This window comes from Kocuria sp. CNJ-770, assembly GCF_001942375.1.
In the GTDB taxonomy this organism is placed as follows: Bacteria; Actinomycetota; Actinomycetes; order Actinomycetales; family Micrococcaceae; genus Kocuria; species Kocuria oceani.
The window spans coordinates 1-57162 of record NZ_MKJW01000082.1 but is presented as its reverse complement, the minus strand read 5'-3'; the positions used below and the strand labels follow the sequence as shown (position 1 = coordinate 57162).

General features: G+C 73.8%; 44 protein-coding genes, 5 pseudogenes and 1 riboswitch (1 of these 50 only partly in view). Of the genes and pseudogenes, 22 read left to right on the top strand and 27 right to left on the bottom strand.

The features are described 5' to 3' along the window. The 5 genes from BJF77_RS06545 to BJF77_RS06525 form a co-directional block, all read left to right on the top strand. On the top strand, positions 1-1230 hold the 3' portion of the coding sequence (locus tag BJF77_RS06545) for an ABC transporter substrate-binding protein (RefSeq protein ID WP_075871650.1). The gene continues 405 nt to the left of window position 1, outside the view; only the last 1230 of its 1635 coding nucleotides appear in the window; its start codon lies off the left edge, out of view; its stop codon occupies positions 1228-1230. A 123-nt stretch (positions 1231-1353) separates the two neighbouring features. Then, positions 1354-2277: an ABC transporter permease gene (locus BJF77_RS06540; RefSeq protein ID WP_047805271.1), complete on the top strand. Its 924-nt coding sequence runs from the start codon at positions 1354-1356 to the stop codon at positions 2275-2277. After that, on the top strand, positions 2270-3247 hold the full coding sequence (locus BJF77_RS06535) for an ABC transporter permease (protein WP_082157613.1): 978 nt from the start codon (positions 2270-2272) through the stop codon (positions 3245-3247). The genes BJF77_RS06540 and BJF77_RS06535 overlap by 8 nt, the downstream gene beginning before the upstream one ends. Then, positions 3244-4302 (top strand): ABC transporter ATP-binding protein, encoded by a 1059-nt coding sequence (locus BJF77_RS06530; protein ID WP_075871649.1) that lies wholly within the window; start codon positions 3244-3246, stop codon positions 4300-4302. The genes BJF77_RS06535 and BJF77_RS06530 overlap by 4 nt, the downstream gene beginning before the upstream one ends. Next, positions 4295-5326, top strand: a complete 1032-nt coding sequence (locus BJF77_RS06525) for an ABC transporter ATP-binding protein (RefSeq protein ID WP_075871648.1) — start codon at positions 4295-4297, stop codon at positions 5324-5326. Before BJF77_RS06530 ends, BJF77_RS06525 begins: the two co-directional genes overlap by 8 nt. Positions 5327-5413: 87 nt before the next feature. Here the strand turns inward: BJF77_RS06525 and BJF77_RS06520 are convergent, their stop codons facing one another. Next, positions 5414-6373, bottom strand: coding sequence for a DNA-3-methyladenine glycosylase (locus BJF77_RS06520; protein ID WP_222844974.1), 960 nt, complete (start codon positions 6371-6373; stop codon positions 5414-5416). A gap of 408 nt (positions 6374-6781) precedes the next feature. Between BJF77_RS06520 and BJF77_RS06515 the strand changes: the two genes are divergently transcribed. Both BJF77_RS06515 and BJF77_RS06510 read left to right on the top strand, forming a co-directional pair. Continuing rightward, on the top strand, positions 6782-8035 hold the full coding sequence (locus BJF77_RS06515; RefSeq protein WP_369821367.1) for an NRAMP family divalent metal transporter: 1254 nt from the start codon (positions 6782-6784) through the stop codon (positions 8033-8035). Next, positions 8032-8835: a putative hydro-lyase gene (locus BJF77_RS06510; protein WP_075871647.1), complete on the top strand. Its 804-nt coding sequence runs from the start codon at positions 8032-8034 to the stop codon at positions 8833-8835. The genes BJF77_RS06515 and BJF77_RS06510 overlap by 4 nt, the downstream gene beginning before the upstream one ends. An 8-nt stretch (positions 8836-8843) precedes the next feature. Here the strand turns inward: BJF77_RS06510 and BJF77_RS06505 are convergent, their stop codons facing one another. The 9 genes from BJF77_RS06505 to xylA all read right to left on the bottom strand — a co-directional run bounded on the left by BJF77_RS06505 (position 8844) and on the right by xylA (position 18639). After that, the gene (locus BJF77_RS06505) at positions 8844-9539 is read right to left on the bottom strand and encodes a GntR family transcriptional regulator (RefSeq protein ID WP_075871646.1); all 696 of its coding nucleotides are present in this window, start codon (positions 9537-9539) and stop codon (positions 8844-8846) included. A 75-nt stretch (positions 9540-9614) separates the two neighbouring features. Further along, the gene (locus tag BJF77_RS20800) at positions 9615-10565 is read right to left on the bottom strand and encodes a helix-turn-helix transcriptional regulator (protein WP_075871645.1); all 951 of its coding nucleotides are present in this window, start codon (positions 10563-10565) and stop codon (positions 9615-9617) included. Further along, positions 10562-10816 carry a hypothetical protein gene (locus BJF77_RS19930; RefSeq protein ID WP_075871644.1) on the bottom strand — a complete coding sequence of 85 codons (255 nt, stop codon included), beginning with the start codon at positions 10814-10816 and terminating at the stop codon, positions 10562-10564. Before BJF77_RS19930 ends, BJF77_RS20800 begins: the two co-directional genes overlap by 4 nt. Positions 10817-10924: 108 nt before the next feature. Further along, positions 10925-11500 (bottom strand): hemerythrin domain-containing protein, encoded by a 576-nt coding sequence (locus BJF77_RS06490; RefSeq protein WP_075871643.1) that lies wholly within the window; start codon positions 11498-11500, stop codon positions 10925-10927. A 156-nt stretch (positions 11501-11656) separates the two neighbouring features. Further along, positions 11657-13384, bottom strand: coding sequence for a biotin carboxylase N-terminal domain-containing protein (locus tag BJF77_RS06485; protein WP_075871642.1), 1728 nt, complete (start codon positions 13382-13384; stop codon positions 11657-11659). Between the two features lie 4 nt (positions 13385-13388). Continuing rightward, entirely contained in the window at positions 13389-15008 is a 1620-nt protein-coding gene (locus tag BJF77_RS06480) for a 5-oxoprolinase/urea amidolyase family protein (RefSeq protein WP_075871641.1), read from the bottom strand. Continuing rightward, positions 15005-15769, bottom strand: coding sequence for a LamB/YcsF family protein (locus BJF77_RS06475; RefSeq protein WP_075871640.1), 765 nt, complete (start codon positions 15767-15769; stop codon positions 15005-15007). Before BJF77_RS06475 ends, BJF77_RS06480 begins: the two co-directional genes overlap by 4 nt. A 100-nt stretch (positions 15770-15869) precedes the next feature. Continuing rightward, on the bottom strand, positions 15870-17264 hold the full coding sequence (xylB, locus tag BJF77_RS06470; RefSeq protein ID WP_075871639.1) for a xylulokinase: 1395 nt from the start codon (positions 17262-17264) through the stop codon (positions 15870-15872). Positions 17265-17415: 151 nt separating this feature from the next. Beyond that, the gene (gene xylA / locus BJF77_RS06465; RefSeq protein ID WP_075871638.1) at positions 17416-18639 is read right to left on the bottom strand and encodes a xylose isomerase; all 1224 of its coding nucleotides are present in this window, start codon (positions 18637-18639) and stop codon (positions 17416-17418) included. On the opposite strand from xylA, the pseudogene BJF77_RS22530 reads away from it, so the two are divergent. Next, positions 18638-19953: pseudogene (locus BJF77_RS22530) on the top strand (ROK family protein). The gene xylA and the pseudogene BJF77_RS22530 sit on opposite strands and share 2 nt — an antisense overlap. Positions 19954-20063: 110 nt before the next feature. Here the strand turns inward: BJF77_RS22530 and BJF77_RS06455 are convergent. From BJF77_RS06455 to BJF77_RS06435, 5 genes are all read right to left on the bottom strand, one after another. Beyond that, positions 20064-21176, bottom strand: a complete 1113-nt coding sequence (locus tag BJF77_RS06455) for an endo-1,4-beta-xylanase (RefSeq protein ID WP_139318463.1) — start codon at positions 21174-21176, stop codon at positions 20064-20066. Positions 21177-21396: 220 nt separating this feature from the next. Then, positions 21397-23784: a glycoside hydrolase family 3 N-terminal domain-containing protein gene (locus tag BJF77_RS06450; protein ID WP_075871637.1), complete on the bottom strand. Its 2388-nt coding sequence runs from the start codon at positions 23782-23784 to the stop codon at positions 21397-21399. A gap of 26 nt (positions 23785-23810) precedes the next feature. After that, positions 23811-24743, bottom strand: a complete 933-nt coding sequence (locus tag BJF77_RS06445) for a carbohydrate ABC transporter permease (protein ID WP_082157332.1) — start codon at positions 24741-24743, stop codon at positions 23811-23813. A 4-nt stretch (positions 24744-24747) separates the two neighbouring features. Next, positions 24748-25653, bottom strand: a complete 906-nt coding sequence (locus BJF77_RS06440) for a carbohydrate ABC transporter permease (protein ID WP_083665012.1) — start codon at positions 25651-25653, stop codon at positions 24748-24750. Next, entirely contained in the window at positions 25653-26987 is a 1335-nt protein-coding gene (locus BJF77_RS06435; protein WP_139318462.1) for an extracellular solute-binding protein, read from the bottom strand. The genes BJF77_RS06440 and BJF77_RS06435 overlap by 1 nt, the downstream gene beginning before the upstream one ends. 189 nt (positions 26988-27176) lie before the next feature. On the opposite strand from BJF77_RS06435, the gene BJF77_RS06430 reads away from it, so the two are divergent. Next, a complete protein-coding gene (locus BJF77_RS06430; protein WP_083665010.1) occupies positions 27177-28193 on the top strand; it encodes a LacI family DNA-binding transcriptional regulator in 1017 nt (338 codons plus the stop codon). 4 nt (positions 28194-28197) lie between these two features. On the opposite strand, the gene BJF77_RS06425 is transcribed toward BJF77_RS06430, so the two are convergent. The 6 genes and pseudogenes from BJF77_RS06425 to BJF77_RS06400 form a co-directional block, all read right to left on the bottom strand. Then, positions 28198-29427 (bottom strand): MFS transporter, encoded by a 1230-nt coding sequence (locus BJF77_RS06425; protein ID WP_075871636.1) that lies wholly within the window; start codon positions 29425-29427, stop codon positions 28198-28200. A gap of 123 nt (positions 29428-29550) precedes the next feature. Further along, positions 29551-30540, bottom strand: a complete 990-nt coding sequence (locus tag BJF77_RS06420; protein WP_075871635.1) for an AEC family transporter — start codon at positions 30538-30540, stop codon at positions 29551-29553. A gap of 19 nt (positions 30541-30559) precedes the next feature. Beyond that, positions 30560-31888, bottom strand: coding sequence for an enolase C-terminal domain-like protein (locus tag BJF77_RS06415; RefSeq protein WP_047803117.1), 1329 nt, complete (start codon positions 31886-31888; stop codon positions 30560-30562). Beyond that, a complete protein-coding gene (locus BJF77_RS06410; protein WP_075871634.1) occupies positions 31885-33510 on the bottom strand; it encodes an aldehyde dehydrogenase (NADP(+)) in 1626 nt (541 codons plus the stop codon). The genes BJF77_RS06415 and BJF77_RS06410 overlap by 4 nt, the downstream gene beginning before the upstream one ends. 54 nt (positions 33511-33564) lie before the next feature. After that, positions 33565-34512: a 5-dehydro-4-deoxyglucarate dehydratase gene (kdgD, locus tag BJF77_RS06405; RefSeq protein WP_047803115.1), complete on the bottom strand. Its 948-nt coding sequence runs from the start codon at positions 34510-34512 to the stop codon at positions 33565-33567. Between the two features lie 132 nt (positions 34513-34644). Then, positions 34645-35528, bottom strand: a pseudogene (locus BJF77_RS06400) (LysR family transcriptional regulator). Between the two features lie 159 nt (positions 35529-35687). On the opposite strand from BJF77_RS06400, the gene BJF77_RS06395 reads away from it, so the two are divergent. From BJF77_RS06395 to BJF77_RS06380, 4 genes and pseudogenes are all read left to right on the top strand, one after another. Next, positions 35688-36689, top strand: coding sequence for a tripartite tricarboxylate transporter substrate binding protein (locus BJF77_RS06395; RefSeq protein ID WP_075871633.1), 1002 nt, complete (start codon positions 35688-35690; stop codon positions 36687-36689). Positions 36690-36738: 49 nt separating this feature from the next. Then, positions 36739-37299, top strand: a complete 561-nt coding sequence (locus tag BJF77_RS06390; RefSeq protein ID WP_075871632.1) for a tripartite tricarboxylate transporter TctB family protein — start codon at positions 36739-36741, stop codon at positions 37297-37299. Between the two features lie 40 nt (positions 37300-37339). Further along, positions 37340-38886 (top strand): annotated as a pseudogene (locus tag BJF77_RS06385) (tripartite tricarboxylate transporter permease). Continuing rightward, complete coding sequence (locus BJF77_RS06380; RefSeq protein ID WP_047803110.1) at positions 38883-39287, top strand: universal stress protein; 405 nt, start codon at positions 38883-38885, stop codon at positions 39285-39287. The pseudogene BJF77_RS06385 and the gene BJF77_RS06380 overlap by 4 nt, the downstream one beginning before the upstream one ends. A gap of 70 nt (positions 39288-39357) precedes the next feature. On the opposite strand, the gene BJF77_RS06375 is transcribed toward BJF77_RS06380, so the two are convergent. Beyond that, a complete protein-coding gene (locus BJF77_RS06375; RefSeq protein WP_075871631.1) occupies positions 39358-40356 on the bottom strand; it encodes a LacI family DNA-binding transcriptional regulator in 999 nt (332 codons plus the stop codon). Positions 40357-40505: 149 nt separating this feature from the next. On the opposite strand from BJF77_RS06375, the pseudogene BJF77_RS06370 reads away from it, so the two are divergent. From BJF77_RS06370 to BJF77_RS06330, 9 genes and pseudogenes are all read left to right on the top strand, one after another. Then, positions 40506-41734 (top strand): annotated as a pseudogene (locus BJF77_RS06370) (Gfo/Idh/MocA family protein). Then, complete coding sequence (locus BJF77_RS06365) at positions 41731-42984, top strand: dihydrodipicolinate synthase family protein (protein ID WP_047803107.1); 1254 nt, start codon at positions 41731-41733, stop codon at positions 42982-42984. The pseudogene BJF77_RS06370 and the gene BJF77_RS06365 overlap by 4 nt, the downstream one beginning before the upstream one ends. Then, the gene (locus tag BJF77_RS06360; RefSeq protein WP_075871630.1) at positions 42981-43880 is read left to right on the top strand and encodes a sugar phosphate isomerase/epimerase; all 900 of its coding nucleotides are present in this window, start codon (positions 42981-42983) and stop codon (positions 43878-43880) included. Before BJF77_RS06365 ends, BJF77_RS06360 begins: the two co-directional genes overlap by 4 nt. After that, the gene (locus BJF77_RS06355) at positions 43867-45102 is read left to right on the top strand and encodes a glycerate kinase (protein ID WP_075871629.1); all 1236 of its coding nucleotides are present in this window, start codon (positions 43867-43869) and stop codon (positions 45100-45102) included. Before BJF77_RS06360 ends, BJF77_RS06355 begins: the two co-directional genes overlap by 14 nt. Before the next feature lie 153 nt (positions 45103-45255). Beyond that, positions 45256-46215, top strand: a complete 960-nt coding sequence (locus BJF77_RS06350; protein WP_047803105.1) for a carbohydrate ABC transporter permease — start codon at positions 45256-45258, stop codon at positions 46213-46215. Beyond that, complete coding sequence (locus BJF77_RS06345) at positions 46208-47143, top strand: carbohydrate ABC transporter permease (protein WP_075871628.1); 936 nt, start codon at positions 46208-46210, stop codon at positions 47141-47143. The genes BJF77_RS06350 and BJF77_RS06345 overlap by 8 nt, the downstream gene beginning before the upstream one ends. An 80-nt stretch (positions 47144-47223) precedes the next feature. Continuing rightward, positions 47224-48612 (top strand): Gfo/Idh/MocA family protein, encoded by a 1389-nt coding sequence (locus BJF77_RS06340; protein ID WP_075871627.1) that lies wholly within the window; start codon positions 47224-47226, stop codon positions 48610-48612. Next, the gene (locus tag BJF77_RS06335; RefSeq protein ID WP_075871626.1) at positions 48609-49580 is read left to right on the top strand and encodes an NAD(P)-dependent oxidoreductase; all 972 of its coding nucleotides are present in this window, start codon (positions 48609-48611) and stop codon (positions 49578-49580) included. Before BJF77_RS06340 ends, BJF77_RS06335 begins: the two co-directional genes overlap by 4 nt. Beyond that, positions 49577-50668, top strand: coding sequence for a mandelate racemase/muconate lactonizing enzyme family protein (locus tag BJF77_RS06330; RefSeq protein ID WP_075871625.1), 1092 nt, complete (start codon positions 49577-49579; stop codon positions 50666-50668). The genes BJF77_RS06335 and BJF77_RS06330 overlap by 4 nt, the downstream gene beginning before the upstream one ends. On the opposite strand, the gene BJF77_RS06325 is transcribed toward BJF77_RS06330, so the two are convergent. From BJF77_RS06325 to BJF77_RS06305, 5 genes and pseudogenes are all read right to left on the bottom strand, one after another. Further along, positions 50582-50944 carry a hypothetical protein gene (locus tag BJF77_RS06325; protein ID WP_139318461.1) on the bottom strand — a complete coding sequence of 121 codons (363 nt, stop codon included), beginning with the start codon at positions 50942-50944 and terminating at the stop codon, positions 50582-50584. The two genes, BJF77_RS06330 and BJF77_RS06325, sit on opposite strands and share 87 nt — an antisense overlap. A 166-nt stretch (positions 50945-51110) precedes the next feature. Beyond that, positions 51111-52541 (bottom strand): L-serine ammonia-lyase, encoded by a 1431-nt coding sequence (locus BJF77_RS06320; protein WP_047803099.1) that lies wholly within the window; start codon positions 52539-52541, stop codon positions 51111-51113. A gap of 465 nt (positions 52542-53006) precedes the next feature. Next, positions 53007-53106: riboswitch (glycine riboswitch) on the bottom strand. A 139-nt stretch (positions 53107-53245) separates the two neighbouring features. After that, positions 53246-54316, bottom strand: a complete 1071-nt coding sequence (locus BJF77_RS06315) for a Xaa-Pro peptidase family protein (protein WP_075871624.1) — start codon at positions 54314-54316, stop codon at positions 53246-53248. Continuing rightward, a complete protein-coding gene (locus tag BJF77_RS06310) occupies positions 54313-56370 on the bottom strand; it encodes a DUF6807 family protein (RefSeq protein WP_075871623.1) in 2058 nt (685 codons plus the stop codon). The genes BJF77_RS06315 and BJF77_RS06310 overlap by 4 nt, the downstream gene beginning before the upstream one ends. A 277-nt stretch (positions 56371-56647) precedes the next feature. After that, positions 56648-57162: pseudogene (locus BJF77_RS06305) on the bottom strand (sugar ABC transporter ATP-binding protein); the annotation flags it as partial.

Sequence of the window (57162 nt, the reverse complement as noted above, 5' to 3'; positions counted from 1 at the left end):
GGCAACTCCTACTTCTTCGCCAACGTCGAGGGCTACGAGGACCTGCAGGCGGAGGAGGGCAAGAAGCCCGCCGCCACCGAGATGTCCGGCCTGCGCGTGATCGACGACCAGACCTTCGAGGTCACCCTCACCGACCCCTACGCCCAGTGGCCCACCACGGTCGGCTACACCGCGTTCTTCCCGATGCCCCAGGCCTTCTTCGACAACCCCGAGGGCTTCGGCGAGCAGCCGATCGGCAACGGCCCGTTCAAGGCGGACGAGGCCTTCCAGGACGGCGTGGGCATCACCCTGACCCGCTTCGACGAGTTCGGCGGCGAGGAGCCGGCCAAGGCCGAGGGCGTGGAGTTCCGCGTGTACACCGAGATCAACACCGCCTACAACGACCTGCAGGCCGGCTCCCTCGACGTCATGGACGAGCTGCCGCCGGACGCCATCGCCTCCGCGGAGGACCAGTTCGGTGAGCGGCTCAAGACCCAGCCCCAGGGCGACATCACCTCGCTGGGCTTCCCGACCTACGACGAGCGCTTCGCCGACCCGGAGGTCCGCAAGGCCTTCTCGATGGCGATCGACCGGGAGGCCATCACCGAGTCCATCTTCCAGGGCACCCGCACCCCGGCCGCCTCGTTCGTCTCCCCGGTGGTGGACGGCTACCGCGAGGACGCCTGCGAGGCGTGCGAGCTGAACGTGGAGGAGGCCAACCGGATCCTCGACGAGGCCGGCTTCGACCGCTCCGAGCCCGTGGATCTGTGGTTCAACGCCGGCGCCGGCCACGAGGAGTGGATGCAGGCGATCGGCAACCAGCTCCGTGAGAACCTGGACGTCGAGTACCAGCTGCGCGGCGACCTCCAGTTCGCCGAGTACCTGCCGCTGCAGGACGAGAAGGGCATGACCGGCCCGTTCCGCTCCGGCTGGGTGATGGACTACCCGGTCATGGAGAACTTCCTCGGGCCGCTGTACACCACCGCCGCGCTGCCGCCGGCCGGGTCGAACTCCACCTTCTACAGCAACGAGGAGTTCGACGCCCAGGTGCGCGCCGGCAACAGCGCCGCCTCGATCGACGAGGCGGTCCAGGAGTACCAGAAGGCCGAGGACATGCTGATCGCGGACATGCCCGCGACCCCGCTGTTCTACCGCGTCACCCAGTACGCGCACTCGGAGAACGTCAGCGACGTCTCCGTGAACGCCTTCCAGCGCGTCGAGGTCGAGGACGTGGTCGTCGGCTCCGAGTGATCCGTCCCGGGCTCGGGGCGCCCCCTCCGGGGCGTCCCGAGCCCGTTCCGTTCGCGCGACACCCTCGCGCACCACCCGCGCGACACCATTCGCGCACCCCTCCGCACACAACCAAGGAGACCCATGGGGCGGTACGTCCTCCGTCGTCTGCTGCTGACCATCCCGGTGCTGCTGGGCGCATCCCTGCTCATCTTCGCCATGGTCTACGCGCTGCCGGGCGATCCCATCCGAGCGCTGGGCGGGGACCGCCCGCTCTCGGCAGCGGTGCAGGCGCAGCTGCGCGCCGAGTACAACCTCGACGACCCTCTGCTGATCCAATACGTGAAATACCTGGCCGGCCTGGTGCAGGGGGACTTCGGCACCGACTTCTCGGGCCGGCCCGTCCTGACCACCATCCTCGACCGGCTGCCCGTGACGATCCGGCTGGCCCTCGTGGCCGTCGGCTTCGAGATCCTCATCGGCATCCTCGCCGGCGTCCTGGCGGGCCTGCGCCGCGGCTCGTTCTTCGACAACCTGGTGCTCGTCTCGACCACGGTCGTCGTGTCCATCCCGGTGTTCGTCCTCGGCTTCCTGGCCCAGTACGTCTTCGGCGTGCGGCTCGGCTGGTTCCCGATCGCCGGCCTCACGGACGGCTGGTTCAGCTACATCCTCCCCGGGCTGGTGCTCGCGGCCCTGTCCCTGGCCTACGTGGCACGGCTGACCCGCACGAGTCTCGCGGAGAACCTGCAGAGCGACTACGTGCGCACCGCCCGGGCCAAGGGCCTGAGCGAGACCACCGTGGTCGGCAAGCACGCGCTGCGCAACAGTCTCATCCCGGTGGTCACCTTCATCGGCGCCGACCTCGGCGCGCTGCTGGGCGGGGCCATCGTCACCGAGTCGGTGTTCAACATCCCCGGTCTGGGCCGGGCGGTCTACGACGCGGTGCTGCGGCAGGAGGGCGCCGTCGTCGTCGGGATCGTGACCCTGTTCGTGTTCTTCTACATCTTCTTCAACCTGGTGGTCGACGTCCTCTACGCCGCCCTCGACCCGAGGATCCGCTATGAATGAGCCCCGCACGGAAACACTCGAGGAGCCCACGCACGAGGAGGGCACGCACCGGGAGTCCTTCTCGGACCGTGTCGACGACCGCGCCGAGGAGCTCGCCTCCGCGGCCGCCGGCGGCGACATCGAGCAGGCCGGCCTGTGGCGGGACGCCTGGCGGCAGCTGCGCCGCAATCCGTTCTTCATCGTGGGGGCGCTGCTGTTCCTCGCCTTCGCGCTGATGGCGGTGGCCCCGCAGCTCTTCACCTCCGTGGACCCGCGGGAGTGCAGCCTCTCCCGCTCCGGGGGCGCGCCGCAGGCGGGCGCGCCGTTCGGCTACGACGTGCAGGGCTGCGACTACTACGCCAACGTGGTCCACGGCGCCCGGGTCTCCCTGTCCATCGGCTTCCTGGCCGTGTTCGGCACCCTGGTGATCGGCGTGGTGGTGGGAGCGCTGGCCGGCTACTACGGCGGCTGGATCGACTCGGTGCTGGCCCGGGTCACGGACATCTTCTACGGACTGCCGCTCATCCTGGGCGCCATCATCCTGCTGTCCGTGCTGCCCGAGCGCGGGATCCTGGAGGTCTCGCTCGCCCTCATCGCGTTCGGCTGGATGACGGCGATGCGCCTCGTCCGCTCCAACGTGATCGGCGTCAAGGAGGCCGACTACGTCCAGGCGGCGCGGGCGCTGGGCGCGGGCACCGGGCGGATCATCACCAAGCACATCCTGCCCAACGCGATGGCGCCCGTGCTCGTGTACTCCACGATCGCCGTGGGAACGATCATCGCCTCCGAGGCGACGCTGACCTTCCTGGGCGTCGGTCTGCAGCTGCCCGAGATCTCCTGGGGCCTGCAGATCAACGCGGCGCAGAACAGGCTCCGGGACGCCCCGCACCTGATCCTGTTCCCGTCGCTCTTCCTGTCCCTGACCGTGCTCGCGTTCATCCTCATGGGGGATGCGCTGCGCGACGCCCTCGACCCGAAACTGCGCCGATGACACCCTCCCACCCAGCATCCGCCCCGTCCCCGGCGGTCTCCGCGTCCGCGGAGCCGCCCGTCCTCGAGGTCGACGACCTCGCGGTGGAGTTCCGCTCCCGCCGCCGCACCGTCAACGCCGTCAACGGCATCAGCTACTCCGTCCGCGCCGGGGAGACCCTCGCCGTCGTGGGCGAGTCCGGCTCGGGCAAGAGCGTCAGCGCCCAGGCCGTGATGGGCATCCTCGACATCCCGCCCGCCCGGATCACCAGCGGGGAGATCCGCTTCCGCGGCGACGACCTCCTGGCGATGAGCCGCAGGGAGCAGCGTGCGGTGCGCGGCCCGGGGATCGCCATGGTCTTCCAGGACGCGCTGTCCGCCCTCAATCCCGTCTTCACGGTGGGGCACCAGATCGGCGAGCTGTTCCGCGCGCACCGCAAGGCGTCCCGCGGCGAGGCGCGCGAGAAGGCCATCGAGCTCATGGAGCGCGTGGGCATCCCCGCGGCCCGCGAGCGCGTGGACGCCTATCCGCACCAGTTCTCCGGGGGCATGCGCCAGCGGGTCATGATCGCCATGGCGATCGCCCTGGACCCGGACATCCTGATCGCGGACGAGCCGACCACGGCGCTCGACGTGACCGTGCAGGCCCAGATCATGGACCTGCTCAGCGAGCTGCAGCGCGAGACCGGGATGGGGATGATCCTGATCACCCACGACCTCGGCGTGGTCAACGAGGTCGCCGACCGGGTGGCCGTGATGTACGCCGGGAGCATCGTGGAGAACGGCACGGTGGACGAGGTCCTGGCCGAGCCGCTGCACCCCTACACCAAGGGGCTGATGGCGTCCATGCCCAGCCTCGAGTCCCACGGCGACCAGCTGCACCCGGTGACCGGGACCCCGCCCGACCTCTCCGCCGTGCCCAGCGGCTGCGCCTTCCACCCGCGGTGCCCCCTGGCCCGGTTCGGGCGGGCGGCGGCGCCGGGCAAGGACTGCGCGGCGGACGTCCCGGTCCTGCGCGAGGTCGTCCCCGGCCGCACGGCCGCGTGCCACTACAGCGAGGAGCTCGAGCATGAGTGAGTCACAGCCCACGACGACGGACGTCCCGCTGCTGGAGCTGCGCGACCTCACCAAGCACTTCCCGCTCACCCAGGGGATCGTGTTCCGCAAGACCGTGGGGCAGGTGCGCGCCGTCGACGGCGTGAGCATGACGCTGCACCCGGGAGAGACCCTGGGGCTGGTCGGCGAGTCCGGCTCCGGGAAGTCGACGGTGGCCAAGCTGGTCATGGGCCTGGAGCGGCCGACGGCCGGGCAGATCCTGTACAAGGGCCAGGACATCACCGCGATGTCCGCCCGCGAGCTGCGGGACTACCGCCGCAACGTCCAGATCATCTTCCAGGACCCGTACTCCTCGCTGAACCCGCGCATGACGGTGGGCGACATCGTGGCCGAGGCCTGGGAGGTGCACCCCAACTCCGTGGCCCGGAAGGACCGGGGCGCCCAGGTCCGGGAGCTGCTGGAGCGGGTGGGCCTGCGGGCCGACTACGCCAACCGGTATCCCCACCAGTTCTCCGGCGGGCAGCGCCAGCGCATCGGGATCGCCCGGGCACTGGCCCTGCGCCCCGAGGTCATCATCTGCGACGAGCCCGTCTCCGCCCTCGACGTGTCCGTGCAGGCCCAGGTGATCAACCTGCTGCAGGACCTGCAGGACGAGTTCGGGCTGTCCTTCCTGTTCATCGCCCACGACCTCTCCGTGGTGCGCCACCTCAGCAGCCGGGTGGCGGTGATGTACCTCGGCAGCGTCGTGGAGACCGGGGACCGGGACGCGATCTACGAGCAGGCCGCGCACCCGTACACGCAGGCGCTGCTGTCGGCCGTGCCGGTCCACGAGCCGGCCCTGCGCGGGTCCCGGGAGCGGATCATGCTCAGCGGCGACCTGCCCAGCCCGGCGAACCCGCCGTCCGGCTGCCGGTTCCGCACGCGCTGCTGGAAGGCCCAGGACGTCTGTGCCGAGAAGGCGCCGCCGCTCGTCGACCGGGGTCAGGGGCACCCCTCGGCCTGCCACTTCGCCGAGACCCGCGACCTGGTGGTGGGCACGGCGTAGCCGACGCACCACGGCAGGGCCCCGGCCGCGATGTGCGGCCGGGGCCCTGCCCGTGGTGCGTCCTGCGGGGCCGCCGCGCCGCCGGACTCATCCGGGCCCGGCGGCGGGGAGCGGCGGAGCGGCCGAGTCCGGGAACGCCGCGCGGGCCCACAGCAGCATCACGGCGTAGCTGCGCCAGGGGCTCCACCCGGCGGACCTCTCCGCCGCGGCGGCGGTCCCGGCCACCCCGAGGGCGCGGCGCAGGACGAGGTCCTGCGGCAGGAAGACGTCGGGCTCGCCCAGGACCCGCAGGGCGACCGATCCCGCCGTCCACGGGCCGATGCCGGGCAGGGCGAGCAGGTGCCGGTGCCACCGGGCGGCGTCCCGCGCGGCGCCGGCTCCTCCCGCCGCGGCCGGGGGCTCCAGGTCGAGGCCGTCGCAGACCGCCGCGGCGAGCGCGTGGATCGTCGCCGCCCGGCGGGTCGTGACCCCCACCTCCTCCCGCAGCCGGGACGGGTCCGCGGCGGCGATCCGCCGGGCCGACGGGAAGGCGGTGAGGCCGTCCGCCGCGGGGGAGCCGTAGTGGCGGAGCAGGCGTCCGGCGAAGGTGCGCGCCGCGGCGAGGGAGACCTGCTGCCCGAGCACGGTCAGGACCGCGGTCTCGAAGCCGTCCGGGGAACCGGGCAGCCGGATCAGCGGCCAGGCGCGCACGGCGGGCGCCAGCGCGGCGTCGGACGCCAGGGCGCGGTCCGCGGCGGGGGACTCCGTCCCGTCGCCCAGCCAGCGGCGCACCCGGCGCAGCACCGGTTCCAGGGCGTCCTCCGCCCCGGGGCCCACCCGCACCGGCAGACCGGCGGGCGTGAGCCGGTCCCAGCCCACGGTGACGGTGCGCGCCACCCCGTCCACGACGACGGGCCGCCGGTGGGCGCCTCCGGCGAGGTCGTCGCAGCCCGGTACGGCCTGGGACGCCAGGAAGTCGCGGAGGAACCGCGCGGACGTGGGCGGCGGGAGCAGGACCTCCACGGTCCCGCCGGGGCCGCCGTCCGGGCCGCCGTCCGGGCCGGTCACCGGCGGCGTCCGCGCGGCACTGCGGCCTGGTCGCGGCCCGCGCCCCGGCCCGCGCCGCAGGCCGGAGCGGTCGCCCGGCCTGTCCCGGGGCCCGTCCGACGGCGGATCCCGCTGCCCGTCCCCGTGCTCTGCCCGGTGCCTTTCCCGGTGCCTTGTCCGGTGCCTTGTCCGGTGCCTTGTCCGGTGTTCTTCCCGGTGCGCTCCATGCGGTCCTTCCGACGTCCCGGGGCGGGCGCCCCTGAAGGCCACCCTGTCCTCCGGGCGCCGGGCTGTCCAGATGTCGGCCCGTGACCACCCCTGGCAAGATTGTTCAACAATCATTACACTGGCGGGACAGTGACCGCGGCCACATCCCGGGTGGTCGGCGCCGCGTCCGGGCGCAGGTCGCACCCGTCCCGAGGAGGACGCATGTCCAGCTCCGCCCCCGCCCCGTCCGCGCCCGAGGGCCGCGGACCCGTCACCGGCCCCGCGGCCATGCGGGCCGTGAACCGCTCCGCGCTGCTGGGCGCCCTGTTCCTGATGGCCACGAGCGCCATCGGGCCCGGCTTCATCACGCAGACCGCCAACTTCACCGTCCAGCTCGGCGCCGCCTTCGCGTTCGCCATCGTCATCTCCATCGTCGTCGACATCGCCGTGCAGCTGAACGTGTGGCGGATCATCGGCGTCTCCGGGCTCAAGGCCCACGAACTGGGCAACCGCGTGCTCCCCGGCCTGGGCTGGCTCATCGCCGCGCTGGTGGCGACCGGAGGCCTCGTGTTCAACATCGGCAACACCGCCGGCGGCGGCCTCGGCCTCAACGCGATGCTCGGCCTGGACGCCACCTGGGGCGGCATCATCACGGCCGTGTTCGCGGTGGGCGTGTTCGTCAGCAAGCGCGCCGGCGTGGCCCTGGACCGCATCGTGGTGGTCCTCGGCGTGGTGATGATCCTCGTGACCGGCTACGTCGCGCTCGTCTCCCGGCCCCCGGTGGGGGAGGCCCTGCGCAACGTGGTGCTGCCCGAGGACGTGAGCTTCCTGGTCATCACCACCCTGATCGGCGGCACGGTGGGCGGCTACATCACCTACGCGGGCGCCCACCGGATCGTGGACGCCGGGATCACCGGCGTGGACAGCGTCAAGCAGATCTCCCGCAGCTCCGTGGTGAGCATCGTGCTCACCGGCGTGATGCGCTTCCTGCTGTTCCTGGCGATCCTGGGCGTGGTCGCCGGCGGCGCGCAGCTCACGGGGGAGAACCTGGCCGCCCAGGCCTTCCAGGCGGCGGCCGGTGAGGTGGGGCTGCGCCTGTTCGGCATCATCCTGTGGGCCGCCTCCATCTCCTCGGTCATCGGCGCCGCCTACACCTCGGTGTCCTTCCTCACGACCACCCGCACGAGGCCGCGCACCCGCAACCTCCTGACGATCGCGTTCATCGTCGTCTCCGCCACGGTGTTCGCGCTGCTGGGCCAGGCCCCGTCCACGCTGCTCATCGTGGCCGGCGCGGTCAACGGGCTGATCCTCCCGCTGGGCTTCGCCGTGCTGCTGTGGGTGGCCTGGCGCCGGCAGGACCTGCTGGGCGGCTACGCGTACCCGAAGTGGCTGGCGCTGCTGGGCACCGTGATCTGGCTGCTCACCATCTACCTGGGATACCAGTCCCTCAGCGGCATCGCCGCGCTGTGGTCATGAGCGCCCCGGCCGGGCCCGCGCAGCGCTCCGCCCTGCTCCCCGTGCGTGCCCGCGAGCTGTTCCGCGGCGGACTGGTCACCCCGACGGCCGGGTGGTGCGACGGCTTCGCCCAGGCGAACCTCGTGGTCGTGCCCCGGGACTGGGCCTTCGAGCTCCTGCTCTTCGCCCAGCGCAACCCCAAGCCCTGCCCGGTCCTCGCGGTGCTCGACGCCGGTGAGGTCACCGGCCCCGTGCTCGGGGACGGGGACGTCCGCACCGACCTCCCGCTCTACAGCCTCTACCGGGAGGGCGAGGCGGCGGGCACGCGGGAGGACGTCCTCGACGTGTGGCAGGACGACCTCGTGACCTTCGCCCTCGGCTGCAGCTTCACCTTCGAGGCCGCCCTGCAGGAGGCGGGGATCCCTATGGCCCACATCGACCAGGGCGTCAACGTCCCGATGTACCGCACGAACCTCCCGTGCGAGCCCGCCGGCCGGCTCTCCGGCCCGCTGGTGGTCTCCATGCGGCCGATCCCGGCGGACCGGGTGGCCGACGCCGTGCGCATCACCTCCCGCTACCCCGCCGTGCACGGGGCGCCCGTGCACGTGGGCGCCCCGGGGGAGCTGGGGATCCGCGACCTCTCGGCCCCCGACTACGGGGACGCCGTGCGAATCCCGGCGGGTCACCTGCCGGTGTTCTGGGCCTGCGGGGTGACGCCGCAGGCGGCGGTGCTCGAGTCCGGGGTGCCGGTCGCGATCGGGCACGCTCCCGGCCACATGCTGGTCACCGACGTGCCCAACTGGCGCTACCAGGTGCCCTGAGGGGCCGGTCAGGGCGCCCCGGGGCCCTCCAGGACGGTGAGCAGCTGCTGCCGGGAGTCCTCCAGGTACCGGTGCATCTGCACGGAGGCCTCCTCCTGGGAGCCCTGCTCGAAGAGCTCCAGGATCCGGGCGTTGCGCTCGATGTAGGGGGCGTGGAAGGACGGGTCCTGGCGCATGGAGAAGAAGACGAGCCGCATCTCCGCCAGGATCCGGGACATCAGCTCGTTCTGCCGCACCGAGCCGGCCAGTTCCACCACGGTGCGGTGGAAGCGCTGGTTCGCGTCGGCCATGCCGCCGACGTCTCCCCGCCCGTGCGCGGCGCGGCCCGCCGTGACGGCGGCGTGCAGGCCGGGCTGCGGCCCGGGGGCCGTCCAGCGCAGCGCCGAGGTCTCCAGCGCGAGCCGCACCCGGTAGATCTCGCGCACGTCGTCCGCGCCGGGCCGGGCCACCGAGACGCCGCGGTTGGGGATCCGCTGCAGCAGGTTCTCGTTGCCCAGCACCGTGAACACCTCGCGCAGGGTGTTGCGGGAGATCCCGAGCACCTCGCTGACCCGGGCCTCGGAGAGCCGGGTGCCCGGCGGGAGCCGGCCGGCCATGATGCCCTGGCGCAGGACGCCGGCGGCCCAGGAGGTGGCCCCGCCCTGCGGGGCGGGCCCGGCCAGGCCGACGGCGGTCAGCAGGAACTCGTTCTCCACGGTGTTCATCAGGACACCATCCTGACATCCCCGGCGGCGGCCGCCGCCCCGTGGGTGCGGGGCGGGACCGTGTCCCTGCCGGCGTCAGCTGTCGAGCGTGCGCCGCGGCGGAACGCCGTAGACGGCGCGGTAGGCCGCGGCGAAGCGGCCGGGGTGGGCGAAGCCCCAGCGGAGGGCGATCTCCCGCACGGTGGCGCCGGTGGTCGGGTCGGCGCGGAGCAGGTCGGCGTGGGCGGCCGCCAGCCGGGTGCGCCGCAGGTACTGCGTGGGCGTCAGGCCCAGCGGGTGGTTCGCGCGGAAGGCCCGCACCAGGGCGCGGGTGGTCGTGTCCGCGGCGCGGGCGGCGTCGTCGATGCTGACCGGCAGCGAGGCGTGGTCGTCGAGGAACTGCACCGCGATGCGGTACCGGCGGGCCTGGGCGGTCGTCGACAGGGTCCGCTCCACCGGGTCGCCCAGCAGCGGGAAGCACTCGAGCATCGCCACGGCCAGGTGCCGGGTCAGGTTCTCCCGCACCAGCTCCGCGGCGAAGGCCTCCGAGGCCACGGTGTCCCGCGCGAGCCCGGCCAGGCCCGTCCAGTACCGACCCAGCCGAGGGCTCACCGGCGCGGCGGAGGCGAACGCCACGGACAGGCCCTCCGTGCCGTAGACCGTCTCCGCGACCGACTGCAGCAGCGCGGGGGCGAGGTTGACGTTGGTGACCTCCAGCGCGCCGCCCACGATCAGCGCGGGGTGGCCGGGACGGAAGAGCACCGGCCGGCCCAGTCCGCTGCCGCTCTCGTGGCTCGTGCGCCAGTCGTAGCGGGACGCCGCGCGCACGTCGGCGACCCCGAAGACGTCCGTGTCGCCCCAGGAGGAGAACGGCCCGCCCAGGTCCAGCCCGACGACGGTGAGCTGCCCGTCGCCGTCCTGGCGCTGACGGTACGAGAAGCCCGGGACGGTCGGGTCGAAGGAGAACCGCACCCCGATCTCGTGGAAGAGGGCGGTCACGGCATCCGGCTCGGTCGCCGTGGCCTCGCGGTGGAACACCGGGCTCATGCGGTCTCCCCCGGGGCGGAGCCGACCGCCAGCTGCCCGGTCGTGTCGACGGTGAATTCGACGGTGGAGACCGCGGCCGCGGTGACCACCGAGCGGCCGCAGATGATCAGGGGCGCCGTCACGGCGTCGAGGCGCAGCTCGACGGACCGGTCCGCGGGGCCGCGCAGGGACAGGTCGGGGAAGAACTCGCGGAGCGCGGACTCGGCCTGCCCCGGGTCGCACGTGGCGACCCTCGTGCGCCGCACCGCCATGGCCGGTTCCCGTCTGCTCGGCGGACATGTCCTCCCCCAGTGTAGGAACCCGGATTTGTCCGGGACAGGGGGTGCGGGCGGGCACCGCACCGGTGCCCGCCCGCCGGATCAGCCCGTGTGCCGCCCCGAGAGCTTGTCCCGGAGCCGGTCGACCATCCCCACGCCCGGTCCGATCGTCTTGTGGAACAGCTCCGAGTGCGGTGCGTGCGGGTGCGGCCGGGTCGGTGCGAGCTTCTTCGCGGTCTGCACCTTCTCGCCGAGCTCCACGAGCGTGCCGGCGGGGATGCCGGCCCGCAGCTTGGGGAACTGGTCGGACTCCTCGTCGTCGATGTGGTGGCGCAGCTGGGCCTCCAGCTCCCCGACCAGATCCAGGAACGCCGGCCCGGAGGCGTCGGCGTCCTCCAGCTTCTTCATCACCTGCACGATCTCGTCGTGCTCGCGCTTGTCGTGCTCCACCTCCTCGGCGCCGTTGGGCACGTGCTTCTCCACGGCGGGGTAGACGTACATCTCCTCGGCGACGGCGTGGCGCATCACCTCGGCGATCACGGTGTCGGCCAGCTCCCGGCGCCGGTCGGGCTCGGGCGTGTCCTTGATCTGCCCGACCAGCTCGAGCATGTCCCGGTGGTCGGCGGTGAGGATGTCGACGACATCCGTGCTCTGTCCTGCGGCGGGGGTCTCGGTCATGGGACGTCTCTCCTTCGAGTCGTGGGCGGCCGGTCGCCCAGCCCCGGGCCGGCCCCGGTCGTCCCCGCGCCGTTCCCGCGGGGTGCCGTGCTGGGTGCTCCCGACCCTAGGCCACCCGGGCGCCGGCCGACCAGGTCCGCCCGCGGATGACGGCGCTCAGTCGAGGCGGGCGAGCACCTGGTCGGCGGCCACGGCGTCCCCGGGGCCGGCCGAGAGCTCGCGGACGGTCCCGGCGCGGGGGGCGGTCAGCCGGGACTCCGTCTTCATGGCCTCGAGCACGGCGAGGTCCTGGCCGGCCTCCACGGTGTCCCCCTCGGCGACCAGCCACGAGACGAGCGTCCCCGCGAACGGTGCGGTGACGGCGCCGTCGTCGGCCTCGGGGGCCGGGCCGGGGGCGCCGTCCCCCGCGGGGGCGGAGCTCAGGGCGGCGGCGAGGGCGTCGGGGATCCCGATGCGCATCCGCCGCCCGTCCACGTCCACGGTGAGACGGGTGCGTCCCTGCTCGCCCGCGCGGGCGTAGCCGGTGTCCGGGGTGAGCCGGTCGGCGAACTCCTCCTCGATCCACGTGGTCCACACCCCGAGACCGTCGCCGCCGGCGAAGGCGGGGGCGTCCAGCACTGCGCGGTGGAAGGGGATCGTGGTGGCCACCCCGTGCACCTGCAGCTCCCGCAGCGCGGTGCGGGCCCGCACGAGGGCCTGCTCGCGGGTGGGGGCGCTGACCACGAGCTTGAGCAGCAGCGAGTCGAAGGTGGTGGCCACCCGGGTGCCGCGGTGCACCCCCGAGTCCACGCGGACCCCCGGGCCCGTGGGGGTGTCCACGGCCTCGACCGTCCCGCCGGAGGGCAGGAAGCCGCGGCCCGGGTCCTCGGCGTTGATCCGGAACTCCAGGGCGTGCCCGCGCGCCGGCGGGGTCTCGAGCACCGGCAGGGGGTCCCCGGCGGCGACGGCCAGCTGGGCGCGCACGAGGTCCACGCCGTAGACTTCCTCGGTGATCGGGTGCTCCACCTGCAGGCGCGTGTTGACCTCCAGGAACGAGATCAGCCCGTCCTGGGCCACGAGGAACTCGGCGGTGCCCACCCCCACGTAGCCGGCCTCCCGGAAGATGCCCTCGGCGGCGGCGGCGATGCGCTCCCGCTGCTCGTCCGTGAGGAACGGCGCGGGGGCCTCCTCGACGAGCTTCTGGTGGCGGCGCTGCAGGGAGCAGTCCCGGGTCCCCAGCACGACGACGTTGCCGTGGGCGTCGGCCATGACCTGCGCCTCGACGTGCCGCGGCCGGTCCAGGAACCGCTCCACGAAGCACTCGCCGCGCCCGAACGCGCTCTGCGCCTCGCGGGCGGCCGAGACGAAGGCGTCCTCGACCTGCGCCAGCTCGCGGACCACCCGCATGCCGCGGCCCCCGCCGCCGTGGGCGGCCTTCACGATCACGGGCAGCCCGTGCTCCTCGGCGAAGGCCCGGGCGTCCGCGGGAGACTCGACCGGCCCGTCGCTGCCGGGCACGAGCGGGGCGCCGGCCCGCCGGGCGATCTCCCGGGCGGCGACCTTGTCCCCCAGCAGCACGATCGTCTCGGGCGAGGGGCCGATCCAGGTGAGACCGGCCTGGAGCACCGCCCGGGCGAAGTCGGCGTTCTCGGAGAGGAACCCGTAGCCGGGGTGCACGGCGTCGGCCCCGCACCGCTCGGCGACGGCGAGCACGGCCCGCGCGTCCAGGTAGGTCTCGGTGGCCGAGACGCCCTCGAGCGCGTAGGCCTCGTCGGCCAGCAGGACGTGCGGGGCGTCGGCGTCGGGGTCCGCGTAGACGGCGACCGAGGTCAGCCCCGCCTCCGCGCAGGCGTGGACGACGCGGACGGCGATCTCCCCGCGGTTGGCGATCAGGATCTTGCGCACGGTGCTACTCCAGAGGGTTCTCGGTGGCGGGACGGTCGGTCTCGGGGCGCCCGGTGGCGCCCCCGGGAACGGGCGGGACGAGCTCCGGCGCCGGGATCCGGCGGAAGCGCAGCCGGGCGCCCGGGGGCAGCTGGGCCAGCACGGCCAGGTCCTGCGGGTGCACCACCCCGATCACGGGGTACCCGCCGGTGGTGGGCGCGTCCTGCAGCAGGACGACGGGCAGGCCCGAGGGCGGGACCTGGACGCAGCCCGGCACGGTGCCCTCGCTGGGCAGCTCGTCGGTGCGGGCGCGGTCGAGCGGCCGCCCGTCGAGCCGGGCGCCCACCCGGTCGGACGAGGTGGCGAGCGCCCAGTCCTGGGCGAAGAACGACTCCACCGCCGAGGCGGGGAACCAGTCGTCGCGGGGGCCCGGCACCACCCGCACCACCGGCACGCCGGCCGGTTCGGGCAGCGGCTCGGGGGGCCGGACGGCCGTGCCCGGGGCGGGGCCGACGGGCACGGCGTCCCCGGGGCCCAGCGGGTTCGGGCCCAGTCCGGCGAGGGTGTCGGTGGAGCGGCTGCCCAGCACGGGCGGGACCGCCACGCCGCCGCGCACCGCCACGTAGGCGCGGGCGCCCGAGACGGTGGCGCCCACGGCCAGGCGCTCGCCGTCCCGCAGCGCGAACGGTGTGCCGGGCGCGGGACGCCAGGGGGCGGGGCCCTCGACGGCGAGGGGCGCCGCGGCGCCGGTGACCGCCAGGACGTGGTCCCCGTGGGCGGTGAGCTCGAGGCGGCCGAGCAGGTTCTCCAGCAGGGCCGCCCCCGCGGGGTTGCCGACGAGCCGGTTGGCGGTGGCCGCGGCGGCGGCGTCGAGGGCGCCGGAGGGGGAGACCCCCAGCGCCGCCGAGCCGGCGCGGCCGCCGTCCTGGACGAGGGTCTGCAGGCCGGGCCGGTCCACGACCAGGTGGGCGCCGCGGACCGGCGCCGGTGCGGCCGTGCGGGGGGCGACCTCGACGAGCTCGCGCACGGGCCGGTACCGCACGCGGTCCCCGGGGCGGAGCAGGGCCGGGTCCTCCCGGTCCAGGTCGAACATCCGGGCCGCGGTGCGGCCGATCAGCTGCCAGCCGCCCGGGGAGCGCCGGGGGTAGACCGCGGAGAACCGGCCGGCCAGGGCCACGGCCCCCGCCGGGACCGCGGTGCGCGGGGTGTCCCGGCGCGGGACGTCCGGCACGTCCTCGGCCGCGCAGTAGAAGAAGCCGGGGGCGAAGCCCGCGAAGGCGGCGGTCCACTCCTGCCCGGTGTGGGCGCGCACGACCCCGGCCGCTCCCAGGCCGGTGAGCTCCCCGACCGCCTCCAGGTCCTCGCCGTCGTAGACGACGTCGATGGTCACGGTCCGCGCCTCGCCCGTCCCCGCGGTCCCGCGCGGGGCCGTCAGGGCGGTGCGGACGACGTCCCGCAGGGCGGCGGGGGTGCTCGCGCGCACGACCACGGTCCGCGCCCCGGCGACGCAGTCCACCAGGCCGGGGAGGTCCGCGGCGGCGAGCCGGGCGTGCAGGGCCACGGCGTCGTGCAGGTCCGCGCACTCCACGACGGCGGCCTGCGGTCCCAGCGGGCGGACGGAGCGCTCCGCGGCGGGCGCGCTCACAGGAAGCTGCCGACGCGCAGGCCGGCCTCCTCGAGGGCGCGGCGCACGCGCTCGGCGATGGCCAGGGCGCCCGGGGTGTCCCCGTGCACGCAGATGCTCTCCGCGTCCACCGCCACGACCGAGCCGTCGACCGTCTCGACCACGTGCTCGGTGGCCATCCGGACCACGCGCGCGGCGATCTGCTCGGGGTCGTGCAGCACGGCGCCGGGCTCGGAGCGCGGGACCAGGGTGGCCTGCGGGGTGTAGCCCCGGTCGGCGAAGGCCTCGCGGACGGTGCGCAGCCCGGCCGCGCGCGCCCGGCGCTCGATCTCGGAGCCCGGCAGCACCAGCAGGGGCAGGGCCGCGTCGACGTCGCGCACGGCGTCCACCACGGCGCCCGCGTGCTCCTCGTGGTGGACGATCGCGTTGTAGAGGGCCCCGTGCGGCTTGACGTAGCGGACCTCGGTGCCGGAGGCGCGGGCCAGGGCCTGCAGGGCGCCGATCTGGTACACCAGCTGGTCGGTCAGCTCCGCGCGGGGCACGGCGATGAAGCGGCGGCCGAAGCCCTTGAGGTCGTCGTAGGAGACCTGGGCGCCCACGGTGACCCCGTGCTCGGCGGCCACGGTGCAGGTGCGGCGGGCGACCGTGGGGTCCCCCGCGTGGAAGCCGCAGGCCACGTTGGCGCTGCTGACCACGTGCAGGACGGCCTCGTCGCCGTCCATGGCCCAGGCGTGGAGGGACTCGCCGCAGTCCGCGTTGAGGTCGATGTCGGAGGGGGACATGGTGTGCTCCTTGTCACGTCGGTCCCTCCAGCATGCGCCTTCCCGATGGATTGTTCAACAATTTTTGCGGACGTGTCTTCCGAGCCGGTGCGGGACGCTCCTAGGACCAGGCTCCGGTCCGGTCGCGCAGCACCCGGTAGGCCTCCAGGACCTGGGGCGTCGGGTCCGCGGTGAACTCCTGCACCCCGGGCAGCGCCCAGGCCGGGGGCTCGTCGGCGCCGGAGAGCGCCCAGGCGGCCTGCCGCGCCGCGCCGAGGGCCACGTACTCGCTCGGGGCGGGCACGAGCACGGGCCGGCCGAGCACGGCGGGCGCCAGCCGGCGCACGGCCTCGGACTGCGCGCCGCCGCCGATCAGCACGATCCGCCGCGCGGGGACCCCGGTGGCGCGCTCGAGGGCGTCCACGCCGTCGGCCAGGGAGCACAGCAGGCCCTCCACGCAGGCCCGGGCGACGTCCTCGCGGGAGGTGGCCGAGGACATCCCGTGCAGGGTGGCCCGGGCCCCGGGGCGGTTGGGGGTGCGCTCGCCGTCGAGGTAGGGCAGCAGGGTGGTGCCGCCGGCCCCGGGGCGTGCGGCCAGGGCCAGGGCGGAGAGCCCGGCGTGGTCGACCCCGAGGAGCCGGGCCCCGAACTCCAGGATCCGCGCGGCGTTGAGCGTCGTGGCCATGGGCAGGTACCGGCCGGTGGCGTCGGCGAAGCCGGTGACCAGCCCGGTCGGATCGGCGGTGCGGGTCTCGGAGACCATCGCCGCGACCCCGGAGGTGCCGACCGAGAGGGAGACGTCGCCGGGTCCGAGCGTGACGCCGAGGGCGGCGGCCATGTTGTCGCCGGTGCCGGCGGCGAGCTGCGCCCCGCCGGGCGTGCGGCCCAGCACGGCCCGGGGGTGCGGGGCGAGCTCGGGCAGCGCCACGTCGCGGCCGAGGGCCCGGCGGGCGAGGTCGTGGCTCCACTGCTCCGTGCGGGTGGAGAAGTAGCCGGTGCCCGAGGCGTCGCCGCGGTCGGTGAAGAAGGAGGTCTTCTCGGCGTTCAGGTGCCAGGAGAGGTAGTCGTGGGGCAGCAGCACCCGGTGGGTGCGGGCGGCGTGCTCCGGCTCGTGCTCGGCCATCCAGCGCAGCTTGGTGGAGGTCATGGAGGCCACGAGCACGCTGCCGAGCTCCTCGGCGCACGCGGCCGGGCCGCCCATCTCCTCGACGAGCTCGCGGGCCTGGGGCGCCGAGCGGGTGTCGTTCCACAGCAGGGCGTCGCGCACCACGGCGTCGTGCTCGTCGAGGGCGACCATGCCGTGCTGCTGGCCGCCGACGGCCACGGCGGCGGCCTCGTCGAGGAACGGCCCGGCGGCGTCGTCGAGGGCGGCGAGCCAGGCGCGCGGGTCGACCTCGGTGCCGTCGGGGTGGGGCGCCCGGCGCCGGCCGAGGACCTCCCCGGTGGCGGCGTCGACCAGGAGGGCCTTGGTGGACTGGGTCGAGGAGTCGATGCCCAGGACGGTGGTGCGTGCCATGCGGAACCTTCGGGACGGGAGCGGAACGGGACAGGGGCGGGAACGGGGCGGCGGTGCCGCCGGAGGGGCCGGCCCGGCGCAGGGGGGCGTGCGCCGGGCCGGCCCGGGGAGGGCGCGGCGTCCGGACGGGGAGGGGCCGCGCCCGGGCGGATCAGCCGCGAGCGCCCATGAGGTGCTCGACGGCGAGCTGGTGCAGGCGCACGAAGCCGTAGTTGCGCTCCGAGGGGCCGGTGAGGTCGAGGTCCTCGTAGGCGCTGCGGTCGGCCAGGAAGGTGGTCAGGTCCTCGCCCTCCGCCAGCGTCGGCTCCGCGAGCTCGAGGACGCCGGACTGCGCCATGGCCTCCTGGACATCGGGGTCCTGGCGGAACGCGACGGCGCGCTGCTTCAGCAGCAGGTACATCTGCATGTTGGCGGCCGCCGAGTCCCACACGCCGTCGAGGTGCTCGGTGCGCGAGGGCTTGTAGTCGAAGTGGCGGGCCCCCTGGTAGGCGCCCGGCTTCGACGGGAAGCCGTTCTCCAGCAGGTCGACCGTGAAGAAGGCGCTGATCAGGTTGCCGTGGCCGAAGACCAGGTCCTGGTCGTACATCGGCCCGTTCTGCCCGTTGAGGTCGATGTGGAACAGCTTGTCGCACCACAGGGCCTCGGCGAGCCCGTGGGTGTAGTTCAGGGTGGCCATCTGCTCGTGGCCGGTCTCCGGGTTCACGCCGACCACGTCGCCGTTGTCCAGACGGTCGATGAACGCCAGCGCGTGCCCGATGGTCGGCAGGAAGATGTTGCCGCGGGGCTCGTTGGGCTTGGGCTCGAGGCCGATGCGCATGTCGTAGCCCTGGGACTTGATGTAGCCGGCCACGGTGTCGATGCCCTCCGCGTAGCGGTCCAGGGCGGCGTAGAGGTCCTTGGAGGAGTCGTACTCGGTGCCCTCGCGCCCGCCCCACATCACGAAGGTGGTGGCGCCGAGCTCGGCGGCGAGGTCGACGTTGCGCAGCACCTTGCGCAGCCCGTAGCGGCGGACCCGCCGGTCGTTGGAGGTGAAGGCGCCGTCCTTGAAGATCGGCTCGGCGAAGGTGTCGGTGGTGACCATCTCGCAGACCGTGCCGGTCTCCTCGATCGTCTGCTTCAGCCGCCCGACCAGCCGCTCGCGCTCGGCCTCGGAGGCGTCGAAGGGAATGAGGTCGTTGTCGTGGAAGGTGAAGCCCCAGGCGCCGAGCTCCGCGAGCCTGCGCACGGACTCCAGGGGGTCCAGGTCCGGCCGGGAGGCCGAGCCGAACTGGTCGCGGGCCGACCAGCCGACGGTCCACAGGCCGAAGGAGAACCGGTCCTCCGGCGAAGGGGTGACGGAGGCGGCGAGCGAGCTCGCCGGTGAGGTGACGGACATGGCGGGTCCTTTCCCAGATTGGTTAGTTACCGTTACTTACTATGGATCGTCGAGTACCGTGGGACCAGACCGGCGGCCGCTTTTTCTCGTCCGCCGCGCGACCGCGCCCGCCCCCGGCCGGTCCCGCCAGCAGCGAAGGAGACCGTCCGTGCAGTCGAGCCACCTGCGGGAGCACAACCTCTCCACCGTCCTGCGCGCGGTGGCCGGGGCGGGGGAGCCGGTCTCGCGCGCCGCGCTGGCCAAGAGCACGGGCCTCACCAAGCCGACCGTCTCGAAGCTGGTCCAGGAGCTGCTCGACGCCGGCCTCCTGGTGGAGGGGCGGCAGCCGGCCGTGCGGGCCTCGGGCCGGCCGATGATCCCGCTGAGCATCGCCCGCGGCAGCGTGCTGGGCGTCGGGCTGGAGATCGCCGCGGACCACCTGGCCTGCCTCGTCACCGACCTCGGGGGCCGGGTGCTCCACGAGGACGCCCGGTTCGGGGCGTACGCGGGGGCGTCCGTGGACGACGTGGCCGCCGCGCTGTCCGAGCTGCTCGACGACGCCCTGGCCTCCCGCCCCGACGTGCCCGTGGCCGGCATCTGCGTCTCGGTCCCCGGCCGGCTGGGCCCGGACCGGGCCACGGTGCTCTCCGCGCCGAACCTGGCCTGGCGGGACGCCCCGCTGGTCGAGCGGCTCCGGCGGCTGCCGTCCTTCCGGGGGCCCGCGCTGACGGCCGGCAACGACAGCATGCTCGCGGCGCGCACCGAGGTCCTGCGCCGGCCCGGCCAGTCCTTCCTGTTCCTGCACGGGCAGACCGGGATCGGCGGCGCCGTGGTCCTGGAGGGGCGGATCCACGGCGGCGAGCACGGCTGGGCCGGGGAGCTGGGCCACGTCACGGTCAGCCCGGCGGGGAGCTGTGCCGGTGCGGGCGGCGCGGCTGCCTCGAGGCCTACGCCAGCTACCACGCCCTGCGCGGGCGGACCGGGCTGCCGGAGGACGTCAGGATCGAGGACCTCGTGGCGGCCACGGCCGAGCGGCTGCGGAGTCGGACGGCGGTGATGGAGATGATCGGGCGGCCCCTCGGAGTGGTGCTCGCGAACTCGATGAACGTGCTGGACCTGTCCACCGTGGTGCTCTCCGGGTACTTCGCCCCGATCGCCGCGGAGCTGGAGCCCGTGCTGCGGGAGGTCGTCGAGGCCCACGCGCTGACCGCGGAGGTGGGCCCGATCGAGATCCAGCGCTCGGCGGCCGACGCCCACCCGGCGCTCAGCGGCGCGGCCGCCACGGCCCTCGAGCCGATCCTGACCGCACCGGCCCGCTGGCTCGACCGGCGCTGAGGCTCCCGCCTGCGCGCGACGGGCCCGCTCCCGGGGAGGAGCGGGCCCGTCGTGCGCGGGCGGCCCGGTCAGGGCCGTCCGGTCAGTGCGGTCCGGTCAGTGCGGTCCGGTCAGCGGAACGCGGGGTGGTGCTCCCACTTCGCGTCGCCGCCCGGCTGGGACCGGACCAGGGTCTCCTGCAGGGCGTCGTAGGCGGGCTTGCGCTCGTAGCCGCCCTCCATGGTCAGGGCGTCCCCGTAGCCGGGGAAGGTGTTCGGCACCCAGGAGTGCTCGTCGAGCACGCCCCACACGGTGAAGGAGTTGCAGTCCTCCACGGCCAGGCACGCCTCGAGGGCCATGCGGTACCAGTCGGCCTGCTTCTGCCGCAGCTCCGGGCTCATCTGCCCGTCCGCACCGACCGGCCCACGCACGTCGATCTCGGTGACGGCCGTCTCCAGGCCGAGGTCGTCGAAGCGCTGGAGGTTCTGCTGCATCCGCCCGTCGAAGCCGTACTGGAGGCCGAGGTGGGTCTGCATCCCGAAGCCGTGGACGGGCACGCCCTGGGCGAGCAGGTCCTGGATCAGGGCGTAGTAGGCGTCGGACTTCGCGTTGAGGCCCTCCACGTTGTAGTCGTTGAAGAACAGCTGGGCGTTCGGGTCCGCGTCGTGGGCCCAGCGGAAGATGTCGGCGATGATGCCCGGCCCCAGCTCGCGCAGCCAGATGTTGTCCTCCGTGCGCAGCCTCCCGCTGTCGTCGAAGATCTCGTTGGCGACCTCCCACTGCTGGATCCGGCCCTCGTAGTGGCCGACCACCGTGTAGATGTGCTCCTTGAGGACGGCGCGCAGCTCCTCCGGGGTGTGGTCCCCGTTCTCGAGCCAGTCGGGGTTCTGGCTGTGCCAGAACAGGGTGTGGCCGCGCACGACCTGCCCGTTGGCCTCGGCGAAGTCGACGATGTCGTCGGCGGGGCCGAAGTCGTACACCCCCTCCTCGGGGTGGATGAACTCCCACTTCATCTGGTTCTCGGGGGTCAGGGAGCTGAACTCCCGGGCCAGCACCGAGCGGTACTCGGGGTCGGAGGGGAAGGGCTCGGGGTAGTCGGCCGAGGTGTGGTGCCCGCCGCCGGCCACCGCGCTGCCGATGCGGAAGTCCTTCGGGGTGTTCCAGCGCAGGGTGTCCTGCTGGGCCAGGCCCGGCGGCGTGGCGGGGGGTGCGGCGCTCGCGGCCTGGGGGCCGCGGTGAGGCACAGGGCGGCGACGGCGCTCGCGGCACCGATCCGCAGGACGGGGAGTCGTCGGTTCATCTCGGGGGTTCCTTTCGAGGGGTCGTGCACGGGGACTGCAGGGGGTCTCGGACGGAGGTCGGGGCGGACCGGGGGCCGGCCACGAGGGCCGGCGCGCGGTCTCCCCAGGGGGGATCCGGAGGAGTGGACGGGGCGCGGGCCGCGCGGCGGCCCGCGCCCCGGGTTCAGGAGGCGTCGGCGGCGAGCGCGCGGTCGGCGACCTCGACGTCGACGGGGGTGGTGAGGACGCGCTCGACGTCCTCCACGTCGCGCACCGGGCCGGTGACCACGAACCGGTCCTCCAGGGGGAGGTCCTCGCTGGAGGGCCCGGCGCGCAGGACGAACTCGCCCGGCTCGACGATCCGGCGCATGGCGCGCCCGGTGAACGCGGTGCGGTCGGCGTGCAGGTGGAAGACGACCCGGGCGCTCTGCCCGGGCTCCAGGGCGATCTTGGCGAAGCCGACGAGCATCTTCACCGGCCGGACCACCTGGGCCACCGGGTCGCTCAGGTAGAGCTGGACGACCTCCTGCCCGGCCCGCTCGGACGTGTTGGTCACGGTGACGGCGGCGTCCACGGTGCCGTCGGCGCCGATCTGCGCGGCGGAGAGCTCCAGGGCGTCGTAGGAGAACGTGGAGTAGCCGATGCCGTGGCCGAACGGGTAGAGCGGCCGGGGGTCCAGGTTGGAGACCCCCTCCGCGTACCCGCCCAGGGTGGGGGTCAGGTAGGTGCCGGGCTGCCCGCCCACGTGCCGGGGGATGCCCACGGGCAGCCGCCCGGAGGGGTTCACCCGGCCGGAGAGCACCCCGGCGACGGCGTGGCCGCCCTCCTCGCCCGGCATGAAGGCCTGCACCACGGCGGCGCAGCGGTCGTCGAACGCCCCGAGGCTGTAGGGGCGGCCGGTGACGAGCACGAGGACCACCGGGGTGCCCGTGGCCAGCACCGCCTCGACGAGCTCGGCCTGCCGGCCGGGCAGGGACAGGTCCACCACGTCGCAGCCCTCCCCGGAGGTGCCCGTGCCGAACAGCCCCGCGAGGTCGCCCACGGTCACGACCGCGAGGTCGGCCTCCTCGGCGGCGGCCACCGCCTCGGCGATGCCGCTGGTGTCCGGGTCCGTGAAGTCGACGCCGCGGGCGTGGCGGAACGTGGTGCCCCCGTCCGCGAACTCCTCGGTGAGGGCGTCCACGATCGAGGTGATCTCGATGCCGGTGCCGGACTCGCCGAAGCGGGACAGGACGTGGTTGGTGAAGCTGTAGCAGCCCAGGAAGGAGCGGGGCTGGGCGGCGCTGGGGCCGATGACGGCGATCGTCCGGTCGGTGTCGCCGGAGAGCGGCAGCACGCCGTCGTTCTTCAGCAGGACGATGGACTCCTCGGCCATGCGCCGGGCCAGCCGGCGGTTGTCCGCGGAGTCGAGGTCCACGGCCCCGCCGGCGGTGCCGGGGTCGAATCCCTCGTCGAGCAGGCCGAGCTCGACCTTCTGGGTCAGCACCCGGCGCACCGCGCGGTCCAGGAGCGACTCCTCGAGGGCCCCTTCCCGCACGGCGGCGGCGAGGTCGGCGAAGCAGCTGGTCTCGGGCAGCTCGACGTCCATCCCGGCCGCGAGCGACTGCACGCCGGCGTCCCGCGGGTCGGTCGCGACGTGGTGCATGGACTCGAGGAAGCTGACGGCCCAGTAGTCGGAGACGACCGTGCCCTCGAAGCCCCACTCGTCCCGCAGCAGCGTGGTGAGCAGCTCGGGGTCGGCGGCGGGGGGGACGCCGTCGACGTCCGCGTAGGAGTTCATCACCGCGCCGACCCGCCCGATCCGCACCGCCATCTCGAAGGGCACGAGCACGACGTCGCGGAGCTCGCGCGGGCCGATCGAGACGGGGGCGTGGTTGCGCCCGGCCCGGGAGGTGGAGTAGCCGGCGAAGTGCTTGAGGGTGGCGATCACGCCGGCCTCCTGGAGCCCGCGCACGTACTCGGTGGTCAGGGCCCCCACGAGGTAGGGGTCCTCGCCGACGGTCTCCTCGACGCGACCCCAGCGGTAGTCGCGCACGACGTCGAGCACGGGGGAGAGGCCGAGGTGGACGCCCACCCCCTTCATGTCGGCGCCGATCCGCCGGGCCATGGTGCGGACCAGCTCGGGGTCGAACGCGGCGCCCCAGGCGATCGCGGCCGGGTAGCAGGTGGCCCCCAGGGTGGTGAAGCCGGTGAGGCACTCCTCGTGGGCGATCGCGGGGATCCCCAGCCGGGAGGTGCCCACGACCTGGCGCTGCAGGGTGCGCAGGTGCTCCACCCCGTCCGCCGCGGAGATCGGGGCGCTGCCGAAGGCGCGGGTGATGTGGCCCAGCCCGTGGGCGATCGCGGCCTCGAAGGTGGAGCGGTCGTTGGCGAAGGCGGACTCCATGGGGGCGGCCCCGCCGGTGGCCTCCTCCGGGTCCGGGCGCAGCCAGTAGCTGCCGAGCTGGCCGGCCTTCTCCTCGAGGGTGAGCTCCTGCAGGAGGGCGTCGACGCGCTCGCCGACGGGGCGGGACGGGTCGTTCCACACCGGGGTGCCGGGCGGGGTGCTGGACGGGGTGCTGGGCGAGGTCATGGGGTTCCTTCGGGTTGGTGGGCGCGTCACTTGCCGAAGCCGGCGGTGAGCCCGGCGACGAGCTGGCGGCGTCCGAAGACGTAGAGGACGAGGATCGGCAGCGCCGAGAGGACGACGGCGGCCAGGACGGCGGGGATGTCCGCCTGGAACTCCCCCTGGTAGGTCCACAGGGACAGCGGCAGGGTGCGCTTCTCGGAGCTCTGGGTGAGGATCAGCGGGAAGAGGAAGTTGTTCCAGCTGTTCAGCGCGTTGTAGACGCCCACGGTGGTGACGGCGGGCATGCTCAGCGGCAGCACGAGCGTGCGGAAGACCTTCCAGTCCCCGGCCCCGTCGAGGGTCATGGACTCGTAGAGCTCGTTGGGGATGTCGCGCATGAAGTTGGTCAGGATCAGGACCGTGATCGGGATCCCGGAGGCGATGCCGGGCAGGATCAGCGCCGCCAGGGTGTCGTAGAGGCCCAGCTGCACGATGATCAGGTAGATCGGGATGATCGTGGCCTGGATCGGGATGGCGATGCCCAGCAGGAACAGCCGGTTCGAGAACACGGCCAGCCCGGTGCGGCTGCGCACGATCACGTAGGACGCGAGCAGGGACAGGAACACGATCCCCGCCACCGTGCCGACGACCACCACCACGCTGTTGAGGAAGTACTGGACGAACTGGTTCTGCAGCACCGTCAGGTACGGCGTGAACGTCGGCGCCGAGGGCACCAGGGGATTGGTGGAGTAGTAGTCCTCCCGGGGCTTCGTGCTGGTGATCGCGATGTAGTAGATCGGGACGATGATGACGGCCAGCCACAGCCATCCGCCCACGGCCGCCGGGATGTTGGGGACGCCCCGGCGCCGGCGGCGGGCGGGAGCGGCGCCCCCGGGGCGGGGCTCCGCCGGGCGAGGGGCCGTGGGGCGGGTGCCCGTGCTGCCCGTGCTGTGGGGACGGGTGTCCGCAGGACGTGTGCTCATGGGGCTACGCACCTTCCGCCTGGCTCTCCATCTTGTCGGCCCCGGTGAGCCGTTGCAGGCCGAGGGCGAGCGTGAGGCCCACGGCGACGAGGATGACCGCCAGGACACTGGCCTCGCCCATCTGGTTGCTGCGGAAACCGGTCAGGTACATGTCCAGGGGCAGGATCCGGGTCGCGGTGCCCGGTCCGCCGCCGGTGAGGCTGAAGACCAGGTCGAAGTAGGTCAGCGACCCGACCAGCATCAGCGTCGAGGACGTGACGATCGTGTACTTCAGCTGCGGGAGCGTGATCGCGAAGAACTTCCGCACGGTCCCGGCGCCGTCGAGCGTGGCGGCCTCGTACATGCTCTGCGGGATCTGCCGCACGCCCGCCTGGTAGAGCAGCGAGTGGAACGGGATGAACGACCAGGAGATGACGAACACGACCACGTAGAACGCCAGGTCCGGCCGGCCGAGCCAGTCCTGCCGGAGCACGGCCGCGTCGAAGGCCTGGGACAGCCCGAAGTTCGGGTCGAGGAGGGCCTTGAAGGCGATGCCGATCGCGGCGGCCGAGAAGAGCATCGGCAGGAAGTACAGCACCGAGAGGAACTCGCGGTAGCGCTGCTGACCGGCCATGAACACCCCGAGCAGCAGGCTCAGCGGGAACTGGACGGCGTAGCTGAGCAGGGTCAGCTTCACGGTCAGCCACATCGCCTGGTGCGAGACCGGGTTCTCGAGCACCGACACCCAGTTCCCGCCCCCCGCCCACTGCGGCGTGCCGAGACCGTCCCACTCCATGAAGGACAGCACCAGCACGCCCAGCAGCGGGCCGATCGAGAAGATGCCGAAGAAGGCCAGGGCGGGGGCCAGCAGCCAGTTGCTGGGTCCCGCGCCCGCCCGGGCCCTGCGCCGGGCGGGCGCGCGCAGCAGCATCACAGCGTCCCGTTCATCGCGGTCTGGAACTGCTCGGGGGTCATCTCACCGGCGAAGACCTGGCTGAGGTTGGTCAGCAGGGCCTGGCCCTGGTCGGCCGGCAGCGCCTGGTCCCAGGAGAGCTGGAAGTGCGGCGCGTCCTGGACCATCGAGTAGGCGAAGTCGAGGTACTCGGGGTGCTCGGTCTCGTCGATCTTGTCCTCCACGCCGTCCACCGCCGGGATCAGGCCGGCGTCGAAGAGCGTGTCGACCGCCGTGTCGTCGAGGTTCATCTGCTCGAGGTACTCGAAGGCCGTCTGCTGCTCCTCCTCGCTGGCGTCCGCGGACACGGCCCAGAAGTTCGCGGGGTTGCCCACGATGTTCTGCGGGTCGCCCTGTCCGCCCTCGATCTCGGGGAAGGTGGTGTAGCCGAGGTTGCCCTCCGCGGTCCACTCCGGGGCGTCGGTGAGGAAGCTGGAGTACACCCAGCTGCCGTGCAGCATCATGGCCGCCTGGTCGGTGTGCACCAGGGCTACGTCGGCGCCCGCGTCGGCCACCACCGAGCCGTAGGCGTCGCCGAAGCCGCCGGCCTCCACGAGCTCCTGGATCTTCTCGAGCGCCTCCGTGATCGCGGGGTCGGACCAGGCGTTCTCCTCGCCGTCCACGATCGCCTGGAAGACCTCCGGGCCGCCGATCCGGTCGGTGAGGTACTGGATCCACATCAGGTACGGCCACTGGCTGGAGCCGGCCACGGAGATCGGCGTGACGCCCTCGGCCTTGAAGGCCTCCACGGCGTCCAGCATCTCCTCCCACGTGGTGGGCACCTTCACCCCGGCCTGCTCGAAGAGCTTGGTGTTGTAGTACAGGATCACCGGCTGGGTGTTGTTGTTCGGGACCGCGTAGAGCTTCCCGTCCACCGTGCCGGTCTCCAGGACGGAGTCGAGCGCGCGCTCCTCCATGCCCGGGATCTTGCCGGTCAGCTCCACCACGTCGCCGTTCTCCACGTAGCTCTCGAGGTTGTCCCCGCCCCAGTTGTAGATCAGCGTCGGGGCGTTGCCCGAGCCCACGCTGGTGCGGATCTTCTCCTTGAACGCGTCGTTGGCGAAGTACTCGGCGGTGATGGGCTCCTCCGCGTGCGCGTCGTTCCACTCCTGGAATGAAGTGCGGAAGGTCTCCTCCGCGCCGCCGGTCAGGGTCCAGGCGCTGGCGCCGGCGGCCTGGCCCGGCTGCGCGCCGCCGCCGCACCCGGCCAGGGTCAGGGCCGCGGCGCCCACGAGCGCGATGCGGGACAGCGACCGCCGGGAGAACGGGGTCCACAGGGCGGGGGCGGTGCGGCGGGTGCGGTCGGTGGTCATGGCGTGCTCCTCAGCGTCCGGTGATGCATTGCGCTTACGAAACTTTTCGTATAGCGTTTCGTTGCGAGAAGCGTAAGTGGCCTGTTTCACACCCGTCAACCCCTGGGTGTGAGCTGAGCCACTACATTTGACGTAACGAAACGTTTCGCCGTGCACCGCAGGGTGCCCGACGTCCGAGGAGCCGGCCGCATGAAGAGAACGACCCTGAGCGAGGTCGCCGCACAGGCCGGGGTGTCCAAGGGCACCGTCTCGAAGGTGCTCAACGGGCGCCCCGACGTGGGGGAGGACACCCGGGAGAAGGTCCGGGCCGCGGCCGCGGAGCTGGGCTACACGGGCGCCGCCGCGCGGCGCCCCCGCCCGGCGATCGTGCTGGTGTTCGACACCCTGGAGAGCAACTACTCGCTCCAGGTCATGGCCGGTGCCGTGGACGCCTGCGGGCGCGCCGACGCCGACCTGCTGCTGAACGCCCTGCCCGCCCTCGAGCAGGGCGACCTCCCGCCCTTCTCCGACGACTGGTTCGCGGTCTGCGGCCGGAAGGGGGAGACGGCGGTCGTGGCCGTGACCACGCCCCTGACCGCGGAGCAGGTGGCGGCGGCGGCCCACGCACAGGTCCCGCTGGTGGCCATCGACCCGGTCAACAGCCTGCCCTCCACGGTGCCGAGCATCGGCTCCACGAACTGGGCCGGGGGCTACGCGGCCACCACGCACCTGGCCGAGCTCGGGCACCGACGGATCGGCCACCTCGCCGGCGCCGGCGGATCGGTCCCGGCGCGCGAGCGCCTGGCCGGGTACCGCAGCGCCCTGGAGAGCGCGGAGCTCCCGCGCGAGCCCCGGCTCGTGGCGGGGGACGGCTTCAGCTACGAGGCCGGCTTCGCCGCCGCCCAGCAGCTGCTCGCGCTCGAGGACCCGCCGACCGCGCTGTTCGCCGCGTCCGACGAGGCCGCGCTGGGCGCGTTCGAGGCGGCGCGGCAGGCGTCCCTGCGGGTGCCCGAGGACCTGAGCGTCGTGGGCTTCGACGACACGCTGATCGCCCGCTGGGCCTCGCCGAAGCTGACCACGGTGCGCCAGCCCCTGCACGCCATGGGGGAGATGGCGGTCGAACGGGCGCTCGCCCTGCTGGCCGGCGGGTCCCGCCGCACCCACCCGCTGCAGCTGCAGACCTCGCTGGTCGAGCGGTCCTCGACCGCCCCGCCCCGCCCGGCCTGAGCGCTCAGCGCTCCTGCACCGCGCGGTCCCGCCCGGCCTGCCAGCCGAAGACCGCGGCGAGGGCGCCGACCACGGCGAACATGACGCCGGCGGCGGCGAAGCCGCCGGTGGCGTGCAGCAGCTGCCCGACTAGGAAGGTGCCCGAGGAGCCCAGGCCGTAGCCGACGCCCTGCATCATCCCGGACAGCCGCACAGCCATGGTGGCGCTGCGGGTGCGCAGGGCGATCATGGTCAGGGCCACGGCGGTCAGGGCGCCCTGGCCCAGCCCCAGCAGCCCGGTCCAGACCCAGATCAGCTCGAGGGGGCCGAAGATCGAGAGCACGAACCCGCCGCCGGCCATCAGCGCCACCACGGCGTTGAGGACCCGCTGGTCGGCCAGACGCACCGCCAGGGCCGGGGCGAACAGCGAGCCGGTCATCTGCAGCAGGATGGACACCGCCACGATCACCCCCGCGGTGGCCCCGTCGACCCCCCGTTCGCGCAGGATGGGGGCGAGCCAGGCGAAGACGCTGAAGGACATCATCGCCTGGAAGACCATGAACCCGGTGATCTGCCAGGCCACCGGCGACCGCCAGGGGCTGTCCCCGCCGCCGCCCGCGGCCGCGGCCGGGGGCGCGGGGATGCGGTGGCGGGCCGCCACCGGGAGCAGGAGCAGGACCACCAGGGCGGCCGGTGCCGCCCACCCGGCCAGGCCCGCCCGCCAGGAGCCCGTGGCCTGGAACAGCGGGTAGGTCAGCCCTGCCCCGAGCGCGGCGGAGGCGGCGATGGCGGTGGTGTAGAGCCCGCTCATCAGCCCGAGGCGGTGGGCGAAGTCCCGCTTCACGATCGAGGGCAGCAGCACGTTGCCCACCGCGATCGCCGCCCCGCAGGCCAGGGTGCCGGCCAGCAGCAGCGGCACGGTGGCGCCCGCGGGCAGAGGCAGCCCGCGGGCGGCCAGCCCGGCGGCGAGCAGCACCATGGCCCCCAGCAGCACGGTCTCCGCCCCGTACCGGCGGGCCAGCCGCGGGGCGAGCGGGGCGAACACCCCCAGCAGCGTCACCGGGGCCGTGGTCAGCACGGTCACCGCCCAGGAGGGCAGGCCGGCCACGGCGGTGATCTCCGGCAGGATTGCGGCGAAGCTGGAGAAGACCGTGCGCAGGTTCAGCCCCACCAGCACCACGCAGACCCCCAGGTAGAGCAGGGCCCGGCGCGAGGTCGGAGTGGGGGCCTGCTGCACGGCGGACGGGGTGGGCACGGGCGGTCTCCTCGGGCGTCAGGGGCTGGTCCGGTGCCACGAGGCCCGGGCCGGGTCCAGGGTACGACGGGAGCCCTCGGTCCTCGCGCGTTCCCGGCCGCCCCGCCCGGGCGGGCCGTGGCGTCAGCGCAGGAGCAGGCCGGCGAGGAGGACGGCCGGGAAGGACAGGAACGAACTGAGGAGGATGATGTCGCGCCCCGCGTCGGCGGGCATCCGGAACTGGGACGAGAAGAGGAACACGTTCTGGGCCGTGGGCAGGGCCGCCATGACGACGACCCCCAGCAGCTCGGTGCCGCCCAGGCCGAAGCCGAAGCGGGCGATCCCCCACGCCACGACCGGCATGAGCGCGACCTTGACCAGCGTCCCGCCGATCACGTCCGGCACCAGGGCACGGGTGCGGAACGGCCGCTGCCCGTGCAGGCTCATGCCGAACAGCAGGAGCAGCAGGGGGATGGACGCCTCCCCGAGCATCTCCAGGGGGACCCAGAGCACCTCGGGCACCGTCAGTCCGGTGGAGGAGAGCAGCACCCCCAGCGCGGTGCCGATCGTCACCGGATTGGCGACCGAGCGCAGGATCGTGCGCCCGGTCGACGTGCCGGTCGGCGCCCCGGTCCGGGCCGGGGTCCTGGCCGCCGTCGCCGCGCCCGGACCGGCGCGCCGGGACGGGCGGGTGACCCACGAGAACACGAGGAGGTACGCCGGCGCCACGACCAGCAGCTGGGCGAGCAGGACCGAGACCACGGGGGCGGCGCTGCCCACCGCGTAGAGGGCGATGGGCAGTCCGATGTTCCCGGCGTTGACGTAGGAGGAGGCCATCGCGCCGACCGCCGTGCGCGCCGCCCCGCGGCGCAGCAGCGCACCGCTGTACAGGGCGAAGACCGCCCCCGCCACCGCGGCGGTGACGAGGGCGATCGGGGTGTAGACCCTGAGCACGGCCCCGAGGTCGGTGCCCGCGACGAGCACCAGCATCAGCGCCGGGTTGGTGAGGTAGTAGACGACAGGGGTGAGGCCCGCACGCATGGTGCGGGCCTCACCGGGCAGCAGCGCGGAGGTGGCGAAGCCGAGCAGCGCGATCACGGCGACCACGCCGAAGCCCAGCAGCACCCCCGTCATCCGGTTCTCGGCCCCCGGTTCAGCGGACCAGGCAGGGCCGCTTGGGGTCGAAGCTCCAGCCCTCGATCAGGTACTGCATGGCCGCGGCGTCGTCGCGGGCGCCGAGGCCGTGCTCGAGGTAGAGCTCGTGCGCCTCCGCCAGGCGCTCGCGGTCCAGCGCCACGCCGAGCCCCGGGGCGGCCGGGACCTCGATCGCGCCGTCCCGGATGCGCAGCGGCTCCTGGGTGAGGCCCTGGCCGTCCTGCCAGATCCAGTGGGTGTCCAGCGCGGTGATCTCCCCGGGGGCCGCCGCGCCCACGTGGGTGAACATGGCCAGCGAGATGTCGAAGTGGTTGTTCGAGTGGGAGCCCCACGTCAGGCCGAACTCGTGGCACAGCTGCGCCACGCGCACGGACCCGGCCATCGTCCAGAAGTGCGGGTCCGCCAGGGGGATGTCCACGGCGTTGGACCGCACCGCGTGGGACATCTCCCGCCAGTCGGTGGCGATCATGTTCGTGGCCGTGCGCAGCCCCGTGGCCCGCCGGAACTCCGCCATCACCTCGCGGCCCGAGAACCGGCCCTCGGCCCCGCACGGGTCCTCCGCGTAGGCGACGACGCCCTGCATCCGCCGGCCCAGCCGCACCGCCTCCTCCAGGAGCCAGCCGCCGTTGGGGTCCAGGGTCACCCGCGCCTCGGGGAAGCGCTCCTTGATCGCCGTGACGGCGTCGACCTCCACGTCCCCGGCCTGGACGCCGCCCTTGAGCTTGAAGTCCGTGAAGCCGTAGCGCTCCTTCGAGGCCTCGGCCAGGCGCACCACCGCCTCCGGGGTCATGGCCTGCTCCCGGCGCACCCGCGCCCAGGCGTCCGCGCCGTCCGGCTCCCGCAGATAGGGCAGGTCGGTGCTGTCCGGGTCGCCCACGAAGAACAGGTAGCCCAGCATCGGCACGGCGTCCCGCTGCCGGCCGTCCCCGAGCAGCTCCGCCACGGGCACGCCCAGGAACTGCCCGTGCAGGTCCAGCAGCGCGGACTCGACGCCGGTCACCGCGTGCACCGTGGTGCGCAGGTCGAAGGTCTGCAGCCCCCGGCCCCCGGCGTCGCGGTCGGCGAACGTCGTGGCGATCCGGCGCAGCAGGGTGCGGAACAGGGCCACCGGCTCCCCGGTGATCAGGGACCCGGCCTCCTCGATGGTGGCGCGGATCTTCTCCCCGCCGGGCACCTCGCCCAGGCCGGTCCGCCCGTCCGAGTCCGTCACGATCACGACGTTGCGGGTGAAGAAGGGGCCGTGGGCGCCGGAGAGGTTCAGCAGCATGGAGTCGTGCCCGGCGACCGGCACGACCTCCACCCGGGCGACGGTCGGCTGGGTGCTCATGCCTGCTCACCCGCGGAGTCCCCGGCCAGCTGGATGCGGCCGTCGACCCGCCGGTTGAGCTGCCAGGGGTTGGCGGCCTGCACCGGGGCGGGCAGCAGGGCGTCGGGGATGTTCTGGTAGGCCACCGGGCGCAGGAACCGCTCGATCGCGAGGGTGCCCACGGAGGTGGTCCGCGAGTCGGAGGTCGCCGGGAACGGGCCGCCGTGGACCATGGCCTCGCCCACGTCGACGCCGGTCGGCCAGCCGTTGGCGAGGATCCGCCCGACCTTGCGCTCGAGCACCGGCAGCAGCGGGGCGGCGGTGGGGAAGTCCTCCTCGGACAGGAACAGGCTCGCGGTGAGCTGGCCCTCCATGCGGCGGGCGGCAGCCACCAGCTCCTCGGCGGACCCGTAGCGGATCACCAGGGAGGACGCGCCGAAGATCTCCTCCTGCAGCACCGGGTTGGACAGGAAGGTGGGGACCTGCGTGCCGAAGACCACGGGGGCCGGGGCGTTCTCGGTGGATCCCTCCTTGCCCCGGGCCACGACCTCGACCCCGTCCTGCGCGGCCAGGGCGTCGATGCCCTCCTGGCACGAGCGGGCGATGCCCGGGGTGAGCATGGTCGCGCCCTCGGCGCCGGCCAGCGCCCGGTCCACGGCGGCGAGGAACGCGTCCCCGGCGGGACCCGCGGGGACGAACAGCAGGCCCGGGTTGGTGCACAGCTGCCCGGAGGAACCGGTCAGGGAGGTGACGTAGGCGCGGGCGAACTCGTCGGCGTCGCCCTTCAGGGCGGAGTCGAAGAGGAAGACCGGGTTGATGGAGCTCATCTCCGCGTAGACGGGGATCGGCTCCGGGCGGGCGGCGGCCGTGGCCATGAGCGCGGTGCCCGCACCGCGGGACCCGGTGAAGCCGACGGCCTTGACGGCGGGGTCCTTGGCCAGGGCCTGGCCGATGCTCGCGCCGGGGCCGTAGACCAGGGAGAAGACGCCGGGGTGCAGGCCGGCCTCGCGCACGGCCTCGGTCAGGGCGCGGCCCACGATCTCGCCGGTGCCGGGGTGGGCGTTGTGGGCCTTGAAGATCACGGGGCACCCCGCGGCCAGCGCCGACGCCGTGTCACCGCCGGCCGTGGAGAAGGCGAAGGGGAAGTTGCTGGCGCCGAAGACGGCCACCGGGCCGAGGGGCACCTTGCGCTGGCGCAGGTCCGGGCGGGGCAGCGGGGTGCGCTCCGGCAGGGCCGGCTCGATGCGCACGCCGCGGTGGTCGCCCTGGCGCACGACGCGGGCGAAGAGCCGCAGCTGGCCGGTGGTGCGCGCCAGCTCGCCCTGCAGGCGCGGCTTCGGCAGCCCGGTCTCCGTCGACGCGCGGTCCACCAGCTCCGGGCCGGCGGCCTCGATGTTGGCGGCGATCTTCTCGAGGAAGCTCGCGTGGGTCTCCGGGTCGAGGCTGCTGAAGGACTCGAAGGCCTGCTCGGCCGCGGCCGTGGCCTCGGCGAGCTGGGCCTCGTCGATCAGGGTGTAGGCCGGCCCGAGCTCGGCGTTGGTCGCCGGGTCGATGCCGTGGGTGGTGCCCGCGTTGCCGGGGGTCTCCCGGCCCGCGATGATCGAGTGGCCGGACAGGGTGGTGGTCTGGGTGCTCACGGACATGGATTTCCTTCGCTGTCTGTGCTGCGGTCGGGTGGACGGGGCTCGGCCGGGGCCTCAGGCCCGCTGGAGGCTGGTGCCCGAGGTCGTGGCGCTGCTGGTCTCGATGAGGGTCTTGAGGTCGGCGAGGTCGGTGGCGGTGAGGTCCTGCAGCGGGGGGCGGACCCCGCCGGCGTCGCGACCCACGGCCTTGAGCCCGCCCTTGATGATCGACACCCCGTAGCCCTTGGCCCGATCGCGGATCTGCAGGTAGGGCAGCACGAACCGGTTGAGCTTCTCGGTCACCGCCGCCCGGTCCTGGGCGCGCACGTCGGCGTAGAAGGCCAGGGCGAACTCCGGGACGAAGTTGTACATCGCCGAGGAGTAGGTGCTCATCCCCAGCTGCAGCAGCGGCAGGGCGAAGGTCTCGGCGGTGGGCAGCCCGCCGAGGTAGAACAGCCGGTCCCCGTTGGCGGCGTAGACCTTGGTGAGGTGCTCGATGTCGCCGATGCCGTCCTTGAACCCGATGAAGTTCTCGTGCCGCTCGGCCAGCCGGGCGATGGTCTCGGCGGAGTAGACGGCGTTGGCCCGGTTGTAGGCGATCACGCCCAGGTCGGTGGCCGCGCACACCGCGCTGGCGTGGGCGAGCAGGCCCTCCTGGTCGGCCTCGGTGAGGTAGGGCGGCAGCAGCAGCAGTCCCTCGGCCCCGGCGGCGGCGGCGTCGGTGGCGTTGCGGATGGCCTGGGCGGTGTTGCCGGCGGCGGGGGCGAGCACCGGGACGGTGTCCCCGACCTCGGCCACGGCCGCGGCCACCACGGTGGCGGTCTCCTCCACGGTGAGGGAGAAGCCCTCCCCGGTGCCGCCGGCGGCGAAGAGCCCGGCCACGGGGTAGGAGGCCTGCCAGGCCAGGTGCTGGCGGTAGGTGTGCTCGTCGAAGAGCAGGTCGGCGTCGAACGCGGTCACGGGGAAGGACAGCAGGCCGTCCTTGAGCCGAGCGGCGAGTTCCTGCGGAGTGTGCTGAGCCACGGTCGTCGTCCTTCGTGTCAGGCGTGGGGGCGGAGTGCCCGGGAATCACGTCTCACCCTAGGAAGGGGCGTCGATGCCTGTCCAAGCCCATTTGTGAATGGTCTGATGCCACCAGGGTATTGAGGGACGTGCTCAGTGCAGCTGCGTGCGCAGCAGCTCGAGCAGGTGGTGCAGGGCAGGGTTGCGGGACTGGCGGTCCCACAGGGCGTGCAGCTCCACCGAGTCCGAGGAGCTGCTCGAGAGCCGGAGATAGGCAACACCGGGGATGCCCAGGAGGCGGGCGGACTCGGGGACGAAGGCGAGCCCACGTCCGGCGGCCACGAGCGCGACCATGGTGAGGACCTGACTGACGGTGTGGACGACGTTGCGGTGCTCCACCTCCACGAGTCGCACCACGTGGTCGTAGAAGTACCGCGCCTTGGTGGGGGAGTGCATGATCAGCGGCAGGTCCTTGAGATCGGCCGAGGTGACGGGGTGCTTGAGCGCGGTCAGGGGGTGGTCGGCCGGAACGGCCACGAGCAGGTCCTCGGCGAGCAGCAGCTGCGACTCGAAGACCTCCGTGTCGAAGGGCGGCCGGGCCAGTCCGAGGTCGAGGTCCCCGTCCTGGAGGGCGTGCAGCTGCTCGCTCGTCACCAGCTCCTGCAGATCGACGTCGCGTCCGGCAGCACCTGCTCGATCTCGCTCAGCAGCGGGCCGAGCAGGCTGAAGCCGGAGGCGGCCGTGAAGCCGATGCGCAGCACCCCCGACCGCCCGGCGGCGATCCGGCGCGCCAGCAGCGGGGCACGGTCGGCCGCGACCACCAGCTTGCGCGACTCCACCAGGAACGCCCGTCCGGCGGCGGTGAGGGCCACGCGACGGTTGTCCCGCTCCAGGAGCTCCACGCCCAGCGTCTTCTCCAGCTTCTGGATCTGCCGGCTCAGCGGGGGCTGGGTCATGTTGAGCCGCGCCGCCGCGCGGCCGAAGTGCAGCTCCTCCGCGACGGCAATGAAACTCCGCGCCTGGTCAAGAGTGAACATCATGTCCTTCGGGTATTACTCAATGCACGAATGGGCTTGGACACGCATCGTAGTCTCTTCCTAGTCTCAAGTCTCACATCGCCTGTGACTGCACTCACAGCACTGCGCCCCCGGCGACTCCGCCGGAGCGCCCCGTCCTTCCCAGTGTCAGGAGCTCCCATGAAGAAGACATCGCTGCGCCAGGTCCTGGTCGGCGCGACCGCGGCGACCTCGTTGCTCGCCCTCACCGCGTGCGGGGGCAACGTCGGCGGCGGGTCCGCCGGCGCCGGCGAGGAGTTCCCCTCGGAGCCCATCACCCTGACCGTCGGCCAGGCGGCGGGCGGCTCCACCGACCTCATCGCCCGTGCCGTGGCCGACGCCGCCGCGGTGGACCTCGGCGTCCCGATGCCGGTCGTCAACCAGCCCGGCGCCAACGGCGCCCTCGCCACCCAGGAGGTCGCCGGCACGGCGCCCGACGGGCAGAACCTGGTCCTGCTCAACGCCTCGCTGATCACCATCACTCCCCTCGCCGTGGGCGAGGAGGAAGCCGTGTCCCTGGACGACCTCGAGGTGCTCAAGGGCCTCTCCCAGGACGACTACGTCATGGTGGCCAGCAGCGAGTCCGGCTTCGAGAACCTCGACGACGTGAAGAACGCCTCCGGCTCCTTCAGCTACGGCACCACCGGCGTGGGCACGGGCTCCCAGCTCGCCCAGACCGTGCTGTTCGCCCAGGCCGACATCACCGGCACCGAGGTGCCCTTCGACTCCGGCGCCCCGGCGCTGACCGCCGTGCTCGGCGACCAGGTGCAGGTCGCCACCGTCCAGATGGGCGAGGCGAAGCCGCAGATCGACGCCGGTGAGGTGACGCCCATCGTGGTGTTCTCCGAGGACCGCAACGAGTTCCTGCCCGACGTGCCCACCGCGGTGGAGTCCGGCTACGACGTGCCGGTCTCCCAGTACCGGGCCGTGGCCGCCCCCGAGGGGCTCCCGGACGACGTGAAGGCGCGGCTCGTCGAGGCCTTCGACGCCGCCGTGGCCTCGGAGACCTACCAGGACTTCAACGAGCAGAACCTGCTCACCCCGTGGGAGGTCTCCGGTGAGGAGGTCGAGCAGGAGTGGACCGAGCTCGCCGACCGCTACCAGCAGCTCGTCGAGGAGTACGACATCTCCCTCGCCGAGTAGGAAGGACCTCCGCGCCGCCATGTCGACCACCACACCCAGGAGCGTCCCCATGAAAGATCCCCGTACCGACGACCGCCCCCAGGTCACCGAGGTCCTGGTCGACGCGGACGCCGCCGCCGAGGACCTCACCCCGGAGCAGCTCGCCGCCGAGTGGGAGGCCGAAGGGCCCCCGCCCGGCGGACGGGCCGCGGCGCTCGGGTCGACACTGGCGGTCACGGCGCTCGCCGCCGCGGCGGCGCTGCTGTCCCTGGGCATGGGGCTGGGCACCCCGCAGCAGCCGGCCCCCGGCATGTGGCCGTTCCTGGTCAGCGTGGTGGCCGTGGTGATCGGCCTGAGCCACCTCGTCACGGGGCGGCGCGGGGGCGAGGGCGAGAAGTTCACCCGGGAGTCGCTGCTGGCCGTCTACGGCTTCGTGACGCTGGTCGGGCTGGTGCTGCTCATGCCCGTGATCGGGTTCGAGATCCCCTCCCTGCTCCTGTCCTTCGTCTGGATGAAGTTCCTGGGCGGTGAGACGTGGCGGGCGGCGACCCTTTACTCCGTGCTCGTCGTCGTCGCGTTCTACCTCGTCTTCATCACTGCCCTCGGCACGTCGATCCCGCACCTGTTCTGACGGCCGCCGCTCCCGGCGGCCACCGACCAAAGGCTCCCGCATGGACTTCCTGCAACCCGCCCTGGACGGCTTCGGCGTCGTCCTCCAGCCGACCAACCTCCTGTACTGCCTGATGGGCGTGGTCATCGGCATGCTGATCGGCGTGCTGCCGGGCCTCGGCCCGGCCGCGACCATCGCCATCCTGCTGCCGCTGACCTACGGCATCGAACCGGTCACGGCGATCATCATGCTCGCCGGCATCTTCTACGGCGCCCAGTACGGCGGCACGATCACCTCGGTGCTGCTCCGGCTGCCCGGGGAGGCCAGCTCCGTGGTCACGGTCTTCGACGGCTACATGATGGCCAAGCAGGGCCGAGCCGGCACCGCCCTGGGCATCGCCGCGATCGGGTCCTTCATCGGCGGCACCGTCGCCATCGTCGGCCTGACGTTCCTCGCCCCGGTGGTGGCCGGCTTCGCCCTCGACTTCGGCCCGCCCGAGTACACGGCCCTGGCCCTGCTCGGGATCCTGCTGGTGGCGACCATCAGCAACGGCAACAAGGCCAAGGCGCTCATCGCCGCCTGCTTCGGGCTGCTGCTGGCCACGGTGGGCCGGGACGTCTTCACCGGGGCCGAGCGGCTGACCTTCGGCAACCTCAACCTCGCCGACGGCATCGACTTCGTGCCCGTCGCGATGGGCCTGTTCGGCCTCGGCGAGATCCTGCACAACCTGGAGGAGCGCCACCGGGCAGCCAAGGCCCCCGACAAGGTCTCGAACGTCTGGCCCTCCCGGGCCGACCTCAAGCAGTCCTCCGGGGCCATCGGCCGCGGGTCCGTCCTGGGCTTCTTCCTCGGCATCCTCCCCGGCGGCGGCGCCACGATCTCCTCGATGGCCGCCTACGCGATGGAGAAGAAGCGCGCCAAGCAGCCCGAGCGGTTCGGCCGGGGGGCGGTCGAGGGCGTCGCCGGGCCCGAGACGGCCAACAACGCCGCGGCCACCAGCTCCTTCATCCCGCTGCTCACCCTGGGCATCCCGGCCAACGCCACGATGGCCTGATGTTCGGCGCCCTGCTGATCCAGGGCGTCACGCCCGGCCCGCAGCTCGTCCAGCAGGACCCGGAGCTGTTCTGGGGCGTCGTCAACTCGATGTACATCGGCAACATCCTGCTGCTGATCATGTCGATCCCGCTGATCGGGATCTTCGTGCGCATCCTGCGGGTCCGGGGCGCCATCCTGGCGCCCATCACGGTCCTCATCACGATGCTGGGCGCCTACACCATCAACAACTCGATGTTCGACGTCATGCTGGTGGTCGTGTTCGGCGCGGTCGGCTACCTCATGAAGAAGTACGGGTTCGAACCGGGCCCGCTGGTGCTGGCCTTCGTCCTCGGCTCCCTGCTCGAATCCAACCTGCGCCGGTCCCTGCTGGTCTTCGAGGGGGACGCCAGCGGGTTCTTCACCCGGCCCATCTCGGCGACCCTGCTGCTGCTGTTCGTGCTGGTCGCCGTTCTGCCCCTCGTCCAGTCCGCCGTGCGGCGCCGTCGGTCCCCGGAATCCTCCGCGGAGTCCGCCGACGACGCCGACCGCACCCCCGTCAAGGAGAACGCATGAGCATCCTCGTTGGTTACGTCCCCACCCCCGTCGGAGAGGCCGCTCTCCGGGCGGCCGTCGAGGAGGCCCGCCTCCGCGAGGAGCCGCTGCTGGTCGTCAACTCGGTCCGGGAGGGCGCCCTGGCAGACCCGACCGTGGCCTCCGACGACGACCTCCGGCGCGTCACGGACGCGGCGGCCGCCGCCGGGGTGGCCTGCACCGTCCTGCAGCCGTCCCACCGCAGCGACCTGGCCGAGGAGATCCTCGACCTGGCCCGCGAGCACGACGTCTCCCGGATCGTCATCGGGCTGCGCCAGCGCACGCAGGTGGGCAAGTTCATCATGGGCTCCCACGCCCAGCGGATCCTGCTGCAGGCCGACCGCCCGGTCCTGGCCGTCAAGGCCCCCGACGCGCACCTCTGAGCACCCGCGGCCGCCCCCGAGGTGCCGCTGCCGGCCCGCGCCGGCAGCGGCACCTCGTCCGTTCCCCGGGTCAGGCGCTCTCGCGCCGCACGAGCTCGCCCACGACGTGCTCCACCCGGGGGGCGTCGCCGCTGAGCGCGATGTCCGCGGCCGTCTCCCCGATCTCCTCCAGCGGGAAGCGGACCGTGGTCAGCGCCGGGGAGAAGTCCCGCAGGTTCGGGATGTCGTCGAACCCGGCCACCCAGAGGTCCTGCGGCACGTGCAGCCCCGCGTGCCGCAGGGCCGCGATCGCGCCGAGCGCCATGACGTCGTTGGCGGCGACGAGCGCGAGCCCGCGCAGGCCCTCGGCACCGAGGCGCCCCACGAGGTCGCGGATCGACTCGTAGCCGCCCTCACTGTCGAAGCCGTGTACGGTCTCCACCTCGGCCGTCAGCCCCGCCCTGGTCAGGGCCGCCCGGAACCCCGCGCGCCGCTCGGCCGCCGTGGTGAGATCGTCCGGCCCGCCGAGGAAGGCGAACCGGGTCCGCCCGGCCGCGACCAGCATGCCGGTCAGGTCCATCCCCGCGCTGCGGTTGTCGATCGTGACCGCCCCGGCGCCCTCCAGCCAGTCCTGGCCGATGGTCACCACGCGGCCGCCGTTCTTCTGGTAGCGCTCGAGCTCCGCGAGCAGCCGCGGGTCGATGCTCTCCCGGCGTGAGCCGGCCATGATGATGGCGTCGGTGCGGTGGGCGGCGAAGGCGGACACCGCGTCGAGCTGGTCGGTGCCGCTGGTGGCGGCCAGCAGCAGCTGGTGCCGGTGGGCCCGGGCCCGGCGCTGCACCCCCTTGGCGATCGAGGAGAAGTAGGGGTCGGCGATGTCGTGCACCACGAGCCCGACGAGCCCGGTGGTGGAGCGGGCCAGCGCCTGGGCCTGCGCGTTGGCCACGTAGCCGAGGGTCTCCGCGGCCAGGCGCACGCGCTCCGCGATCTCCTCCGCCGGCCGCCGGTCCGAGCCGTTGAGCACCCGGGAGGCGGTGGCCAGGGACACCCCGGCCTCCCGCGCCACCTGGGACAGGGTCACTGCGCTCATCGTGCGGTCCTGCTTCCTCCCCGCTGCCGTCGGGCCTCTGGTGTCACCGGTCGTGAAGTCCGCGCCGGGAATGTGTTGACAGTCACACTGGAGCAACTCTAGAGTGGAAAGCGCTTTCCTGCAAATCTCCCAACCGTTTGGAGTGGACGATGTCCCAACCCCGAGTCCTACGCATCGCCATGAACGGCGTCACCGGCCGCATGGGCTACCGGCAGCACCTGCTGCGCTCGATCCTGCCCATCCGGGACCAGGGCGGGATCACGCTGCCCGACGGCAGCCGCGTCACCGTCGAGCCGATCCTCGTGGGCCGCAGCGCCGCGAAGCTCGAGGAGCTGGCCCGCCGGCACGGGGTCGAGCACTGGAGCACCGATCTCGACGCCCTCATCGCCGACCCCACGGTGGACATCGTCTTCGACGCCTCCATGACCAGCCTGCGAGCGAGCACCCTCCGGAAGGCCATGTCCGCCGGCAAGCACGTGTTCACCGAGAAGCCGACCGCCGAGACGCTGCGGGAGGCCGTGGAGCTCGCGCGCGTCGGCCGGGAGAGCGGGGTGACCGCCGGGGTGGTCCACGACAAGCTCTACCTGCCCGGCTGGTGAAGCTGCGCCGGCTGGTGGACGAGGGCTTCTTCGGCCGGATCCTCTCCGTGCGCGGGGAGTTCGGCTACTGGGTCTTCGAGGGCGAGCACCAGGAGGCCCAGCGCCCCTCGTGGAACTACCGGCGCGAGGACGGGGGCTCGATGACCACGGACATGTACTGCCACTGGAACTACGTCCTGGAGGGGATCGTGGGCCCGGTGCGGTCGGTCACCTCCACGGCGGTGACGCACATCCCCGCCCGCTGGGACGAGCAGGGCCACGAGTACCCGGCCACCGCCGACGACGCCGCCTACGGCGTCTTCGAGTGCGAGACGCCCGCCGGGGACCCCGTGATCGCGCAGATCAACTCCTCCTGGGCCGTGCGCGTGTACCGCGACGAGCTCGTGGAGTTCCAGGTGGACGGCACGCACGGCTCGGCCGTCGCCGGGCTGACCAAGTGCGTGGCCCAGCAGCGCGCCCACACGCCCAAGCCGGTGTGGAACCCGGACCTGCCCGTCACCGAGTCCTTCCGGGACCAGTGGCTGGAGGTGCCCGCCAACGCCGAGCTGGACAACGGCTTCAAGGCGCAGTGGGAGGAGTTCCTCGCCGACGTCGTCGCCGGGCGCGAGCACCGCTTCGGTCTGCTCTCGGCCGCCCGCGGCGTCCAGCTCGCGGAGCTGGGCCTGCAGTCCTCGGCCGAGCGCCGCACCGTCGACATCCCGGAGCTGGAGCTCACCCCGGAGGCCGGCGAGGACGCGGACCGGGCGGCGGACCCCGAGACCGCCGGAGCGCTCCGGTGACCGCCGTGCACCTGCCGGACGGCACCGGCTCCCGCACCGAGCACGTGCTCTCCGAACCGGGGGCCTGGACCCGCCCGCAGGCCCCGATCGGCTCGCGCAGGGCCTATGCCGCGGCGCACGTCGTCCCGCACGTCCTCGGGGACAACACCCCCGGGGCGCCGGCGCAGCTGGACTGGGACGCGACCCTGGGCTTCCGCCACGACGTCTGGTCCTACGGGCTGGGCGTGGCCGACGCCATGGACACCGCCCAGCGGGGCATGGGCCTGGACTGGCCTGCCACCCAGGAGCTGATCCGCCGCTCCACCGCCGAGGCGGCCGCCGCGCTGACCGCCGGGCACGCCGGCCTGCGGGGCCGCACGGTGCGCGACCTCATCGCGTGCGGAGCCGGCACGGACCAGCTGGACCCGGCCGGGATCGTCCCGGGCGAAGCCGGGCTGCAGGCCGTCGAGGCCGCCTACCGCGAGCAGCTGGCGGTCGTGGAGGGCGCCGGGGCCAAGGTCGTGCTGATGGCCTCCCGGGCGCTGGTCCGCGCGGCGCGCGGCGCGGAGGACTACCTGCGGGTCTACACCGGCCTGCTCGACGAGGTCCGGCACCCGGTGGTCCTGCACTGGCTCGGCACGATGTTCGACCCGGCCCTCACCGGGTACTGGGGCAGCGAGGAGGTCGAGACCGCCACGGAGACGTTCCTGCAGCTGATCCGGTCCCGCCCGGAGAAGGTCGACGGCGTCAAGGTCTCCCTGCTGGACGCCGGGCACGAGACCCGGCTGCGGGCGGCGCTGCCGGACGGGGTCCGCCTCTACACCGGGGACGACTTCAACTACCCCGAGCTCGTCCACGGCGACGGCACTCGGCACTCCGACGCCCTGCTGGGCATCTTCGCCGGCATCTACCCGGCCGCCTCCACCGCGCTGCAGGCCTACGACGCCGGGCAGCCGGACCGGGCGCGGGCGATCCTCGACTCCACGGAGGCCCTCGGGCGCCACGTCTTCGGCGCCCCGACCTTCTACTACAAGTCCGGCATCGCCTTCCTCTCCTGGCTCAACGGGCACCAGCCCGGCTACCAGATGGTCGGCGGTCTCCACTCCGGGCGCTCGGTGCCGCACCTCGTGCGGGTCTTCGAGCTGGCCGACCGCGCCGGGCTGCTGCTCGACCCCGAGCTGGCGGCCCGGCGGATGGACGCCTTCCTGGACGTCGCCGGAGCCGGGGCCCCGGCCCTGGTCCCCGCCGGCGGCACGGGAGGTGCGGCGTGAGCGCGGACTTCCAGCTGTCGCTGAACACGGGCACCACCCGCCGGCTGAACCTGCAGCAGGCCGTCGACGCCACGGCCCGGGCCGGGCTCGGACACATCGGCGTGTGGCGCGACCGCGTGGCCGAGGCCGGCCTGGAGGAGGCGGCGCGGATGATCTCCCGCGCCGGCCTGCAGGTCTCCAGCCTCTGCCGGGGCGGCTTCCTCACGGCGGCCGACGAGGCGGGGCAGCGGGCGGCCCTCGAGGACAACCGGGCCGCGATCCGCGAGGCCGCGGCCCTGGGCACCGGCGAGCTGATCATGGTCGTCGGCGGTCTGCCCGCCGCCGCCCACGTCCTCGGCGGCACCGGCGACCGCGGCGACAAGGACCTGGCGGCCGCCCGCGCCCGCGTGGCCGACCGGCTGGCCGAGCTCGTGCCCTTCGCCCGGGAGCACGGGGTCCGCCTGGTGCTCGAGGCGCTGCACCCCATGTACGCCGCGGACCGGGCCGTGCTCTCCACCCTGAAGCAGGCGCTGGACTACGCCGCCCCCCATCCCCCGGAGGCCGTGGGCGTGGTGGTCGACACCTTCCACGTGTGGTGGGACCCCGAGCTGGAGGCGCAGATCGCCCGGGCCGGGGCCGAGGGCCGGCTGGCGTCCTACCAGGTGTGCGACTTCAACCTGCCGATCGCCGCCGACGCCCTCCTCTCCCGCGGGATGATGGGCGACGGGGTGATCGACTTCGCCACGATCGGCCGCTGGGTCGCCGCCGCGGGCTACACGGGCCCGGTGGAGGTGGAGATCTTCAACCAGGAGATCTTCGACCGGGACGCCGACGTCACGCTCGCCGTGATGAAGCAGCGCTGGGCGTCCCTCGTCCTGCCGTCCCTGACGGGCGAGCCCGCTCGTGCCCCCGCCTGAGGACGGCGGACGCCCCCGGGTGGTCGTGGCGCCGGACAAGTTCAAGGGCACGCTCACGGCCCCCGAGGCGGCCGAGGCCCTCGCGGCCGGGGTCCGGCGGCACTGGCCCGGGGCCCGGATCAGCACGGTCCCGCTCGCCGACGGCGGCGAGGGCACGGTGGACGCCGCCGTGGCGGCCGGTGCGCAGCTGCGCCGGACGCCGGTCCGGGGCGCGCTCGGGTCCCGCGTGCGGGCGCGCTGGGCGCTGCGCACGGCCGAGGACGGCAGCACCACCGCGGTGGTCGAGTCCGCCGAGGCCGCCGGGCTCGACCAGGTCCGGCCGAGCCCGGCCACGGCCCGTGCGGCGCACAGCTACGGCTGCGGCCAGCTGATCCGGGCGGCGCTGGACGCCGGGGCCTCGGACGTCGTGGTCGCCCTGGGCGGCTCGGCGATGACCGACGGGGGCTCCGGCGCCCTGCGGGCGCTCGGGCTGGAGGTGCTCGACGACGGCGGCGCTCCCGTGCCGCTGGGCGGCGCCGGCCTGCTGCGGGCCGCCCGGCTGAACACCTCCGGGCTGGACCCCCGGCTGCGGTCGGTGCGGCTGCGGCTGGCGGTGGACGTCCGGAACCCCCTGTACGGGTCCGCCGGCGCCGCCCACGTCTTCGCGGGGCAGAAGGGTGCCGACGCCGGAGCCCGCGCCGAGCTCGACGCCGCGCTGCGGCGCTGGGCCGCCCTGCTGGCCGGCACGCCCGGGACCCGGCCCTTCCGGGTCCCGGGCGCGGGAGCCGCCGGCGGATTCCCGTCCGGCTTCCTGGCCCTGACGCCCGCCGTGCTGGAGGGGGGCTTCGAGCTCGTGGCCGCGCTCGTGGGTCTCGAGGAGCGCCTGCGGGGGGCCGACCTGCTGCTGGTCGGGGAGGGCTCGCTGGACGAGCAGTCGCTGCAGGGCAAGGCGCCGCTGGCCGCCGCGGCGCTGGCCGCGGCCCGGGGCATCCCCGTCGTGGCGGTCGCCGGGCGGCTGTCCCTGTCCGCCCGGCAGCTGCGCGAGGCCGGCGTCGGGGCCGCCGCGTCCCTCGTGGACGTCGCCCCCTCCGAGGACGCGGCCCGGGCGCGGGCGAGCCACTACGCGGGGCCGGCCGTGGCCGCGGCCCTCCGGCAGCTCGACCGCGCGCCGTCCCGGGGCGGGGGCGACGCGCCGGTCCGGACGCACGACGACATGACCGGATCCATCCGCCATTGTGGTTGACGTCACACTGCGCGACCTCTAGCCTTGAGGGCAATGCAGATGTGGAAAACGCTTTCCCACCCGTTCCGAGGAGAGACCGATGACAACGAGGCACATCCACACCGAGCCGCTCCGGGCCTCCCGGCCGCGGTTGCGCCGAGGGGCGGTCCCGGTATGAGCGCCGTCGAGGAGATCACCCGGAAGGGCCTGCCCGGGGGCCGCGGGAAGCGCGCGGCGGCCGGCCGGCAGGGATCCCGCGCCGACCGGCGGGACAACAAGGCGGCGGCGGTGTTCCTGGCGCCCTGGATCGTGGGGCTCGTGGTCATCACCCTCGGCCCCATGCTGATGTCGCTCTACCTCTCCTTCACCGACTACAACCTGATGCGCTCCCCGGACTGGATCGGCCTGGAGAACTTCTCCCGGATGCTCGAGGACGCGCGGCTGCACAACTCCTTGAAGGTGACCTTCACCTACGTGTTCGTGGGGGTCCCGCTGCAGCTGGCGCTCGCCCTGGCGATCGCCATGGTCCTGGACCGGGGCCTGCGCGGCCTGGCGTTCTACCGCTCGGTCTTCTACCTGCCGTCCCTGCTCGGCGCCTCCGTGGCGATCGCGATCCTGTGGAAGCAGCTGTTCGGGACCAGCGGGCTTGTCAACCAGGTGCTGGCCCTCGTCGGCATCGAGGGCATCGGGTGGATCTCGGACCCCCGCACGGCCCTCGGCAGCATCATCCTGCTGCACGTGTGGACCTTCGGGGCCCCGATGATCATCTTCCTGGCGGGCCTGCGGCAGATCCCCACCATGTACTACGAGGCGGCCTCCATCGACGGCGCCGGCAAGGTCACGCAGTTCCTCCGGATCACGCTGCCCCTGCTGAGCCCCATCATCTTCTTCAACCTGGTGCTGCAGATCATCCAGGCGTTCCAGTCCTTCACCCAGGCCTTCATCGTCTCCGGCGGCCGGGGAGGGCCCTCCGACTCGACGATGTTCTTCACGCTGTACCTCTATCAGACCGGCTTCGGCCAGTTCGACATGGGCTACGCCGCGGCCATGGCCTGGCTGCTGCTCGTCATCATCGGGGCGTTCACCGCTCTCAACTTCATCGCGTCTAAGTATTGGGTGTTCTACGATGACTAACTCGACAATCGCCTACGACCCCGCCCCGACGGCCGAGCAGGACGCCGCCCCGGCCCCGACGGAGGGCGCGGCGAACCGCCGGTCCCGCGGCCCCGGCGGCCGGGGGCGGATCCGCTCCCTGCTCAAGCACCTGGCGCTGATCCTCACGGGCGGGGTGATGATCTACCCGCTGCTGTGGATGCTGGCCAGCTCCCTGCGCCCCAACGACATCATCTTCCGCGAGCCGGGCATCCTGCTCGAGACCTTCGAGAGCGCCAACTACACGGACGGGTGGACCGCCCTGTCCAGCCCGTTCAGCGTGTACCTGTTCAACTCCGCGGTCGTGGTGCTGGGGTGCATCGTGGGCAACCTGGTCTCCTGCTCGATGGCCGCCTACGCCTTCGCCCGGCTGGAGTTCCGCTTCAAGAAGCCGGCCTTCGCCCTGATGCTCCTCACGATCATGCTCCCGTTCCACGTGGTGATCGTGCCGCAGTACATCATGTTCTCGCAGATCGGGTGGGTGAACACCTTCTGGCCGCTGATCGTGCCGAAGCTGCTCGCCACGGACGCGTTCTTCGTCTTCCTCATGGTCCAGTTCATCCGCGGCATCCCGCGGGACATGGACGAGGCGGCCCGGATCGACGGCGCCGGCCACGCCCGGATCTTCGGGCAGATCATCCTGCCGATGATGGTCCCGGCCCTGGCCACCACCACGATCTTCACGTTCATCTGGACCTGGAACGACTTCTTCAGCGCCCTGATCTACCTGACCGACCCGAACATGTTCACCGTCCCGGTGGCGCTGCGCGCCTTCGTGGACGCCACCGGGGAGTCCTCCTGGGGCTCGCTGTTCGCGATGTCGATCGTGTCCCTGCTGCCGGTGTTCATCGCCTTCCTCGTGGGACAGAAGTTCCTCGTCAAGGGCATCGCCACCACCGGCATCAAGTGACCCGCCCGGGCTCCGTGCCGCCGGGACCGCCGGCACGGAGCCCCACCGAAGACCACCCACCCCAGCAGAAGGAGCACTCGATGCGCAGCGCAGACCCCACCGGCCCGGACGGCACGGCACCGCGGGAGGGGCGGACCCGCTACCTCCTGGTCGGCACCGGCCACCGGTGCGAGATGTACCTCCGCTCGCTGCTGGACGACCACGCCGACGTCGCCGAGCTGGTGGCGGTGGGCGACAGCAACCCCGGGCGGGCCGAGCACTACCGCCGGCTGGTCGAGGAGACCGCAGGAGTGCCGGTCCAGGTCTTCGACCCCGCGGCGCTCACCCGCACGATCCGCGAGCAGGCCATCGACCGGGTCGTGATCACCACCCCCGACGTCACCCACGCCGACTACATCTGCGAGACCCTGCGCGCCGGCGCGGACGCCGTCGTCGAGAAGCCCCTGACCATCGACGCGGAGGGCTGCCGCCGCGTCACCGCGGCCGTGGAGGAGACGGGCCGGCACGTGGTGGTCACGTTCAACTACCGCTACTCCCCGCGCAACACCGCGCTCAAGGACGTCGTGCAGTCCGGGGCGCTCGGCACGGTCACCTCCGTGGACTTCAGCTGGGTGCTGGACACCGTCCACGGCGCCGACTACTTCCGCCGCTGGCACCGGCAGAAGCAGAACTCCGGCGGGCTGCTGGTGCACAAGTCCTCCCACCACTTCGACCTCGTCAACTGGTGGCTGGCCGACGCCCCGGAGCGGGTCTACGCCTCCGGCGGCCTCCGGTTCTACGGGCGGGACAACGCCGAGGCCCGCGCGCGGGCCGGCGCCGTCCGCCCCGCCGGGCCGGACGGCGACCCCTTCGCCCTGGACCTGCGCTCCGACGAGCGGCTCAGCCGGCTCTACCTCGACCACCAGCACCACGACGGCTACCGCCGGGACCAGGACGTGTTCTCCGACGGGATCACCATCGAGGACAACCTCGCGCTCGTGGTCGACTACGCCCGCGGCGCCACCCTCTCCTACTCCCTCAACGCCCACTCGCCCTGGGAGGGCTACCGGGTGGCCGTCAACGGCACCGAGGGCCGGGCCGAGCTGGAGGTCGTGGAGCGCGCGGCCGTGCTGCCCGCCGCCGGCGGGACCCCGGTGGACCCCTCGGTCACCGCCGGGGCGGAGCAGGGCGGGGCCCGGCGGCGCGGCGAGCGGCTGGTCGTCCAGCGGCACTGGGGGACCGCCGAGGAGGTGCCCGTCCGCAACGGCTCCGGCAGCCACGGCGGCGGGGACCGGCTCCTGCTCGCCGACGTGTTCCGGGGACCGGGGGGGGACCCCTACGGCCGGCCCTCCGGCTACCGCGACGGCGTGGCGGCCGTGTCCGTGGGCATCGCCGGCAACCGCTCCCTCGAGACGGGCGCACCGGTGCGGATCGCCGACCTGGACCTCGGCAGCACCGCCGCGGACCGGCGCAGCGGAGTCCCGGCATGACCCGGGTGGTGGTCACCGGCGGGTCCGGCCGGCTCGGGCGCAGCGTCGTCGCCGGGCTGGCGGAGGCCGGCTACGACGTCGTCAGCGTCGACCGCGCCCTGCCGCCCGAGGCGCAGCGGGCGGCCGCGCACCGGGCCGTCGAGCACCGGGCCGCCGAGCTCACCGACCCCGAGGCCACGCACGCGCTGATGCGCGCGGCGCGCCCGGACGCGGTGGTCAACCTCGCGGCCATCGCCGTGCCCTTCAGCGCCCCCGAGCACGTCATCCTGCAGACCAACGCCGTGATCGCCCACACCGTGGCCGAGGCCGCCACCGAGGCCGGGGCCCGCCGGATCGTGATGGCCAGCAGCCCCACCGTGCTGGGCTACGGCTCCCCGGCCGGCTGGCTGCCGCCCGCCCTCCCGCTGACCGAGGACACCCCGCCGCGGCCGTGGCACGCCTACGGGCTGTCCAAGCACGTCGCCGAGCAGGTCGCGCAGATGTTCGCCGCGGCCCGCGGCGGGAGCGTGCGCTACGCCTCCTTCCGCCCCTGCTACGTGATCGCCCCCGAGGAGTGGGCCGGCGCGCCGACCCAGCAGGGGCACACCGTGCGCGAGCGCCTGGACGACCCGGCGCTGGCCGCGCCGGCGCTGTTCAACTACGTGGACGCCCGGGACGTCACCACCTTCCTCGAGGCGCTGCTCGAGGGGATGGGCGCCGTCCGCAACGGGGACACCTTCTTCGTGGGCGCCGCCGACGCCCTGGCCCGGCGCCCGCTGGCGGAGCTGATCCCGCAGTTCGTCCCCGGCAGCGAGGAGCTCGCCGCGGGCCTGACCGGGACGGCGCCGGCCTTCAGCATCGACAAGGCCCGCGAGGAGCTGGGCTGGGAGCCGGCGCGCTCCTGGCGCACCGAGCTCCGCGAGGACGCCGGTGACCCGGCCTCCGGGGAGCTCGCCGGCGCCGGGCGGCACGGGAAGGACACCGCATGAGCATCGCCGCCGTGCACACCGAGCTGATCACCGCCCGGCTGCTGCGCAGCTGGGGCCCCGAGGCCCCGCGCAACCACCTGATCGCCGTCACGGTCGTGGCCGACGACGGCGCCACCGGCACCGGCTTCTCCTGGACCCCGACCATCGGGGCGCGCGCCGTGCAGGCGCTGCTCGACGACGACCTCGCCGCCTTCGTCCGCGGCCGAGACGAGCACCCGGAGGTGCTGTGGGACGACGCCTGGAAGTTCCTGCACGAGGGCGGCACGGGGCTCACCGGCATCGCCCTCGCGGGGATCGACCTGGCCCTGTGGGACCTGCGGGCCCGGCGGGCCGGCCTGTCCGTGCCCGCGCTGCTGGGCCGGCGGCAGCAGGACGTGGCCGTCTACGGCTCCGGCGTGAACCTGCACTACGAGCTCGACGAGCTGCGGGAGCAGGTGCGCCGCTGGGTCGCCGCGGGCTTCGGCGCCGTCAAGATCAAGGTGGGCCGGCCCGACCTGCGCGAGGACGTCGAGCGCGTGGCCGCCGTGCGCGAGCTGCTCGGCCCCGACCGCGGCCTGATGATCGACGCCAACCAGCGCTGGGACCTGCCCACGGCCCGCCGGGCCCTGGACGCGCTGGAGCCCTTCGCGCCCTCGTGGCTGGAGGAGCCGCTGCGCGCGGACGACCTCGAGGGCTACCGCCAGCTGCGACGGTTCAGCCGTGTGCCCATCGCGCTCGGGGAGAACCTGCACAACGTCTACCGGTTCCGGGACTTCATCGCCGCCGGGGCCGTGGACATCGTCCAGCCGAACATCGTACGGGTGGGCGGCATCACTCCCTTCCGGCGGATCGTGGAGCTCGCCCGCACCCACAACGTGGGGATCGCCCCCCACCTGCTGCCGGAGCTCTCGGGGCAGCTGGCGCTGACCCTCGCGGAGCCGACCATGGTGGAGGTGGTCGAGGACGCGGGGTTCGCCGATCTCGGCGTCCTGGCCGGGCCGTCCCCGGTGCGCGTCACGGGGTCACGGCTGGAGCTCCTGGACCGCCCCGGACTCGGCCTGGCGCTGCGGCAGCAGGCGCTGCCCGCCCTGCAGGAGGCCGCGGTCTGACCCCGCCGGCCCCTGGTCACCGGGGGCGTCGGGGGTGCGCCGGGCCTGCTGCCGGGCCCGCAGCAGCGCGTCCGTCTGGCTCGCCCAGCCGAGCCGGTGCTGCTCGAAGCGGGGCACCAGACCGGCGATCGTGAGGACGACGCCGAGCACCACCGTGCCGACGAGCAGGTCGTACGGGGCCCGGCCCCCGAGGAGCGTGAGTCCCATGCCGGCCATCGCGGGGGCCGTCATCAGCACGCCGAGAGCGGCCACCACGTCCGCCAAGGTCATTCTCATCTGCAAACCTCCTCGGCACGAGGCTAGACCTTTGTCCAGTCCGGGGCGCAGTGTGCCCCTTGATGACGTGCCGACCACGGACGACGTGCCCGCCCGGGCGGTTCGCGGCGGCCGGCCCGGCGGGGAGGCCGCGCGGGCGGTCCCTCCGCCGCGGGACGGGGGCGGGTCAGCACTCCACGACGTTGACGGCGAGTCCGCCCAGGGCGGTCTCCTTGTACTTGTGGCTCATGTCCTTGCCGGTCTCGCGCATCGTCACGATGACCTGGTCGAGACTGACCCGGTGCGTGCCGTCCCCCCACATGGCCATCTTGGCGGCGTTGATGGCCTTGGCCGCGGCGATCGCGTTGCGCTCGATGCACGGGATCTGCACCAGGCCGCCGATCGGGTCGCAGGTCAGCCCGAGGTTATGCTCCATGGCGATCTCGGCGGCGTTCTCCACCTGGGCGGGCGTGCCGCCGAGGACCTCCGCCAGGCCGGCGGCGGCCATCGAGGAGGCGGACCCCACCTCGCCCTGGCAGCCGACCTCGGCCCCGGAGATCGAGGCCTGCTCCTTGTAGAGCACCCCGACCGCCCCGGCCGTGAGCAGGAACCGGACCACGAGGTCCTGCCGGGCGGCCTCGAGCGCCTCCGGGCCCTCGGCGGCGGCGGCCCGGGCCGCGGGGGAGTAGTGGGTGGCGTAGAACAGCACCGCCGGGATGATGCCGGCCGCCCCGTTGGTGGGGGCGGTGACCACCCGGCCGCCGGAGGCGTTCTCCTCGTTGACCGCCAGGGCCACGAGGTTCACCCACTCCGGCCAGAAGCCCGGGTCCCGGTCCGGGTCCTCGGTGCGCAGCCGCCGGTGCCACTCCGGGGCGCGGCGGGCGACGTCCAGCCCTCCGGGCAGCGGGCCCGTGCGCCGGAGGCTGGAGTCCTTGCACTCCTCCATCACGGCCCAGATGTGCAGCAGCTGCTCCCGGATCTCGTCCTCACGGCGCCACGTCCGCTCGTTGGCCAGCATCACCTCGCTGATCGGCCGGCCGGTGCCCGCGCAGTGGCCCAGCAGCTCCCGGGCGGTGCGGAAGGGGTGGGGCACCTGTGCGCTGGCGGCCTCCAGCTCGGCCGCGGCGGTGTCCTCCTCGCCCTCCCGGACGATGAACCCGCCGCCCACGGAGAACCAGGTCTCGCCGGCGAGCACGGTTCCGTCCGCGTCGAGCGCCTGGAAGCGCATGCCGTTGGTGTGCCGCTCCAGCACGGTCAGCGGGTGCTGCACCATGTCCGCGACGCCGTAGCGGAGGTCCCTGCGGTGCCCGAGGGCCGCGCACAGCCGCAGCCTCCCGGTGCCGGCGATGTCGGCCAGCCGCTCCTCCACCTCGTCGGGGCGGACCTGCTCCGGGTCGTAGCCCTCCAGACCCAGCAGGATCGCGGTGAACGTGCCGTGGCCGCGACCGGTGGCGGACAGCGACCCGTAGACGTCCACGCGCAGGTCGGCGGTGCGCTCCAGGAGGTCCTGGGCGACCAGGGTCCCGGCGAAGCGGCGGGCGGCGCGCATGGGCCCGACGGTGTGCGAGCTCGAGGGGCCGATGCCCACGGTGAACAGATCGAAGACGCTGATGGCCATGGTGGTGCTCCAGAACAGAGTGGCGGCCCCGGGACGGGGTGGACGGGATGACGGGAGGGCGTCGGCCGCTGCGCTGCGGCCCGGCTCCCCTGCTGGACGACGGCCGGCGGCGGCTGCCGCACCGGACCGGGCGTGACTCGCACGGGCCCACCGGCGGCCTCCGCGGCATGCGCTCGGGGGACGACGGCGGGTCCTCCGGGGAGGTCTCGCCGCGGACGGGTCGGCCTCCAACGGAGGCGGTGTCCCCGCGGACGCCTCCGGCGGCACGGGCGCGCCCCGGTGCGGTCGCGGCGGGCCGAGGTGGTCGTCATCGAGGAACTCCGGGCTTCTGCGCGGTGGGCTCGCGCGGTCTGCGGGTTCCTCCCCGATCTGTTGCACGGCCTGAGAGTTTCCGCCGCACCCGGAGGGGGTGCGGCTTGCTCCGTCGGCGAGCGCGGACCAGGCCACGCCACTTTCCAGAGGTGCCTCGGCGCGGCGGTGCTTGGGCCTGAGAGTTTCCCGGGGAGGAATTGCTCCTACGGCGCCCGATCGGTGTGGCCGAGCGGGTCTCTCCCGCCGCGCGTCGATGGCGGCAGTCGTGTGACTGTCAGCACAATCTAGTGGAGGCGGCCGCAGGAGGCAACGGCGCCTGCCCCTCGCGCACCGCGGCGCCGGTCATCGGCGTCTCCCGGGCCGCGGCCGGCCGGGCCACGGCCCGGCGCCGTTCAGCGCTCGAGCGTGGCGGGGCGGTCCCGGCCGCGCACCCGGACGACCGGCCAGCGGGGGTCCACCGACAGCGGCCGGGGCCCGCCGGCGCCCAGCAGCACGGTGTCCTCGATCTTCGCGCCGGGGGCGGAGGGGTTCCACGCGAAGGCCTGGTGCTCGTGCACCCGGTCCGGGACACCGGGGACCAGCCGCGGATCGCGGCCCGCGTAGCCGGCGGGGCCGCCCTGGTGGTGCCGGGTCCACTCCCCGGCGTCGAAGCCGTGGCGCGGATAGGCCTGCTGGAGGACCGGGAGCACGTCCGCGAGCGGCAGCCCGGGGCGCAGGGCGTCCAGGACGTCGGCCTCGACCTCCGCGATCCCCGCCTCCGCGTCGGCCTCCTGCGCGGTGGCGGGACCGAAGCGGACCCAGCGGGTCACGTTGGCGATCAGCCCGCCGCGGCGGGCGCAGACCACGGCCATCGCCCGCCGCCCCAGCGGGGCCGCGGTCGGCAGGGGGTGGCGGTGCGCCAGCCGCTGCGCGCCGCTGCACAGCAGCACGATCGGCTCCGCGCCGCGCCGCACCAGCCCGGCGGACAGCTCGGCGGCGACCTCCCGCTCGGTGCTGTGCGGGGTGGCCCGGCTCAGCACGTCCGTGAGCACGGCGGCGGCGACCCGGCACAGGGCCTCGTAGCGCAGCGTCTCCCCGGGCAGCAGGGACGCGCGGGCGGCCCGGAGCGGGGCCGCGAGACAGTCCTCGGCGAGCACCGCCATCGAGCGGGCGGCGGGGAACCAGCTCTCCGGGGCGGCCGGGGCGGCGTGCCACGGCAGCTCGTGCAGGCGGACGTCGTCGGGCAGCTCCTCGGCCGTGAGCCGGGCCGCCTCGCTGGCGGAGGTCACCACCTCGTCCCCGTCCTGGTGCACCAGCACGGACGCCACCGGCGGGCCGGCGAGGGAGACGTGCACGCGGGCCCCGTCGAGGTACCAGGACACCGCCGTGGCGCTCTCCAGGAGCACGGCGTCCCCGCCGTGCTCCTGGAGCACGCGCAGGACCCGGCGCCGCTTCTCCGGCCGATCGGCGCCCGAGGAGCTCACGCGCCGGGGCTCTCGGCCGGGCCGCGGCTCTCGGCGGCAGCGTCGAGCAGGGCCTGCACCCCGGTGGCGTCCAGGCGGCCGTCCACCACGAGGACGTGCACCGCCCGCTCGAGCGGGGCCTCCGGGCCGGTGGTCACCGGGGCGTCCCAGGCCGGCGCGAGGCCCGCCCCCGGATAGCCCGAGACGCGGACGAACCACGGGTCGGCCGACGGCCCTCCGTGGCGCAGGACGAGCGTGGCGGGGCGCCCGGCGAACTCGGCGGAGAAGGCCAGCCACGGGGACACGCTTCCGTGCACGGCGTCCTCGCCCGCGGCGGCCGCGGTGAACACGTCCGCGTCCGTGCAGGCCGGCAGGCGCCAGAAGAACCCGCCGTAGCCGCCGCCGGCGCGCCCGTTGGCCCCCGGGCTGCCCAGCTGCACGGGGCGGTTCCCGGCCGGGGAGAGGCGGAAGCGCAGACCGAGCTCCCAGGCGTGCTCGGTCACGGGGCGGAAGGTCCAGCGGCGCTCCTCGGCCAGGACCGCGGTGCCGTCCGGGCCGGCCCAGGACAGCTCCTCGTCCAGCCGGGTGTCCGTGGCGTGGGCCGCGACGCGGCGGACACGGCCGTGGTCGTCCCGCCACACGTACCGCTGGTCCTCGCGGGTGTAGGTGCGCCCGCCCCAGAAGTTGAGGCCGTCCACGTCCTGCAGGGCGGTGCTCACGCCCAGGTGCCAGACGTGGTCCAGCGGCTGCTGGTCCGTGACGGTGACGCCGCCGAGGGTGCGGACCGGGTGCAGGAACGGGCGCGGCGAGGAGGTCGGGGCGATGCCCTCGCCCGTGCGGACCCGGGCGACCTCGCGGCCCGCCACCACGAAGCGCTCGCCGGTCGCGGCGGGGACCGCCCACGGCGCCCCGATCCCCGTGAAGCCGGACTGCGCCGCGACCGCGCGGGCCGCCCAGTCCTCGACCCCGGGCAGGACGGCGCGGCGGGTCCCGCCCTCCTCGAGCCACCGCACGTGCTCGGGGTCGATCGGCACGGGGTCCGGGGCGGTGCGCACGGCGTCGAGCACCCGCATGAAGGCGCCCGTGGCGGCCAGGGGGCAGAGCAGCGCGGCGCCGTCGCGGCGGGCGGCGATCAGGTTCTCCAGCAGGTTGGTGCGCCCGGAGCTGACGGTCCGCGTGCCCTCCGGCCCGGAGACGGTCAGCTCGTCGCGGGTGTAGTGCAGGACCGCCCGGCCCTCGGTGCCCTCGACGGTGATGAAGGGGTCCTGCTGCTCGGCGGCGCACAGCGTCAGGGCGCACGTGACGGGGACGCCGGACGCGGTGCGGACCCGGACCACCGAGGTGTCGTCCGACTCGATCGCGTTGGCGCGGTACAGCTCGGTGCGCAGCTGTGCGACGTCCTCGGCGCTCCGCGCCCCGGCGATGTGCAGGGCGGTCATGACGGCGTGGGCGAGGGGGTTCGTGACCACCCCGTCCACCACGTCCACACCGCCGATGCGGCGCCGGCCGGCCCAGGGGGAGCGGGTGAAGTAGCCGGTGTCCCGGGACCACAGGCCCGTGGCGCCCACGGCGCGCAGCCGCCCGATCTCCCCGCTCGCCAGCAGCCGGTCGATGAGCCCCAGCGCGTGGGAGCCGATGCTCTGGAAGCCCACCTGGACGAGACGGTCCGCCTCCTCGGCGGCGCCGAGGAGGCGATGGAACTGCTCGAGGTTGGCCACCGGCGGTTTCTCGAGCAGGACGTCGGCCCCCAGGTCCAGGGCCGTCAGGGCGAGGTCGAAGTGGGTGTCGATCGGGGTGGAGACCACCACCACGTCGACGTCGAGTCCTGCGGCCCGCAGCTGCTCCAGGTCGCCGAACATCGGCACGTCGGCCCCGAGCGCCCCGTCGTCGTCGGCGCGCCGGTCGACGGCAGCGACGAGCCGGACGCCGCCCTCCTCCTGGAGCCGGCGGATGTTCGCCAGGTGCCGCTCCCCGAAGCCCCCGATCCCCACCAGGCAGATCCGGACGGGGACCTTCCCGTGGGCGCCCGCCCGGCGGGGTTCGGCGGTCGGGGCAGGAGCGGTCTGGGCTGGCACGGGATCTCCTCGGACGCGACGGGAATGCGCTTTCCAACGTATCGGCGGGGCGCCGGTGTGTCAACAGTCACACTTCCCGCCTCGCGGTGGGCGCTGCCGCGCCGCGGAGCCCCGGTCGGCGGACCGGGAGCCCGGGCTCCACCCACGCCCGGGGCGGCCCGGTGGGTCGGGCGGTCCTGTCGACCGCGCGTTCCGCACGGCGGACGACGGCAGCGGGCCCGGCGCCTCTCGTGGCGGTGCCGGGCCCGCTGCCGTCGTCTCGTGGTGCCGGGGGTGGTCAGTCGGGCAGGCGGGTGCCGGTGGTGGTGTCGAAGAGGTGGAGGTGGTCCAGGGTGGGGGTGACCCAGATGGTGGACCCGGCCTTGGGTGGGGTGCGGCCCTCGGCGCGCACGACGATCTCGTGGGCGGCGGGGGCGTCCTCGCCGGTTCCGTCGGTCTCGGCGGTGGGGTCGATCTGCACGATGGTGTTCGCGGCGGTGACCGGGGCGAGGTGGCCGTAGACGAAGGCGTCGGCGCCGAGTTCTTCGACCACATCGGCCACGATCGGCAGCCCCTGCCCCTCGCCGGCCGGGGTGAGGTCCTCGGGGCGGATGCCGACGGTGACCTGGTGGCCGGTCAGTGCCGCCCGCTGGGCGGGGCTCAGCGGGATGGCCAGGGTGCCCAGGTTCACCCCGGTGTCGGTGACCGGGGAGCGGAAGAGGTTCATCGCCGGGGAGCCGATGAACCCGGCGACGAACTCGGTGGCGGGCCGGTCGTAGAGGGCCCGGGGGGTGTCGACCTGCATCAGCACCC

Excerpts from the sequence above, each read along its gene's own strand:
- BJF77_RS06535 (WP_082157613.1), top strand. The coding sequence starts at position 2,270 with ATGAATGAGCCCCGCACGGAAACACTCGAGGAGCCCACGCACGAGGAG.
- BJF77_RS06350 (WP_047803105.1), top strand. The coding sequence starts at position 45,256 with ATGAGCGCCGTCGAGGAGATCACCCGGAAGGGCCTGCCCGGGGGCCGC.
- BJF77_RS06340 (WP_075871627.1), top strand. The coding sequence starts at position 47,224 with ATGCGCAGCGCAGACCCCACCGGCCCGGACGGCACGGCACCGCGGGAG.
- BJF77_RS06530 (WP_075871649.1), top strand. The coding sequence starts at position 3,244 with ATGACACCCTCCCACCCAGCATCCGCCCCGTCCCCGGCGGTCTCCGCG.
- BJF77_RS06510 (WP_075871647.1), top strand. The coding sequence starts at position 8,032 with ATGAGCGCCCCGGCCGGGCCCGCGCAGCGCTCCGCCCTGCTCCCCGTG.
- BJF77_RS06475 (WP_075871640.1), bottom strand. The coding sequence starts at position 15,769 with ATGTCCCCCTCCGACATCGACCTCAACGCGGACTGCGGCGAGTCCCTC.
- BJF77_RS06375 (WP_075871631.1), bottom strand. The coding sequence starts at position 40,356 with ATGAGCGCAGTGACCCTGTCCCAGGTGGCGCGGGAGGCCGGGGTGTCC.
- BJF77_RS06490 (WP_075871643.1), bottom strand. The coding sequence starts at position 11,500 with ATGACCGAGACCCCCGCCGCAGGACAGAGCACGGATGTCGTCGACATC.
- BJF77_RS06330 (WP_075871625.1), top strand. The coding sequence starts at position 49,577 with ATGAGCATCGCCGCCGTGCACACCGAGCTGATCACCGCCCGGCTGCTG.
- BJF77_RS06420 (WP_075871635.1), bottom strand. The coding sequence starts at position 30,540 with ATGACGGGGGTGCTGCTGGGCTTCGGCGTGGTCGCCGTGATCGCGCTG.
- BJF77_RS06515 (WP_369821367.1), top strand. The coding sequence starts at position 6,782 with ATGTCCAGCTCCGCCCCCGCCCCGTCCGCGCCCGAGGGCCGCGGACCC.
- BJF77_RS06320 (WP_047803099.1), bottom strand. The coding sequence starts at position 52,541 with ATGGCCATCAGCGTCTTCGATCTGTTCACCGTGGGCATCGGCCCCTCG.
- BJF77_RS06415 (WP_047803117.1), bottom strand. The coding sequence starts at position 31,888 with ATGAGCACCCAGCCGACCGTCGCCCGGGTGGAGGTCGTGCCGGTCGCC.
- BJF77_RS06540 (WP_047805271.1), top strand. The coding sequence starts at position 1,354 with ATGGGGCGGTACGTCCTCCGTCGTCTGCTGCTGACCATCCCGGTGCTG.
- BJF77_RS06505 (WP_075871646.1), bottom strand. The coding sequence starts at position 9,539 with ATGAACACCGTGGAGAACGAGTTCCTGCTGACCGCCGTCGGCCTGGCC.
- BJF77_RS06390 (WP_075871632.1), top strand. The coding sequence starts at position 36,739 with ATGAAAGATCCCCGTACCGACGACCGCCCCCAGGTCACCGAGGTCCTG.
- xylB (WP_075871639.1), bottom strand. The coding sequence starts at position 17,264 with ATGGCACGCACCACCGTCCTGGGCATCGACTCCTCGACCCAGTCCACC.
- BJF77_RS06525 (WP_075871648.1), top strand. The coding sequence starts at position 4,295 with ATGAGTGAGTCACAGCCCACGACGACGGACGTCCCGCTGCTGGAGCTG.
- BJF77_RS06430 (WP_083665010.1), top strand. The coding sequence starts at position 27,177 with ATGAAGAGAACGACCCTGAGCGAGGTCGCCGCACAGGCCGGGGTGTCC.
- BJF77_RS06450 (WP_075871637.1), bottom strand. The coding sequence starts at position 23,784 with ATGACCTCGCCCAGCACCCCGTCCAGCACCCCGCCCGGCACCCCGGTG.
- BJF77_RS06445 (WP_082157332.1), bottom strand. The coding sequence starts at position 24,743 with ATGAGCACACGTCCTGCGGACACCCGTCCCCACAGCACGGGCAGCACG.
- BJF77_RS06395 (WP_075871633.1), top strand. The coding sequence starts at position 35,688 with ATGAAGAAGACATCGCTGCGCCAGGTCCTGGTCGGCGCGACCGCGGCG.
- BJF77_RS06440 (WP_083665012.1), bottom strand. The coding sequence starts at position 25,653 with ATGCTGCTGCGCGCGCCCGCCCGGCGCAGGGCCCGGGCGGGCGCGGGA.
- BJF77_RS20800 (WP_075871645.1), bottom strand. The coding sequence starts at position 10,565 with ATGAGCCCGGTGTTCCACCGCGAGGCCACGGCGACCGAGCCGGATGCC.
- BJF77_RS06410 (WP_075871634.1), bottom strand. The coding sequence starts at position 33,510 with ATGTCCGTGAGCACCCAGACCACCACCCTGTCCGGCCACTCGATCATC.
- BJF77_RS06435 (WP_139318462.1), bottom strand. The coding sequence starts at position 26,987 with ATGACCACCGACCGCACCCGCCGCACCGCCCCCGCCCTGTGGACCCCG.
- BJF77_RS06380 (WP_047803110.1), top strand. The coding sequence starts at position 38,883 with ATGAGCATCCTCGTTGGTTACGTCCCCACCCCCGTCGGAGAGGCCGCT.
- xylA (WP_075871638.1), bottom strand. The coding sequence starts at position 18,639 with ATGTCCGTCACCTCACCGGCGAGCTCGCTCGCCGCCTCCGTCACCCCT.
- BJF77_RS06335 (WP_075871626.1), top strand. The coding sequence starts at position 48,609 with ATGACCCGGGTGGTGGTCACCGGCGGGTCCGGCCGGCTCGGGCGCAGC.
- BJF77_RS19930 (WP_075871644.1), bottom strand. The coding sequence starts at position 10,816 with ATGGCGGTGCGGCGCACGAGGGTCGCCACGTGCGACCCGGGGCAGGCC.
- BJF77_RS06325 (WP_139318461.1), bottom strand. The coding sequence starts at position 50,944 with ATGAGAATGACCTTGGCGGACGTGGTGGCCGCTCTCGGCGTGCTGATG.
- BJF77_RS06345 (WP_075871628.1), top strand. The coding sequence starts at position 46,208 with ATGACTAACTCGACAATCGCCTACGACCCCGCCCCGACGGCCGAGCAG.